Source organism: Variovorax sp. OK605, from assembly GCF_900115445.1.
Taxonomy (GTDB): domain Bacteria; phylum Pseudomonadota; class Gammaproteobacteria; order Burkholderiales; family Burkholderiaceae_C; genus Variovorax.
The window spans coordinates 223151-277780 of the sequence record NZ_FOWL01000011.1 but is presented as its reverse complement, the minus strand read 5'-3'; the positions used below and the strand labels follow the sequence as shown (position 1 = coordinate 277780).

The following is a 54630-nucleotide window of genomic DNA, read 5'->3' as shown; positions in this document are numbered from 1 at the left end:
CGCAATCGTGGCGATGCGCGAATACGGCTTTCTCTCGCATGTCGAGGATGCGCGGAAAGTCCTGACCTTCAACAGAACAACCGAGATTGACCATAAATCAACATGAGCACATTTCAAGATCATTTTGCGGACCACGCGGCTTCCTCGTTCGCCAGACAAATAGCATTGGGCGATGTAATCGGTGAAAGGCCCTGGGGCATCGACATGCAGAAAGGCCTGTTGCGCTTCGGCGATGACCTGGAATACCCCGTGCAACTGCTCGGCACGCATGCCTTCGAACCCCGCACATGGCTGTGGGTCTGGGCCAACACGCAGAGCAATCTTCCGCCGCAACTCACTGAGGCCGCCTTGCGCATCCGGCAGCTCGGTGAGGCGCAGGCCGTAGAGGCGCTCACCCAACCTTCGCTGCAACTGGACGACATCACTGATCACATGATCGCCATGACCTGCAGCGGCCTAGAGGGAGGCCGCTGCTATTACCGCGCGCCTTACGACGGCGGCGCACTGTTCGTGCTGCTCGACGATGTGCCGGCCGAGGTGCTGGCGCCGGTGTCGCTGCCCCGCGTGAACACAGTGCTGATGGAAGTGATCTCGCAGTTCGACGTGGACCATCGCCGAATGGTGGCAAGTTTTCTGCGGCAGCAAGGGTTGCATGCGGCATCCAACGGGGTGGGGGGCATCCGCGCCGAGAGAGCGGGCGAAGGACACATCGAGATCAGCTTCGACGAACTCGGCCGCATCTCGAATGTCGCTGCAACGCTGGGACCGGCCGCGTCGGCACCGAGCACGCAGGCTGCACCGAAGAAGTCGCGGTGGCAGGTCTGGAAATAACTGCTCGCGTCGCGCGACAACCATTGGAAGCATTCCGGAGGTATCCGTCCGCTGTGGTTCGCAGGCAGCGGTCCTTCGAGACTTAGGCAGACTTCTTCGTGTGACAGATTCCGTTTTGCGCCCATTGAAGTTTCCATAGAAGTGACGTTCGATGATGCCTGTGCACGATGACCAGCTTGGCACCGGAAGCGCACACTCGTGAACTACTCCGCGCCGAGCGGCCGCTTTGGAGAACTCCCGATGACCGCTCAGGGGCCGGCGCCGCTGGCAATGCTTCGGCTACAGTCGGCCAGTAGCAGTCGGTCGGCCGCGCCTCAGAATTCGTGGGATAGCGGACGTTCGCGGCGCGCGCGCAACGCGCAACGACTTCTTGTAGATTGTGTTGAAGCGCGTGCACACCCACCGCGGCGCGACAAGAATTGGCGCCAGCATCGACTTGAACCTGAACTGATTGAGGAAGCATTGCTTGAGCTACGTTCTGGAACCCGAAGTTGCAGGTGGGTGGGGACCTGGTACAGACGCCGACACCTCCGTTCACCCTCCGCTGGTGCGACGGCTTGTTTACCATTTCGAGGATTGGTTAGGGGATGACCTGCTCGAAACCTTTCCTTGCTTCGTTGTGACCACCAGGCTCGCTGAGGCAATCCGGAAATCACAGCTGACTGGCTACTCGCTGGAGCCAATCGCCATCACGACGTCAGAACACTTCGTGGAGCGAAACCCGCGATGCACTCTGCCAGATTTCCATATCCTTCGGGCCCATGGCGAAGGGGGCGATTTTTGGGTAGGCGAAGACTACCGGCTTATCGTCTCCGACGCGGCGTTCGACCTCCTAAGCAACTTCTCGCTCAAGCACTGCATGATTGACAAGCTACCTCCCGACGTCAAAGACGGCCACAACCAGTCAGTCGCACCGTAACGCAAAATTCGGCCAGCAGCAGCCCTTGGCGTTGCACTGGACCGGCTTGGCCGGCCAATGAACTTTTTTGTTTAGCGTGCGATGTTGTCAATAACCTATGAAGCAGTCTCAGAAAACATTTCAAGCGCTTCTGTCTTTTCTCCTGATAGCCGGGTGCACCGACAACATTGAGAAATTGAAGCTAAGTAAAGAAGATAGGGCGCGAATTCTCCTCTTGCAAAATCCCTTTGGAGGCAATCTCGTCCGACTAAATACAGCCGGGAAAGGCGAGTCTATTTTGATAGGTCTGAAAGACTGCAAGGTCTACCGTGCCGAGACTGAGCAAGGCGTAGTTACCGAGTGGGTTTATGTACCGGAAGTCGCTGAGTTTTACCCTCTTCCGTCGGCATGCAGCCGCGAGAATGTGGAATATGACGGCGAATACGTAAAAATAGAGTTCTGCAAAACGCCAATTGCAGCAGGTGGAGGGTGCGCGGGTGGAATTAGTCCTCACCGAAGTAGAAACGGCAAAGATTGGGAGGTCCGCATCGAAAAAGGCAAATGGAAACCGATAGACAAGCTGCCTTAGGGAGGTCTCATATGGGCGCCTCCAGGATCGCAAGAACTCGCGCGTGCGAAAATTCAGGAGACAGGACTGCAGTCGCCCAAGCGTGATAGCAAGTGGTTCGATGAACGTCCGTTTTCGTGAGACAGCAATTTCGGCCTAGGGCCCTTAGCAACGAGCCGAATGTTTCCCCGCCACCGGGAATAATCTTCTTGAATCCGCTTCCGCCAGACACGAAAATCCTGGTTTCGACTGAAATCGGCATTTGTTTCTGTGAGCATCCTCGGGTTTTCGAAAAAGACTTTCCGTCGGCAACAAGTTAAGATTAGAACACTATCAACATTGGATTCAAGCATGGCAAATGAGATGGACATTACCAAACTTAGTTACGCCGAGCTGCAAAAGCTGATTCAAGAAGCTGAAGCGGCACGCGACGCCAAGCGCGGTGAAGAACTAAAGGTGATTGTTGATGCGTGTGCGAAGAAGCTTCAGGCCGCGGGCTTCAGCATCAAAGAAGGTCTAGCTGAGCTAGCGAACTACGACACGTCCACGCGAAAGCGGGCCTTGCGCGGCAGCGTTGTAAAGGTTGAGAAGGCTTATCAGGACGGCGTTGTCTACCGCGGGCCCAATGGCGAAGAGTGGACCGGAGGAACCAAAGGCCGGCAGCCAGCGTGGCTGCGCGAACTGACGGCAGGCTTCGAGGGAGATGCCCTGGCCAACAAGTTTGCCGGACTGGCGGTCAGGTAGCCCATCGGAAAAGGAATCGGTCGAGATCGTGGGTTATCGCTAGCGCTGACCACTGACCTGCGCGCAACGAGCTCACTAAGCGCTCGACTCGCCGACCTCTCGAACTCCTTGCTGGCGTTCGGCCGTACCCGGCCACAACCAGTCGTCCGCCATGCCGGCACATTGCGACGAAATCCGGCCGTACTGCGGCCCAGCGACGTTATGACCGACCCGGTTCGCATCAAACAGCTTTCAGTGACTCACGCGCATCTTCGTTCTGCGAAGCGGTACGTTTCCCTGCGCCTGCCACCCGGCATACCGGATAGCCATGTCGCGCTGGCGGAGGTGGAGAAGAACATTCCCGAGGAAGCACTGCTCACCTGCATGGACCTCCTGGCGACGCGCGGTGTTCAGGAACGCCCTCGAAGCGGCTTCTGGCGAGATATGGAACGAGCGGCTGAGACGCTTGGCCAGATGGAGCGAGCCACGACGTACCGTGCCCAATTCCTATTCACCCTCGGTAGTCCGCCCGACGAAATGAGCGAGGTACCTGGTGGCTAAGATTGCCGTCGTGGTGGACGAAGCTCAGAAACGACGACCGGCTACATTCGGCGCCAAGACCAGTCGTTCGCCGCAGTTCTCAACCTGAACCACTCGCGGTGAGCACGCTTGACAGCCTACAGTTCCATCTGGAATTACTTTTAAACAGAGACAGAAGATGCTGAGTCTTGACTCCCCCGCATGGGACGCCATTCCCGCAAGCCCTGGTGGCACTGGAACTCTGACGGCAAGGCTTCTTCGCAATATTCGCGACGGTGACGAGTCAGCTTACGATGAGCTTCATCATCAAGTTTGTCATCAGTTTTCAGCAGGAGCCGTGGCCTATGTCGCAGTCCCGCATCTGGTAGAAATCGCACGGTCTGCCGGCCGCCGACAACAGATACGACCGCTCAGCATTATTGGCACGGTGGCAGCAGCACTTCTCGCCTATCCTGAAAGCGCAGCACCGATTCGAGACGAATGGCGATTCGAATTCGTAGCGGCCAATCAAGCTGCATTACGCATTACGCATTGCGGCTGAAGCGCTCCAATCCGCCGACGGATTGGACCCAGCCGATTCACAGCAGTTGCTTGCAACGGTAGCAGCCTTCCAAGGATTAAAAGACTTGGCGGTGTACTTATTTATACAGGCTGATGACATGGAAATGTCGTGTCCGGCTTGTGGCGAGGCGATTCAGTATTGAAATGCGCCTGGGGCCGTTCCATGCGCTCTCGCCGAGCGTTGACAGACAGCAGTATTGGAGCTTTTCGAACAGATTTGCGCGGGAAATCATCGTAGTTTGGCCAACGCTTGGGATGGGCTACAGTCGGCCGAGGCTGTGTGAAAACGCTAGCGCTGTACCCATTGCATGAAAGCCGACCTCTCAGATCGCGCCAGGATCGACGATCAAGGGTTCGGGAATGGTTTGGCTACCCCCAAAAACACGACCTTCGAACGTTTTCACACAGCCTCGGCCAGAAGCGGTCGTTCGCGATGCCGCCACAATGAGTTCGCTTTCGCTGCTCAGTACAGGAGAATCATGGACGGGGTCGTCATCTATTTCACTGAAGCTAAGTTACTTGACGTGCTGAATGAATTCGACGAAGTTCGGCGCCGCGACGTTGGCTCTCACGAATATTCAGTCTTTCCCTATGAAGCCGACACTTGGAAAGACGAACTCGAAGGAGACGAGCTTGACGAGCTTGACGAGCTTGTAAAAGCATTGGGGCAGGTTCCGTCGTGCGCCGTACACATTAGCTGCAGACATGGCAACGCGGCACGTGATGCCCTAGCCGCTGTGTCGAGTGTCATGGCCAGATTCCCCAAGTCGGTTCTCGACGACGACTTCAAAAGCTGGTGGACAAGTGACCAAGTGCAGACATGCAATGCATCCGCGCCCTCAGACGGCGTCTACGCCCTTAGGAGGCATCGCTAGTACGTGATTGAGGCCGTCTTTCCGGTCGTGACCGACAGTGATCGGCCAGAACCGGTCGCGTGCTAGCGGCGCAGAATTTGCGCAAAAGCTGACCTTCGCGGTTGCGCCAACAAGGACCAAACTTGAGCATTAGCCTATTCGTCGAGCGCCCCACCGGGGCTGAGCGGTCAATCTCCCTCGAAGATTGGAGGCGAGTCGTTTCGCAGGAGCCAGAACTTCGTTTTCGCACTGACGCGCACGTTGCGGTCGACCCCACGGCGGGCGAGCAGATTCGCCTGCAAGCAGGGGAGGCCGCTTGGAGTTCTTTAGTGGCGGTGATTGGCAACCGTTTCTGCGCCTCGTTCGCGGCAAGCTGGTCACCAAGTACAGGCCCGAGTTCGAGGAGCCAGGAAACGAAGTTCGCAGCAAGCTGGCGGCGGTCGCACGCGCACTGAAAGCATCTTTGATGACCGACGTTGATGACGACCCATTGAACTGGTAACGACTAACGAAGATCGGTGCGCGGCCAGGCGCAGCCATTCCAGTGCACGATGTAGTTGCTCAACTGCTCGAACCAAAATGAATGAATCTGACCAACTCCGCAACGAGATCAGGAAAATCGACGGACAAATTGAAGCCTGGAGTCCTGAAAAACGGAAACAAGGGGTCTCCGCGATCCGCATTGGGCTGATTCAGCAAGGTGTGACGATCTCGGCAGATGACGACAGGGTTCTGGAGGAATTTGCAGCAGGAAAGCTGCAACTCGACGACTTGGTTCTCCAGTTCTATGGGCGAGCTTTTTCGACTTGAGAAGCAGCCAAACTCAGCGCCTTTCGGCCAGAACCAGACTTTCAAATGGCCACTTCCAAGCGGGTACTTTCAAGTTCATGCACGTTGCTAGTCATGGGTTGGGACGAATCCATTGCATGGTTTCCCGGCATGGGAGGCTACGTGGAAGGACTGTTCATGCGGTCACTACAGCTGAGCACTCCCATGTCCCGCACTGAAGCGAAGAACGTGGTGAAGAAGATCGCCGGCCGGGAAATCTTTGAGGTGTTTCTTGCTGATGACTGCCATGCGAGTGGGATGTGCCATTCCCTTGAGAGCATCGGCGCCCAAGTGTCGCTCCGCCGGGGCGCTGAATGACCAGCCCAACGTCTTTTGGGGCCCCTTCGCGACGCCAGCGCGACCGGCTACAGTCGGCCGAGGCTGTGTGAAAACTCAATTCCATCGCCATCAATCCGAAAGTCGACCTCTCAGATGGGCCCAGGCTGCATTTTTTTGGATGTGCCGAGGGGTCAAGGACCCCTGAAAAGATGACTCCGGGGAGTTTTCACACAGCCTCGGCCAGAAGCGGACCTTCGTCGGCGGACGGCTTCGCTGCACGCTGAGCTTGCACAATAGACGTCAGCCAGAAAACAAGAGCAGCCGTGACGCTAACTCCACCCATCGATTACAGACTTCGGCTCTTTCTTAGTTCGCCTCTTTCAGAGGGGGAGCTCCTCGGTCAATTTTGCGAGCAGCTAGTGGGCGCTAGGCTGGTACGAGGGTTCATCGAGTACAGCGGAAACATCTTCGACTTCGAACGAAATTGGATGTTTGACGACCCCCCTGAGTCCATTTTGAAATCTACCGACCTACGAAAATACGAGTATGACGTGAGCGTCTTTCCTATCATTGAAGTCGATCTGAAGCATCAGCGGCAGCTTTCCCGAGATATCCGGTCTGCGCTGGCTGCACTTCATCTTGAGCACAGGTTATTGCATCTTTGGGACGAACGCGAAGACATCTAACCAGTCGTTTGAACCGACTCGCGTCGTCAGGTCGCCGCGCACGACTCAATTTAAACATTGAGCGTCTGCTATCGATAGATGGGAACTTCCGCTTCGGGCCCACTGCGGTCTTCCGACATTGTCCAAAGCCGCAGGTCGTCGCGCCAGAGCCAAGAGACATCCCCTTCCACGCATTGTCTGGCCAGGCACGCTGAATAAAATCCAGCCATGTCCGCCGCTTTAGTCCCACGCCCCCAGTGCACCGCTTGCCTGCGCCCGCTCAGCGCCTGCATTTGCCGCTGGGTCGCGCCCACCGCCCACGCGGTGGAGGTACTGGTGCTGCAGCACCCGCTGGAGGTACACCAGGCCAAAGGCAGTGCCCGCCTGCTGCACCTCAGCTTGGCGCACTGCCGCTTGGTGGTGGGTGAGGCATTTGCCGCGCCGGTCTGGCCGGCGGACGGCAAGCACACGCTGCTGCTGTACCCGGACAGTCTGCAAGATACCGCCCCGGACCTGCGGGTCCCACCCCTGTTACCGCCCGAGTGGCCGCAAGCCCCGTCGTGCCTGCGCCTGGTCGTGCTGGACGGCACCTGGCGCAAAAGCCGAAAGATGCTCTACCAAAGCCCGCCACTGCAACAGTTGCCGCGCTTGGCCCTGCGCAACCTCCCGCCTTCGCACTACCGTATCCGCAAAGCCCATGGGCCCGACCAACTGTCCACACTGGAGGCGACCTGCTACGCCTTGTGCCAACTGGAAGGCGGTGCGGCGCGGTTCCAGCCCTTGTTGGATGGCTTCGACGGATTTGTAGAGTACTTGGAGCAGGCTGGCGGGCAGCGAAACGCGCAAACTGAAAAGTCCTGCCCTCGACCAGGGGTTGCGGGGTTCATTTAAGGGACCAGCTAAATGGCTGGTTCTTGACGCTAGTCGACGGTGGAGATCGATTCTGCTGAATACAGGTCGTTCGTTTGAATTCGCACCCGTGTTTCGGCGCTCCAGTCTCGAAGCGTGAGATCTCGCGTGACACGATTGCAAGTGGAACTGACTGCCCCTGTGTACTGATAACCCATGGCTACGATTGAACCAACAACCGGCTCGGTTCCTGACGAACGAATCACGCGAAATCTGAGCGCAGCGATCATCTTTTTGCCCGGACTCCGTGGGTCATCAACCACTTCCTCATCAACTACAGCGGCTACGAAGTCATAACGAAACGATTCTGAGTCTTTCGAGGTGCTGGAATCGTTTTGGACGTGCGAGCATGCCAAGGTGCTGCCACAGAAAAGCACGCTGGTCAGGGTTGTCGTCGCCGCCGTTTTCCATCTCCTGAGCATCGAAATTTCCTTGCGATGAATGACCGGTCGTGACCGGATTCTGCCGTACGCCAGTGCGCGACATCAGCTACCCGCGCTTGGCCGAAGCTTCGACCAAGCGGAAAGTCAGTCCGCCAGTGGCGCGCCGGGAAAGCACGACTTCATCGGCCTCATCCTCGTCCAGGAGGTCGTGCCTGGCGAGGAAACGTCGCGCATCGGCGAGGTCATGCACCGCGAATGTCAGCGACTGAATGAGGTCTTGCGTGCCGGCCGACAGCCGTAGCTCCACATCGTCCGCAATAGCGACAGGGTCCGCGCTTGACTCAGCAAGCCGCTGCCATCTGTCGAGTGCCCCTGCAAGGTCGGTGCTCGATATCGCCAACTCCTTCAACCCGACCAAGCCTAGGTGGCCGCCGCCGCAGGCATCTAGGTTGTCTCGTTCGAGGTCTCTACGCTCTGGCGTGCTCAACCCCTTCCTCCAAGGCACGATGGGCGCATGGGTGCCCCAGTCGCACAGGAACACGCAACACGAGTCGGTTGAGAGGTCCAGGACGGTTGAATTCGTGAAGTTCGTCCGTACCTCGCCGCGCTCGTCCTTCGAGGCATGGGCCCGGGGAGTTTTGCAGCTGAGCCCCAGGACCTTGAGCCGAGCCAGAGTTTGCGAGAGTCCCGCAGGTTCGAGGGCAATCTGGTGGAAAAGCGGGAGAGGGCAATCCGAGGGCAGATCAGAGTTGTCTGTGGCAGCCCAGATTTCGAGGTTCGTGTTTCCAAGCCCTATCCAGCCAAAGGTCGCGAACGAGGCGACCTCAAGCGGCCAGGTCACGGGGAGGCCAAGATGCTCGCTGAACAGCTCATAGAGCTGCGCCGCGTCCCCTGTGCGAATCACAACATGGTCAATTCCTCGGTATGCGCGCTTCGTCACTTGTGGAACGGATTTGGAGTTGATGTTGGCCAGCAGCGCTGGACGTCGGTTTGCGGCTTCGGGTTCAAGCGGTCAGTGCAACAGTTTGGCGGAACATCTCAGCGGGTGTGCGGAATCTGAGCGTCTTGCTCGGGCGCTCGTCGAACTGGCACGCAACTGCGGTTCCCATCGATCCTGCGCCATCGGAGCTTGCCGATTGCATAGATATGCAACCCGCTCAATTCATTGTCTGATACGCTCCGGCCACGGGAAAACAGCCTCCCGTTCTGACAAGTCCGACGGCATGCCGTCCAAGCGCTGGTGACTCACAACGGAGCTCTCCGTGGACACCGCCTTGCCCGACACCTCACTCGCGCGTTCCGCGCCCATCCAGCCCATTTCATTCGCAGAAGCTTTCCGCTTCTGGCTCAAGCTCGGCTTCATCAGCTTCGGTGGCCCCGCGGGGCAGATCGCCATCATGCACACCGAGCTGGTTGAGCGTCGACGCTGGATCTCGGAGAAGCGCTTCCTGCACGCGCTCAACTACTGCATGCTGCTTCCCGGCCCGGAGGCGCAGCAGCTCGCTACCTACATCGGCTGGCTCATGCACCGCACCTTGGGCGGCATCGTGGCTGGCGCACTGTTCGTGCTTCCGTCGCTGTTCATCCTGGTCGCGCTGTCCTGGGTCTACATGGCCTACGGCAACGTGCCTGCGGTGGCTGGCGTTTTCCACGGCATCAAGCCGGCGGTGACCGCGCTGGTGCTGCATGCGGCGCACCGCATCGGCACGCGGGCGCTGAGGAACCCGTGGATGTGGGGCATCGCGGCTGCGGCCTTCCTGGCGATCTTCGCCTTCGATACGCCGTTCCCAGCCATCGTGATCGGTGCCGGGCTGACCGGACATTTCGGCGCGCGATGGGCGCCCGGCGTGTTCGCCCCGGGCGGCGGCCATGGCAGCGCGCAGGCGGGCTACGGGCCGGCACTCATCGACGACGACACGCCCGCGCCGCCACATGCCCGCTTCACCCGGAGCCGGTTCGCGAAGGTACTCGCCGCAGGGTTGGTGCTGTGGGCGCTTGCCATCGGCAGCCTTGCCGCCACGCAGGGCTGGCACGGCACGCTCGCGCAGATGGGCACGTTCTTCACCAAGGCTGCGCTGCTGACCTTCGGGGGTGCCTATGCCGTGCTGCCCTACGTGTACCAAGGTGCGGTGGAACAACACCATTGGCTCAACGGCACGCAAATGATCGATGGCCTCGCGCTCGGCGAGACCACACCGGGCCCGCTCATCATGGTGGTGGCCTTTGTCGGCTTCGTCGGAGGCTGGCTGCAACAGGTGGCGGGTGCCGGCGCGCCGTTCCTCGGTGGCGCGCTGGCAGCCACGGTGGTGACGTTCTTCACTTTTCTTCCCTCGTTCGTCTTCATCCTCGCGGGCGGTCCGCTGATCGAGGCGACCCACGGCAGGCTCGGCTTCACCGCGCCGCTGTCGGCCATCACCGCGGCGGTGGTCGGCGTGATCCTGAACCTGGCGCTCTTCTTCGCGTACCACGTGCTGTGGCCGAAGGGTTTTGGGGGGCACTTCGACGCTGTCTCGGCCGTCATTGCATCAGCTGCGGCAGTGGCGTTGTTCCGCTTCAAGGTTGGCGTGCTGCCGCTGCTCGGCGGCTGCGCCGTCGTCGGGCTGCTGGTGACGTTGGCGCCCGGGCTGCGCTGAGCGCATCACAAAACAATCAAGCAGCCCGCAGAGCAGGCCCGACAGAAGCGGCAGAGCTGCCTTACCGGTTGCGAGTCAAGAATGAACCCGTTGCCATCGCCTCGGCCACGTGCCGGCCTCGCATGCCTGCTGCCCGCCGGCGTCGATTCCAGCGCCATGCCCTTGCTCGCTGCACGAGGGCTGCGCGCCTTCGGTGACGGATACATGGCCGTGCTACTGCCGGCCTATTTGCTATCGATCGGGGTGGGCACGTTGGAGGTCGGCATCCTGAGTACAGCGACGATGCTGGGGTCGGCGTTGAGCACATTGGCGGTCGGTGCATGGGGACATCGTTTTGCCGAAGGACGATTGCTGCGCGTTGCCGCCTTGCTGATGGCGGCAACCGGACTCGGCTTTGCGGGCTTGTCGGCGTTCTGGCCCCTGTTGGTTGTCGTGCTGGTGGGAACCCTCAATCCCAGTTCGGGCGACGTGAGCATTTTTCTTCCTCTCGAGCATGTTCGGCTCGCCGCGGCGGCGCGTGGTCACGCGCGCACCGCGCTGTTTGCCCGCTACAGCCTCGTGGGAGCGCTGTGCGCTGCATTCGGCGCACTGGCAGCTGCCGTGCCGGATTGGCTGGTCCAGCACAGCCGACTGGTACGTCCTGAGGCACTGCGCGGAATGTTTCTGGTGTATGCGGCTATCGGCCTGGCCGTCTTCTGGCTCTATCGGCGGCTGCCGGAGGCCCACGAAGACGCTGGCAAAGACGCTGGCAGAGGAGCCGGCTCGGATGGCACTCCGGCCGCTCCTGCCCCCTTGGGGCCTTCGCGCGGCGTGGTGGTTCGACTGGCAGCTCTCTTCAGCGTCGATGCCTTCGCCGGCGGGCTCACGGTCAACGCCTTGATGTCGCTGTGGCTGCTGGAGCGATTCGGCTTCTCGCTGACCCAAGCCGGCGTGTTCTTCTTCTGGACTGGCCTGCTGAGCGCCGCGTCCCAACTTGCGGCTCCCGTGGTTGCGCAACGAATCGGGCTGCTCAACACCATGGTCTTCACGCACCTGCCGGCCAACGTTTGCCTGGTGCTGGCTGCGCTGGCGCCCAGCTTGCCGATGGCGCTGGGGCTGCTGATGGTTCGCAGTGCGCTGTCTTCGATGGACGTTCCCACCCGGACCGCTTATGTGATGGCCGTGGTGACGCCCGCAGAGCGCAGCGCTGCCGCGAGCTTCACCGCCGTTCCACGGAGCCTGGCAGCGGCCATCAGCCCGACGCTCAGCGGTGCGCTGTTCGCGGCCGGATGGATCTCTTTGCCGCTTGTCGCATGCGGGCTGCTCAAGATTTCCTACGACCTTGCGCTGTGGCGCGCGATGCGGCGGGATCGGTTCGACGCCGAGTAGCGGGCCACCCGCTTGGGTGACCGATGTCGAAAACGGCTGGAGCGGAGCGCAGCCCCGGTGATGTCGGTTGCCTGTGCTGTGGCGTCGTCAAGAGGGGCCGGCCTTCCATTGCCGCAGGACCATGGCGGCACGGACATCGCCAGCCTCGCGCCTTATTGCTCTATTCGGGGCCGAGCGCAAGCAGGCAATCCCTGCTCGCGCCCGCACATCCAGGTGAGCTTGCTGCGCGTACTCAGACAGCGCCGGCCATCGCGCCGTGTGAGTCGCTCGTGCCCATTTCAACATTTCCATTTCGAGGTGACGCCGATGAGATTGCTCCAAACGCCTGTCCAGGCCTGTGTTCTCGCCCTGTGCGCGGTCGCCGCAACAGGGGCCTTCGCCTCGAGCCACCGCGAGGCGCCCTCGATCGCGGGAATGCCCAAACTGGACGCCACCGACTTCTACATGTTCCGCAGCTACGAGACCAACCGCCAGGACTTCGTGACGCTGATCGCCAACTACCAGCCCGACCAGGGGCCCTACGGCGGCCCCAACTACTACACGATGGACCCGAACGGGCTGTACGAGATTCACATCGACAACACCGGCGGCGCCACCGAAAACCTGACCTTCCAGTTTCGCTTCACCAACACGCTGCGCGACATCCAGCTGCCGATCGCGGGCAAGCAGGTCTCCATTCCGCTCGTGCAGGCCGGCGCCATCACCGCGCCCAACCAGGCCACAAGCAACCTGCGCGAAACCTTCACGCTGACCGTGGTGCGCGGTGACCGGCGCAAGGGGCAGGCCGCCCCTGTCACCAACGCCGCAGGCGGCGGCGCGGTATTCGACCGGCCGACCGACAACATCGGCGAGAAGACCTTCGGCGGGCCCAACGGTTATGCCGCTTATGCGGCGCAGCAGGTCTACAACGTCAACATTCCGGGCTGCGCCACGGCGGGCCGCGTGTTCGCGGGCCAGCGCCAGGACCCGTTTGCCGTGGCGCTCGGCCAGGTGTTCGACCTGATCAACCTCAACCCGCTCGGCTCGACCAGCGCCTACGGTACCGGCACGCTCGCCACGCGCAACGTCAGCACGCTGGCGCTCGAGGTGCCCATTGCCTGCCTGACCGCGGGCGGCACCGGCCCGATCATCGGCGGCTGGACCACGGCCAGCGCACGCCAGGGCCGCCTGATCGCCAGCCCGCCGAAGAGCGGCCACGGCACCACGACGATCAACGGCGGCGCCTGGGCACAGGTCTCGCGCCTGGGCATGCCGCTGGTCAACGAAGTGGTCATCGGCTTGAAGGACAAGGACAAGTTCAACAGCTCCAAGCCGATGGACGACGGCCAGTTCGCCACCTACGTGACCAATCCGACGCTGCCAGCGCTGATCGCAACGCTGTACCCCAGCGCCCCCGCGCCCACCAATTTCCCGCGTACCGACCTGGTCGCAGCCTTCCTGACGGGCATCGACGGCGTGAACAAGCCCACCAACGTCAAGGCCTCTGAAATGCTGCGCCTGAACACCAGCATCGCGCCGACGCCCTTGGCGATGCAGAGCAACCTTGGCGTGGCCGGCAGCGACAACGCGGGCTTCCCGAACGGCCGCCGTCCGGGCGACGACGTGGTGGACATCGAGTTGCGCGTGGCCATGGGCGCGCTGTGCGTGCTGACGGGCGCCAACGACACGCTGAAGGTCGGCTGCAAGCCCAGCGACGCACCGGCGGGCGGCGCGGCCATCACCGACGGCGCGTTGCAGAGCCCGTCGGAGTTTCCGGCCGCCTTCCCGTACCTGAACACGCCGCTGCCGGGCGCCGTCAACGCCGCTGCGGCACCGTGAGCAAGGAGTACCGCATGAAGCGCAACATTCAACGCATCGGCGGCGCGCTCCTGTTGGCAGCGGCCCTCACGGGCTGCGGCGGCGGAGGGGGTGGCGGGGGCGGGTTCTACCCGTTCCCCGTTGGCGGCAACAACCCGCCGCCCGACCAGCTCGACGCGTACGACCAGTTCGTGGCCTATGTGCAGGCCCTGGTTGCGAGCGTGCTCGACACGGAAGAGCCGGCCAACGTGGCGGCCTTCGACCCGCCGCCGACGTCGGAAACCAAAGACCCGGTCGCTACGCAGTAACCCCATGCGCCGGACCGCATTCGCAACCCTCTGGGTGGCCGGCGCGGCGCTCGCGCTGGCCGCCGTTGCGGCGCATGCGGTGCCGCGCGTGCCCACCAGCGATGACGAGGTGGTGGAGGCACTGCCCGTCGTCTCCGGCTGGTCCGGCGAGCAGCGCAAGCTGCGCCGCGAACTCGCGCGGCGGCCGAACGACGAGGCCACGGCCATCGCAGCGGCCACCGCCTACCTCGAACTGGCGCGCGAGCAAGGCGACGCGCGCTATGCCGGCTATGCCATGGGCGCGCTGCAGGCCTGGGAGGCCACGCCCCTGGTGCAGACGCCGCCGGGCGTGCTGGTCATGCGCGCCACGGTTGCGCAGTTTCTCCACGACTTCGACGGCGCGGAGGCCACGCTGAAAGCAGCACTGGCCCGGCGCCCCAGCGACGCGCAGGCGTGGATCACGCTGGCCACCATTCTTCGCGTGCGCGGGCGCTACAACGAGTCCGACGCCGCCTGCCGCTCGCTCGGTCGCGTGGGCCCCACCTTCTACGGCGTGGCCTGCCTGGCGGAAAACGCCGGCTTGCGCGGCCACCATGCCGAAGCCAGGGACGCGCTGCGGGCGCTTCTGTCCGACCCGGCCTTGCGCGACACCCATCAGGCCGCGACGCGCCAGTGGCTGCTGACCAGCGTGGCTGAGGTCGAAGAATTGGCGGGGCGCCCCGCCGAAGCCGATGCGGCGTACCGGCAAGCGATGGCCGCGCAGCCCTCGGGCTATCTGCTGCTGGCTTACAGCGACTACCTGCAGCGCGCCGGCCGGCACGCCGAGATCGCAAGGCTGCTGGCCAACGAAGCCAGAAGCGACGCGGTGCTGCTGAGGCTGGCCATCGCTGGTGCTGCGAGCAGTGCCGCCCGCAGCAAAGGCGCCCAGGCAGAGGCCGACGAGTTGCGCCAGCGCTTCGAAGCCGCCGCGCTGCGCCCCGGCACCACCGCACTGCATGCGCGCGAAGAGGCCATGTTCGCGCTCGACGTGCAGAACGACCCGAAGCGCGCGCTCGAACTCGCGCGCATGAACGTGCAGCTGCAGCGCGAGCCTATCGACCTGCTGGTGTTCGCGCGCGCCGCCACGGCTGCCAACGACACCGCCGCACGCGGCGAGGTGAAGGCGCTGATGCAACAGATCGGACTGAAGGATGCGCGTGTCGACGCAACGCCTTGAGCGCATGGTGCTGGCCATGCTGGTGCTGGCAGCGCTGCTCCTCGGCGCGGCTCCGGCGCAGGCCCACAAGGCCAGCGACGCCTACCTGCAGCTGCATCGCAGCGGCGACACCCTGGACCTGCGATGGGACATCGCGCTGCGCGACCTCGACGCCGTGCTCGACCTCGACAGCAACGCCGACCGCAAGCTCAGCTGGGGCGAGGTGCGCACGCGCCTGACCGACATTCGCGCCTATGCGCTGGCGAGCCTGCGGCTGCAGCAGGGCCAATGCACGCTGGCCGAGGCCGAGCCACCCGCCATCGAGGACCGCATCGACGGCGCTTACCTCGTGCTGCGGCTGCAGGGGCAATGCGGCGCGGGTGCCGCGCTGGACATCGACTACCGGCTGTTCCGCGAGGTCGACCCTACGCACCGCGGCCTGCTGCGCATGGAGGTGGACGGCGGCGCGCAGCCCACGGTGCGCTCGCTGGATCCTTCGGGCGGCCCGGTCGCCTTGGCGTGGCCCGGGGTCACCGGCGCCACGGACCCGGCCGCTGCGTCGGATGCCAGCTTCTTTCGCGACGGCATTCACCACATCCTGATCGGCTACGACCACATCCTGTTCCTGGTCTGCCTGCTGCTGCCCGCCGTGCTGCGCCGCAGGCCCGAAGGCTGGGAGCCCGTCATCACCTGGCGCGAGGCCGTGTGGCCGATGCTGGGCATCGTCACCATGTTCACCATTGCGCACTCGATCACCCTGGCGCTGGCCGGCCTGAAGGTGGTGAGCATTTCACCGCGCATCATCGAGCCGGGCATCGCCATCACCATCATGCTGGCGGCCATCGACAACATCTACCCGGTGCTGCGCGGGCGGCGCAAGCTCTTCAGTTTCCTGTTCGGACTGATCCACGGCTTCGGCTTCGCGGGCGCGCTGGCCGAGCTGGACCTGCCGCTGCGCGACTTCGTCGTGGCGCTGCTGCAGTTCAACCTGGGCGTGGAGGCTGGCCAGCTCATGGTGGTGGCCGTGGTGCTGATCGCGCTGCTGGCCCTGCGCCACTGGCGGCGCTATCCGCGGCTGGTGCTGCGCGGTGGCTCGGCGCTGGCAGTGCTGGTGGCGGCCATCTGGCTCGGCGAGCGGGTCTTCGATGTGAAGGTGCTCCCGTTCTCCTGAGGCTTGCTTCTTGGCCCTCTTGGCCCTCTTGGCCCTTCGATCCTTGACTGACTTACGGTGCCCTCGAGCTGGTGCAACCGCCGCTCGCGCCCCAGCCTGCATGGCAGGCGCGACTCAGTTGATGATCTCTCCCATGCCAACGCGTACGCGCTCCCTGAGCTGCCGGATGTAATCCGGATCGAAGGGTTCCCAGGTGTCCAGCTCACCGACGATTCGCAGCGGCTGCCGGCTACGGTACGAGCGCGTAGGGTTGCCCGGAAACTTCTTGTCGGTGACGTTGGGATCGTCCTCACAGGCGCCCGTGGGTTCGACGATGTAGACGCGGCCACGGCCGTCGCCCCTCGCCATTTCCGCAGCCAGCCCGGCGCCCTTGGGCAAGGCGGTGAAGTAGACGTGGTTCATGACGACGCAGCCGTCGTAGTTCGACCGGAAGCCGGCCGTGAGCAGATCACCCACCTGAAGGTCTGCCCGCGTGCCGTGGAAGTAGGGGCCGTCGTCCGGGATAGCCATCGCGGGTCGCTCCTGTGCGGAAAGGAAAAGCCGCGGAGTCTACGCGTGTCGATTTTCACGCCAGCCGTCTCGCGTGAGGTCCGATGCCGGTCGGGGTCTGCCGCACCGGCGACAGGCCGCTGTTGGCCGCGTCGGCCTGCCGCAACCCTGATGGCGGCAGCGGACGGTCGCTTGCAGATCGGCGCCTATTCGCAATCTCGCGCAGGCACGTCCTGCAAGGCCTCGACCAGAAAGTCGACCATCACTCGCACCTTGGCGCTGAGGTGGCGGCGGCTGGCGTAGATCGCCAGGATGTCGATGGGCGGCATGCAATAGCCCGGCATGACCTCGACCAATCGACCGGCGCGCACATCCTCGCCGATCACGAAACTCGGCTGCCAGATCACGCCGGCGCCGGCGATTGCCGCCGCGCGAGCGGTGTTGCCGTTGTTGGCCCGTATCGCCCAGCGAACGCGTACGGATTCGAGCGTCCCGCCAGGGCCGGCGAACTGCCACTCGTCGGATGTCGCACCGTAGGTGTAGCCCAGGCACAGGTGCCGCGAAAGGTCCGCCGGAACCTCGGGCATGCCATGGGTCGCGAGGTATCCGGGCGAGGCGCAGACCAGGTTGTCCGAGGAGCCCAGGCGGCGCGCAATGTGGTTGCCCGATGTGGTCCGCGAGATGCGGATGGCCAGGTCGTAGCCCTCCTCGACGATGTCGACCACGCGGTCGATGAGCGCGATGTCGAGCTCGACATCGGGGTACTTCGCCATGAACCTCGGCCACAGGGGCGCCAGCACGAGGCTGCCGAAACTCAGCGGCGCGTTGATGCGCAGGCGCCCCCGCGGCTGCAGTGACGCGGTGGTCGCCAGCGCTTCTGTCTCCGCCACCTCTTCAAGAATCGACTTCGCCCGGTCGAACAATGCTTCGCCGCCCTCGGTGAGCGACAAGCGGCGCGACGTGCGGTTGATCAGCCGCGTGCGCAAGTGCGCCTCCAGCTCGTTGACGTAGCGCGTCACGTTGGCCGGGGAGGTGTCCAGCGCGTCGGCGGCCTTGGTGAAACTGCCACGCGCGACCACGGTGACAAACACCTCGTAAGCACGCAATCGGTCCATGGGGTCGGCTCCAATCATTCAGGAAAGCTGAATGAGTAAACCACTTTTGGGGCCTTTCTGGAAGTGAAGCTGAATCATAAATTCACGTCACCCCAGCAACCGACACCAAGGACCTCGACATGACCGACACCCATCCCGCCCCCACCCGCCGTGCACTGATTGCCGGCGCAGCCGCCTTTGGCGCCGCTCTGACCCTGGCCCCGACGGCGAACGCGGCACCCCTCGTCGACGCGGTGCCCGGCTTCCGCGCCGGCAGCGCGGAGGTGAACGGCACCCGCATCAACTACCGCATCGGCGGCACCGGACCGGTCGTCGTGCTGCTGCACGGCTACGCCGAGACCGGGCACATGTGGAACCCGCTGATGCCGCTGCTGGCGAAAACGCACACCGTGGTCGTGCCCGATCTTCGCGGCGCCGGCAATTCGTCGAAGCCCGAGACGGGCTACGGCAAGAAGAACATGGCCGTCGACATCCACGAACTGGTCCGCTCGCTCGGCTTTCGCAGCGTGAGCATCGTGGGACATGACATCGGCCTGATGGTGGCCTACGCGTATGCCGCCCAGTTTCCTTCGGAGACCGACAAGGTGGTGCTCATGGACGCGTTCCTGCCCGGCATCGGCGAATGGCAGAACGTGTGGCTTCTGCGCGACCTCTGGCATTTCCATTTCCACGGCGCAACGCCGCTGGCGCTGGTGAGCGGGCGCGAGCGCATCTATTTCGAGCATTTCTGGAATGACTTTGCGGCCGACCCCAAGCATTCGGTGCCCGAAGCCGATCGCCGCTTCTACGCCAAGGCCTACGCACAGCCCGGCGGCATGCGTGCCGGGTTCGAATACTTCAAGGCCTTCGAGAAGGACGCGGCCGAGTTCGCCGAACTGGGCAAGACGCCGCTGCCCATGCCGATGCTGGTCCTCTCCGGCGAAAAGGCCGGCGGGACATTCCTGATCGAGCAGGGCAGGATGGTTGCGACCAACGTGCAGGGCGTGATCGTCAAGGGTTCCGGGCACTGGCTGATGGAAGAGGCGCCAGACCAGGTCATCCCGGCGCTGATCAACTTCCTGGGCTGAGCGGGAACAGCATCGGCATCGAACGACGGGCGCCCGCCGCGCGCCGGTCACCCCGGCTTCACGAACAGCAGACATCAACGGACACCAACGTCCAACCCTCCAAGGAGATTCAACATGGACCTTCAACTCAACGGCAAGCTCGCACTGGTGAGCGGCAGCACGGCCGGCATCGGCTACGCCATCGCGCACACACTGGCACAAGAGGGCGCAAGCGTCATCGTCAACGGCAGGTCGCAGACTGCGGTCGACGAGGCGGTGGACCGCATCCGATCGGAGACGCATGGCACGGTGGTCGGTTATGCGGGCGACCTGAGCCGGGCCGACGCCGCCGAGGAGGCCGTGCGTCGTCACGCCGGCATCGGCATCCTCGTCAACAGCCTGGGCATCTTCGAGGCCAAGGCTTTCGAGGACATTCCCGATGAAGACTGGCAGCGCTTCTTCGACGTGAACGTGCTGAGCGGCGTGCGCCTTGCACGGCTCGTACTGCCTGAAATGAGGCGAGCGAACTGGGGACGGATCATCTTCATTTCGAGCGAGAGCGCGGTTCAGATACCGACCGAGATGATCCACTACGGTGTGACGAAGACCGCGCAGCTCGCGGTTTCGCGCGGGCTTGCGGAATCGGTCGCCGGCACGAACATCACCGTGAACAGCGTGCTTCCAGGGCCGACGAAATCGCGTGGGGTAGGCGACTTCGTCGAAGGCCTCGCCCGTTCGAGCGACAAGAGCTTCGAGCAGGTCGAGGCAGAGTTCTTCGAACACATCCGCCCGACATCGCTCATCAAGCGCTTCGCTTCGCCGCAGGAGGTGGCGTCTCTCGTGGCCTACGTGGCAAGTCCGCTCGCGTCGGCGACCACGGGCGCAGCCCTTCGCGTCGACGGCGGCGTCGTCAAGAGCGCCTTCTGACGCAGGCACGATGAGTGGTCACGGCCGATCGGCATGTAGGCCAGCGCCGCTGCAGCGGCATGCTGTCCTTGCACAAGTCGAGGGCTGTTGCCCCCGCCAGCGGCGGGGCCGGGATCCGGAACCTATTCTGAAGTTTAGGCCCGTGCTTTCACGGGCTCGGCAACCGGCTTCGAATCGTCGATGGCGTTGCCGGGCTCCGACGTTGGCGGCGGCGTCAGTTGTTCGATGATTCGAATGCGGCGAACAACCAGCTCGTCGATCTCCAGCCGGCGGATGCGAGCCCGGCCCACGAAGAGCCGGCCGACAGACAAGGCACCGATGGCCAGCGCTCCGAGTGCCGCAGCGCCAATCACGATGGAGCCCAACGCAGCCGTACCGACGGCATGCGCGCCCGTGGCACTCGCAGGCAAGGCACGCGCAGACTTTGATCGCATCAAGTTCATCGAAACACCTCCTGTTGGCACGACACAAGTCGATCGTGCGTCACCGGTACCGCGAACGGCCGCTGCGCCGGTGCGGGGAGTCTGCGGCGGCAGCAGGCGCAGTGGCAAAGCCATGCGCTGCCGGGGCGATTTTCGGCTGCCAGGCCGCAGGTGTGCAATGGCCCGCGCAGGGATTGCAGGGCCTTGCCCTTGCAGACACCCTCAGGCCAACACGACCCGCTCGCACGCCTTGCGCAGCGCGGGCAGTCCCGGCAGGTCGCGCGCCTTCACGTCGGTCACCACCACGTGGATGTCGGCGGTGCGCGCATAAGTCACTCGGCTGGCCTGGCCGATCTTGGCGTGGTCGGCCAGCAGGAACAGCTGCTGCGCCTGCTCGGCCATGGCGCGCGCCACGGCGGCCTCGTGGTGCTCGAAGCTCATGGCGCCGTGCTTGGCGTGCAGGCCCACGGGCGACAGCAGCGCCACGTCGGCGCGGTAGCGGCGAATGGCCTCCACCGTGGTGTCGCCGCAGGTGGCCTGCGCCTTCACGTCGATCTCGCCGCCCAGCAGGATGGTGCGGTTGCCCGTGAGCCGGCCTTCGCCCGCGCCCGCGAGCTTGAGCGCGATGTTCAGCGAGTTGGTGATGACGGTCATGCCGCTCAGCGTGGCCAGCTCTTCGGCGCAGATCGACATGGTGCTGCCGGCGTCCATGAAGATGGTCTGGCCGGGCTGCAGCAGCGAAATGGCGGCCTTGGCAATGGTGCGCTTCTCGCGCTGGCGCGCCACCAGCCGCACGGCCAGCGGCGGCTCGGGCTCGGCGCTGGTGGCAATGGCGCCGCCGTGCACGCGCCGCAGCTCGCCCAGGCCTTCGAGCTCGAGCAGGTCGCGGCGCACGGTCTCGCGGGACACCGCAAGGTCCTGCACGATGCGCTCGACGCTGAGGCGCGAGAAGGTGGCGAGCAGGCTGCGGATGCGCAGGAATCGTTCTTCTTGGAGCATGAAGGATGCTGGCTATGAGAAAGAAAAAGGGCGGCGTCGATGTGACGGCCGCCCCGGTCTGCAGGTGAAAAGGCCGGGTCGACACGGGTGGCGCGGATTGCGCGCCATTGTGCCGGTCAACGCACCGTTGTGGCGCGTTGACCCGTGCCGACGCGTCAGAGGTCGCCGAGGCCCATGGCCGGGTCGCTCACCGAATGCTTGCCGGTTTCCACGCGGCCGGCAAAGCGGCGGTAGTAGGCGGCGTCGGTGTCGCAGGTGACCTCGAAGTCGTACCACTGGCCGCTGGCGGCCAGCTCCCAGTGCTGCTCCGCGGCGGCGCCGCCGGCCACGGTGGCGGTCCACGGACCGTCGGTGCGGTAGGCCTTGGCGCGAATGCTGAACTTGCTTGCGTTCGTGCCGCCGTTGAGCATCTTCAGGTACACGTTGCCGTTGGCAATGTCGTAGCACACGCGCACTTCGGGGCTGGCCGCGCCGCCTGCACGCAGCGTGTTGATGTTGCCCTTGAAGTGACGGTGGAAGCCGCTGGGGCCGAGCACCCACAGGTCGTAGAAGCCGCTGTTGTCGATCGCCGGGCTCCATGCGTCGTCCAGGCCCTTGCCTGGCTCCACCATGTAGCGGCGCGGCAGGCGGTCGAGGTTGAGCTTGTCGTACACGTGGAACACGGCGGCGGCCTTGCCGGTGTTGTCGAACAGCAGCTGCACCTTGCCGCTGATGGCATCGGCGCGCGCGCTCACGTGCAGTTCATAGGGCAGGGCGCGCGACGGGCGCGTGCCGGTGGTCTGGCGCGGCAATTGCGGATCGAGCGGCAAGGCCACTTGCGCCAGTGCTTCCTGGTCGGTGCGCACCTTGGTGGCCGCGGTCTTGGTGGTGCGGCCGGCGAGCGCGGGCAGTGCCTCGGTGTTGGGCGTTGCGAAGTTGAAGGCGCTCGTGAGGTCGCCGCACACCGCGCGCCGGAACGGCGAGATGTTGGTTTCCCTCACGCCGAAACGCGCTTCGATGAAACGCAGCACCGAGGTGTGGTCGAAGGCCTGCGAGTTCACCCAGCCGCCGCGGCTCCAGGGCGACACGATGTACATCGGCACGCGCACACCGGGGCCGTACACGCGGCCGTCGGGCGCGGGCTGGCTGGTGGTGCCGGGCGGGGCGGGGTGCGTGAAGCGCTCCACGGCAAGGTCGGCGTCGGCCAGCGTGGTCTTGCCGGCCATGGTGCCGTCGGGGTTCAGCGAGGGAGCTGCGGGCGACGGGTAGTGGTCGAAGTAGCCGTCGTTCTCGTCGAAGTTGATGAGCAGCACGGTCTTGCTCCACACCTCGGGCACGGCGGTGAGGGCGTCGAGCGTTTCCTGGATGTACCAGCCGCCTTCCACGGGGCTCGAGGGGCCGGGGTGCTCGGAGAAATTGGAAGGCGCGACGATCCACGACACCTGCGGCAGCTTGCCGTTCTTGATGTCTTGGCGGAACTGCTCCAGGAAACCGCCGTCGGGCATGGTGTTGGCGATGCCCTTGTACAGCGGGTTGCCTGCGTCGTCGCTGGCCGGGTCGTAGGCCGGCGATGCCGTGTCGTTGCTCACGGGCTTGCCCGAATCCTCGTTGGCCTTGCGGTATTTCTTGAACCCGGCGAGCGGGTTGTCGGTGAAGTTGTCCGGCATGCTCTGGTAGACGATCCAGCTGACATTGGCTTCCTGCAGGCGCTCGGGGTAGGTCTTCCACTCGTAGCCCTTGGTGGAGGCGTCGATGCCGTCCCACTCGTTGACCACGGTGGCCACGCCGGCGCCCGTGGGGCCGTTGGTGCCGGTCCAGTGGAACAGGCGGTTCGAGTTGGTGCCGGTGTGCATCGCGCAGTGGTAGTCGTCGCACAGCGTGAAGGCGTTGGCCAGCGCGTACTGGAAGGTGACTTCGGCTTCCTTGAAGTAGCCCATCGACGCGTTGGTCTTGTAGCGCGGCCACTGGTAGGTGCGCCCGCCGTCCCAGGCGTTCTGGCCGTCGCTCCACGAGTGCGGGGTACCGCTCACGCGCTGCGCGTTGCCCTTGCGGCTGTCCAGGTGGTAGGGCAGCACGGGGTTGCCCGTGGCATCGCCTTGCTGCCACACGCTGCGGCCCTTGGGCAGCGGAATGGTGAAGCGGTCACCGAAGCCGCGCACGCCCATCAGCATGCCGAAGTAGTGGTCGAACGAGCGGTTTTCCTGCATCAGGATGACGATGTGCTCGACGTCCTTGATGGTGCCCGTGGTGTTGTTGGCCGGAATGGCGAGCGCGCGGCGAATGCTTGGCGGAAAGGCCGTGAGCGCGAGGGCAGCGGCGCCGGTGGTGGCGGCGCCCGAGAGGAAATTGCGGCGTGAAGTCATGGTCTTGTTCTGGCGTGTTCGTGAGGTCAGCGGGCGCAGCGCATGTCGGGCTGCGTGCCTGCTTCGGGCGTCGGGGTCGTCGGTGTGGTGGGGGTGACCGGGATCACCGGTGTGCCGCCGCCGCTACCGCCGCCGCAGGCGGAGAGCGCGCAGGCCGCGACCAGCGTGGAAAGCAACGCGGGAAGGAACGTGGGTCGGAACGCGGGCAGGGTCCGCGCGCGCAGGGTCGGAAATCTCATAGGGGTCCTTTGGGGGCTGTACTTGTGTACGGGGCGTTTGTGGAAGGGGTCAGGGAATGAGCGTCGACAACGGTCGCGCCGCCTTGTAGAGGCTGGTGACTTCGTCCGCGGTGAGTGCGCGGTTCCAGATCGCGAAGTCGTTGAAGTCCATGGCGCCGCGCGGCGAGGCCGACTGGCGCTTGTAGTAAAGGCCGGAGCCGTCTTCGTTCAGGCCGATGCCGTTCTTCAGGCCGCCGAGCTTGGCCACCAGTGCCGGCGACAGCGCCACGTGGCCGGTCTGGATGCCGCGCACCGGGTCGACGGCGTAGGCATCCATGGCCAGGCCGGCCTTGTCGATGACCATGGCCACGTAGGCCCACTGGCCGGCGCTCAGGTAGTGCGCGCCCTTGATCTCGCCGCGGGCGCTGCCGGTGCCGGTGTTGAAGCGCAGCTCGCAGCTGCTGAACAGGCCGATGGCAATGCCTTCGTTGTTGCCGGTGTCGTAGTTCTTGTTGGCGATGACGGTGCCGCCGTTGCCCACGCCCTGGCTGCAGGTGGCGTCGGTGCGCACCCAGAAGCCGATGGTGAAGGCGGTGGTGGCTGCGTCCGTCGTCACGTCGGTCATCTGCTTCACGCGGTAGCCGGCCATGCCGCTGGCGTTGGCCGTGCGGCTGTCCACGCGCAGGGCCTTGGCGCGGTCGCGGGTGCGCATGCCGTCGTCGGTCACCAGCGAGCCGCCGTCGGCGTCGACAGCCCACGGGCCGAAGGTCGAGGCACCGGTTTTCACGTCGACACCCGGCAGTGCGTCGAGCGGGTAGTAGCTGACCAGCCCGTTGGTCAGCGTGGGTGCCAGCGGCACCGGCTTCAGGTACGCGATCTGCGCGGTCAGCGAAACCACGGTGTCGCCGGCCACCAGCGTGTACACGTAGCTGTAGGTGCCGTCACTCACCGCGTCGACGTAGTCGGCATACGAGGTGCTGCCGGCCGCCAGCGTGGCCACCAGCTTGCCGTTGCGCAGCACCTGCACCGGCAGGTTGGCGTTGCCGGCGAGCTTCCAAGACAGCTCGATGTTGTCCTTGTCGGCACCGGTCCTGGCGGCGAACTCGCGCAGGCTGGTGGTGCCTTGCAGCGCGATGCCGTTCAGGCCGTAGCTTGCGGCGGCGGGCGTGGAGCCCAGGTGGCGCAGCACCGTCGGTGCGATGTCGGTGGCCGCGGCGAGCTGCAGCAGCGTGTTGTCCGCCGGTGCCGCCGTGCCCGTGCCGGGCAGGCCCGCGAGCTCCTTGTTGCTCGCAATGAAGATGGTCTTGTTCTCGAGCGTCTGCAGCCCCGTGGCGCCGCCGAAGGCGTCCAGCCCGTGGCCCGTGGTGAGGATCACCAGCCAGTCTTCCCTGGCGTCGTTGGCCGTGCGGCGGGCAATGCGCTCCAGCAGCTGGCCGACGCCGGCGGCGGTGTCGGTCACGGCGCGACGGTAGGTGTCGCTGCCCAGGCCGCTGCCCGCCGCGGCGCTGGCCGGGGCACCGTATTGCGCCACGACCAGGTCGTGGCCCGAATCGATGAGCTGCGCGGTGTGCTCGGTCACGCAGGCGTCGGAGCCGGCGCAGTCGAACGCGGTGTCGATGGCGCCGGTGTCGTTGCGCACGAGGGCGGGGTACAGCGGGTTGGCCGTGATGGCGCCGGTCTTGTAGCCAGCGGCCGTGTTCTGCTTGGCCATGGCGAAGATCGACGGTGCGAGCTTGGCGTCGATGCTCTGGTCGCTGGTGTCCCAGCGCACGCCGTGGCGCTGCACCCAGGTGCCTGTGAGCAGCGTGGCCCATGAAGGGCCGTCGGTGAGGCGCTGCTGCGTGAGCGAGCCGTTCGCTCCGCCCGTCCATGCGGGGGCGACGCGCAACGACTGCAGTGCCGGCGCGCGCTTCTGCGCGATGGCGTCGGCAAGCGCGGCGTGCGTGAGGCCGTCGATCTCGACCACCAGCGCCTTGGGGCCGCTCTTGCCTTGGTTGACGGTCGGTGCCGCGTTACCGCCACCACCCGCGGCCGGTGTGTTGCCAACCAGCGAGAAGCCGGAGCCCCCGCCACCTCCGCCGCCGCAGGCTGCCAGCAGCAAAGCGACGCACAGGCTTCCTCCCGCCGACGCGCGGCGCGCATTCGTTCCTCTGATCATTCTGGTTTCCGGTGAATTGACATGTACGCCCCGCAGCCACGCCACGGGACTGTGGTATTTCCTGTGCTTTGGCAATGAAATGGAATTGCAACAAAACACACAAACACTCTTAATGCCTCAGATGTTGCGTGCCGAAGGTGACAACGGTTTGACACCGTGCGCGATCGTCCGAACATGAAAAACGGGGCCCGAAGGCCCCGTGAGAGAAACGAGAGGAAAGGGTGCGCGGTCTCAGGTGAGCTGCGCCTCGTACCCTTTCTCCACCTCCGCAAGGTTCGTCCAGAACCCTTGCGGCTCGCGCCCCGCCAGCACGTCGATGAGCACATCAACATGCGCGTGCCAGCCGCCCGCCACGCTGAGCATGTCCTTGCGGCTGGCCAGGCGCCGGTGCGTCAGCACGAGCTGCGTGGCGTCGCCCTGCGGCGTGAACTCGAAGGTGACTTCGGATGGCGCCGGGCCTTCGTCCCAGCTGATGGTCAGCAGCGTGGGTGCTTCCATGCGCAGCAGCTTCGACTTCTGCACGATGGGCTTGCGGCATTCGGCGAAGCGCTCGGGTGCCACCTCGCCGGTGAGCTGGGTGTGGTCGAAGCGCAGGTCGAACAGCTCGCCCGGCTGTTGCGCCATGGTGCCGCCGGCGAGCCATGCGGCGCGTTTGTCGGGGTCAGTGAGGTAGGCCCATATGCGCTCGATGGGGGCGGGCAGCGTGCGTTCCATGCGCAGGGTGGCGGCGTCGACCTGGGTGCCCAGGCTGTGCTTGATCGTCATTTGCGGGTGCTCCTTGTGAAAGGGGAAGGGGTAAAGCGAAAGGCAAAGATCACTTGCCAGAATCGGCGTCGCGCCGCAGGGCCTGCTCCAGTGCATCGAGGCGGTTGTTCCAGAAGCCTTCGTAGTAGCGCAGCCACGCGTCGGCCGTGGCCAGCGCGGCGGGCTCCAGGCGGCAGATGTGCGCGCGGCCCTGCACGGTGCGCGACACCAGCCCCGCGCGCTCCAGCGTCTTCACGTGCTTGGAGGCGCCCGCAAAAGACATGCGGAACGGCGCGCCGAGTTCGCCCACGCTGCATTCGCCGTGCGACAGCAGTTGCAGCATGGTGCGGCGCGTGCTGTCGGCCAGCGCGTGGAAAACGGCGTCGAGCCGGGCGTCCTGGAGTTCTAGTTCAACCATGAGGTTGAATATAGACCTGTTGGAGCAAACGTTCAACTCATCGGTTGAATTAAGGTTCGGCGTTACAGCGGATACACCCGGGACGCAAAACACGCGCGGGCCGCTGGCCCGCCCGGACCGGCGCTCCTACGATCGCGTTCATCCCATCCATTCACCGAGAGAAAGAAGAAAAGACATGAAGTCATCCGTCCAGCGCCGCAGCTTGTTGCTTGCCGCCACCGTGCTGCCGCTTGCCAGTGCCTGCACCGCCTGGTCCGAGAAAGGAGCGTCATCGTCGTTGTCGGCCGAAGCGCAGCTGGCCGAGCTCGAGCGCGCCTCGGGCGGGCGAATCGGCGTGGCGGGGCTGCACACCGGCAGCGGTGCGCGCTTCCAGCACCGCGCGCACGAGCGCTTTCCGATGTGCAGCACCTTCAAGCTGATGCTGGCCGCCGCCGTGCTGGAGCGCAGCGCCAAGGACGCCAGCCTGCTGTCGCGCCAGCTGAGCTACGGCAAGAGCGACCTGATCGCCAACTCGCCCGTCACCGAGAAGCACGTGGCCACCGGCATGAACGTGGCCGACCTGTGCGCGGCCACCATCCAGTACAGCGACAACGCCGCCGCCAACGTGCTGCTGAAGCTGCTGGGCGGCCCGCCCGAGGTGACGGCCTTCTCGCGCCGCATCGGTGACCAGACCTTCCGCCTCGACCGCACCGAGCCCGAGCTGAACACCAGCATTCCCGGCGACCTGCGCGACACCACCACGCCCGCGGCCATGTCCGACAGCGTGCAGCGGCTGGTGCTGGGCGACGCACTGGGTGCGCCGCAGCGCGACCAGCTCAAGACCTGGCTGCTTGGCAACACCACCAACAAGGAGCGCTTCCTGGCGGGCGTGCCGGCCGGCTGGAAGGTGGGCGACAAGACGGGCGGCGGCTCGTACGGCAGCAACAACGACGTCGGCGTGCTGTGGCCGCCGGCGGGCGCGCCGCTGGTACTGTCGGTCTACCTGACGTTTCCCGAGAAGGACGCGAAGACGCGCAACGACGTGGTCGCTTCGGCTACGCGCATTGCGGTGACAGCGCTGGCGGGGTAGGCGGTGCAGCTGGCGCTGCAGGCGCCTGCCCTGAGAGGCTTGAGCGGCTTGAGCGGTCTGAGGTCCCGGCGAGCTGCAGCGCCCGGCGGTAGGCCGTGGGCGAGCTGCCCGTGACGCGCTTGAATGCGTTGCTGAATGCACTCTCGGACGCGTAGCCCAGCGTCTGGGCCACCACCGCCACCGGCGTGGCGTGCTCACCCAGCGCACGTTCCGCCAGGCGCATGCGCCACTCGGTCAGGTACGTCAGCGGGGCAACGCCGGCCACCGTCTTGAAGTGAAAGGCGAAGGTGGTTCGCGACATCGCGCATGCCTTGGCCAGGTCTTCGAGGTGCCAGGTGCGCGCGGGATCGTCGTGCATCAACCGGAGGGCTGGTGCAATGCGCGGGTCGCTCAACGCCTGCAACCATCCCGCGGCAAGAGGCCCGGCTTTTTTCAGGTGCGCGCGCAGGATCTGCACGAACAGCAATTGGCCGAGCTGCGCCGACGCCACCTGCGCGCCGGGCTCTCCCGCGGCCCGCTCCTGCACCAGCTGGTCGAGCAACCAGCGAAAGACCGAGGCTTGCGGTGCGGCGGCCTGGATGTGGATCCACGGCGGAAGCGCGTTCAGCAGCAGCGGCCCGCTCACGGGGTCGAGCAGCACATGGCCACCGATGTGCGCGAACTCGCTGCCGTCGCCCAACTGCGCCGAGGCGCGGCCGGCGCCCGAGAAGAGCGCCATGGCGTCGACGGGCTCGACGTCGGGCGCGCTCGACAGCACGGACCACAGGGGCGCCGACAGCAGGCCCACATCTCCGGTCTCGAAGCGCACCGGCTCGGGCTGACCTTCCAGCCGGACTGAGCAATGGCCGCGCACGACCGCGAAGAACTTGATCTTGTCGGGCGCCGGAAAGCGGATCGCCCATGCGCCGCCGGCGGTGAAGCCGCCTGTAAGCAGGCTCTGCGCCTGCGTGAGCCTGAGGATGTCGGAGAAAGGGTCGGCACTCATTCGCGGACTATCGCGCAGGCAAAGCGGACTTTCAAGCATTCACAGTACGGCGTTTCGAAAATATCGTTCTCCCTGTGCTGCCGGACCTTGCTGCGACAAGGTCGCCATGGCCGCTGCGTCACACAAAACCGAGGAACATCCATGAGTCAAGAGTTGGTGCTTGTCACCGGGGGCACCGGGTTCATTGCACAGCATTGCATCCTGGCGTTGCTGCGCCGGGGCTTTCGAGTCCGCACGACGGTGCGATCGCTTTCAAGGCAAGCGGAGGTTCGCGAGAACCTCAGGACAGGAGGCGCGCAGCCGGGCGACCTGCTGTCGTTCGTGGTCGCCGACCTGGCCGCGGACAGCGGATGGGCCGAGGCCGCCAGCGGGTGCGGCTATGTGCTGCACGGCGCTTCGCCGACGCCTTCCGGCGCGCACGCGACGCTGGACGACTGGATCAGGCCCGCGGTCGACGGCAACCTGCGCGTGCTGCGAGCGTCGCGTGACGCGGGGGTGAAGCGGGTGGTGCTCACGTCGGCGTTCGGCGCCGTCGGCGTCGGCCACAAGCCGATGAGCCGGCCCTTCGATGAAGCCGATTGGAGCGACCTCGCAGGCAACGTGGCCCCGTACCAGAAGTCGAAGACGCTGGCCGAACGGGCCGCGTGGGACTTCATCGAAAAGGAGGGCGGGGGGCTCGAGCTGGCTGCGGTGAACCCGACGGCGGTTCTGGGCCCGGCGCTGGGCGCCGACTACTCCCACTCGATCCGGCTCATCAAGAACATGATGGACGGCCAGCCGGGAATGCCCAAGATCAACTCGGGCTTTGTCGACGTGCGCGACGTGGCGGACCTGCACCTGCGCGCCATGGCCGACCCGGCCGGAAGTGGCCAGCGCTTCCTCGCGATTTCGGGCGAGAGCATGTGGCTCGCCGAGGTGGCGAGGGTGCTCCGCGCGCGCATGGGCGCGTCGGCAAGCAGGGTGTCGGCGCGAACCTTGCCGAACTGGCTGGTTCGACTGGGCGCGAAGAAGGACCCGAGGATGAAGGACATCGTGCCCATGCTCGGCGTGAACATGAACGCCACGAGCGCGAAGGCAAGGCGCCTGCTCGGCTGGAACCCGCGCCCGGCCGAGGAAGCGATCGTTGCAACGGCCGAGAGCCTGGTCAGGCTGAAGCTGCTGAAGGCCTAGGCTTGCGCCCGGGCCTTAGCCCTGCTTGCGCATCGCGAAGCACGCCCCCGCCACCAGGATGAACGCGCCGATGATCACCTTCTGCCAGGTGCTCGGCACGCCCGCCAGGATCAGCACGTTGTTGATCAGCGTGACCAGCACCACGCCCAGCAGCGTGCCGCCCACGGTGCCGCTGCCGCCGGTGATGCGCGCGCCGCCGAGGATCACGGCTGCAATCACGTCCAGCTCGTTGCCCACCAGGTCGAAGGGGTTCGCCAGCCGCGTGCTCGACACGTGCACGATGCCCGCCAGCCCCGACAGGAAACCGGCGTACGCGAACACGAAGATGTGCACGGTGCGCAGGTTGTAGCCCAGCCGCTCGGCAATGGCCAGGCTGCCGCCGATGGCGTACACCGCGCGGCCGATGAGCGTGCGGTTCAGCAGCCACCACGTGAGCACCGCCGCGGCGGCCAGCACCAGTACCGTGGCGGGCAGCACCACGTGCAGGCCCTGCGGCGTGTCGAAGCGCCACAGCGCGAGCTTGCCGAAGGCGTCCATGGGCGCGGGAACGTTCATGAAGAACACTGTGCCCACGAAGGTCAGGAGAATGCCGCGGTACAGGTACTGCGTGCCGATGGTCACGATGAGCGACGGCGCCTTGAGCCAGTGCACCAGCAGGCCGTTGAGCACGCCCAGCACCGCACCGCTGGCCGCGCCCGCCACCAGCAGCACGGCAATGTGCGTGTCCGGAAAGTAGTTCAACACCAGCTTGGTGATGCTGTACATGGTGAGCGCGGCAATGGCCGCGAACGACACGTCGATGCCGCCCGCCGCCAGCACGATGAGCACGCCCAGCGCGAACAGGCCCAGCACGGTGCAGGCACGCACGATGTCGAACAGCACGGGCAGCTGGAAGAAGCTCGGGTTGATGGCGCCGACCACCAGGCACACCAGCACGATCAGCGCCAGCGTGAAGACCGAGGGCCGCTGCGCGAGCCAGCCGCGCCAGGAGGCGGGCGCCTTGGGGGCCGCGGGTGCCACGGAAGAAGGCGCCGTCGTGGAGTGCGCTTGCATGGTGGAAGCCGTCATGAGAATGCGGGGGAGGGTGTGTCGGAAACCAGCGCGTGGTAGAGCTCGCTCTCGGCCAGGCCCTGCGCGTCGAAGTCGGTGGCAATGCGGCCCTTGCGCATCAGCAGGATGCGGTCGCAGTTCTGCAGCAGTTCCTGCAGGTCGTCGCTCACCAGGATCACGCCCAGGCCTTGCTCGGCCAGCCGCTGCACGATGCGGTAGATGGTGTCCTTGGAGCCTACGTCCACGCCCACGGTGGGGCCGTGCAGTATCAGCACGCGCGGGCCGATGGCGAGCCACCGGCCGATGAGCACGCGCTGCTGGTTGCCGCCCGAGAGCGACTGCACCGGGCGGTCGACGTCGGGCGTGGCAATCTGCAGGTCGCGCACGGTGCGCTCGGCCAGTTCCTGGCATTGCTTCGCGTCGAGCGCGCCGAAGCGCCCGCGCAGGCGGTTGAGCACGGCCGTGACGATGTTGTCGCGAATCGGCTTGTCGAGAAACAGGCCTTCGCTCAGCCGGTCTTCGGGCACGTAGCCGATGCCCTGGCGAATGCCGTCGCTCGGCGTCTTCAGCGTGACTTGCCGGCCGTCGAGCGCAAGGCGCCCGCGGTCGGCCGCCTGCACGCCGGCCAGTGCCAGCGCCAGTTCGTTGCGGCCCGAGTCGAGCAGGCCGGTGATGCCCAGAATCTCGCCCTTGTGCAGCGTGAAGCTCACGTCGCTGAACTGCGCGCCGCGGCCCAGCGCCTCGACCTTCAGCAGCGTGTCGCCGCCGTGGGTCTGGTGGCGGTAGCGTGCGCCGTCGAGCTGCTTGCCGGTCATCCAGTGCGCGAGCTCGGCCTTGGTGAAGTCGCGGATCGGCCCTTGGGCCACCTTGGTGCCGTCGCGGAACACGATGGCCTGGCCGCCCATGGCAATGCACTCGTCGAGCTTGTGGCTCACGAAAAGCACCGCCACGCCCTGCGCGCGCAGTGCCTCCACCACGTGCACGAGGTTGTCGACCTCTTTCTGCGTGAGCGAGGTGGTGGGCTCGTCCATGATGACCATGCGTGCCCGCGTGGCGACGGCGCGCGCAATGGCCACCAGCTGCCGCGTGGCGATGGGCAGCTCGTCGACGCGCCGCGCGAGAAACGCGGCATCGGTCGGCAGCTTCACTGTTTCGAGTGCGCGCACGGCGGTGGCGGCCACCGCCTTGCGGTCGAAACGTCGCGCCAGCTTTCCGCCGGTTTCGACCAGCTGTTCGCTGAGCGCGACGTTCTCGGCCACGCTCATGTTCGGCAGCAGCGAGAGGTCCTGGTAGACCGTCTCGATGCCGAGCGTGAGCGCCTGCAGCGGTGACAGCGATTCGTGGGGGCGCCCGTCGATCACGATGCGCCCCTGGCTCGGGGGCTGCGCGCCCGAGATGATCTTGATGAGCGTGCTCTTGCCGCAGCCGTTCTCGCCGAGCAGGTGGTAGATCTCGCCGGCTTCGATCGTCAGGTCGATGCCGCGCAGCGCGTGCACGCCCGCGAAGCGCTTGTGCACGTCCTGCACTTCGAGGAAGACACGGCGCACGGCCTGGTTCGAAGTGCCGGGCGGGGCTTGCGTGGAAGGCGCGAGAGGTGCGAGAGGTGCGAGAGGCGCGGTCAGAGTCATACGCTCAAGGATTCCGGAAGATCAGAAGGCGTACTTCTTGTAGTTCTGCTTGTCGACCTCGACCCAGGCCTGGCCCGTGACGATGATGCCGACGCCGGGGCCCTTCTTGACCGAGACCTTGTTGTAGCCCTGCACGCCCATGTCGGTGCCGTCGGTGATGGTCTTGCCGTCGAGCAGCATCTTGGCGGCCTTGTTCATGACGATGCCGGCGTCCTTCGGGTCCCAGAAGGCGATGCCGCCGACCGCGCCCGACTCGAGGAACTTGGCCGCCTCGCTCGGCAGGCCGGTGCCGTACACGCAGATCTTGCCCTGCAGGCCGGCTTCTTCCACCGCGCGGCCGATGCCCAGCACGTCGAGCGACGACGAGCCCTGGAAGCCCTTCAGGTCGGGGTGCTTGCGCAGCATTTCCTTGGCCTTGCCGTAGGCCTTCTCGGCGTCGTTGAGCGACTCGTTCTTGGCGTCGACCAGCTGCATCTTGGGGTACTTCTTGGCGTTGGTCGCGCCGCCGTCGGCCCACTGCACCTGCGACTGGCTGCCCAGCGAGCCCACCAGCGAGGTCCACTTGCCTTGCTGGCCCATGCAGGCGGCCAGGCGCTCGTTGATGCGCGCACCGTAGGCCGTGTTGTCGAAGGCCTCGATGTCGACCATGGTGTTCTTCTGGTTGTCGGCCTCGTGCGTCACGACCTTGATGCCGCGCTCCATGGCGCGCTTGAGCACGGGCTCCAGCGTGGGCGGGTCCATCGAGACCACGGCGATGGCGTCGACCTTCTTGGCCACCAGGTCTTCGACCAGGCGCTGCTGCTGCGCGGCGTCCGACTGGGCCGGGCCGATCTGGCGCGTGGCCACGCCCGGCGTGGTGCTGCCGAACTCCTTCACGCCCACTTCCATGCGGTTGAACCAGCTGATGCCCGTGATCTTCACCACGGTGACGATGTCTTGCGGCTTGCCTTGCGCATGCAGCGCCGAGGCGAAGGCCACGGTGCCCAGTGCGAGTACGGTGCAGGCGATCTTTGTTTTCTTCAGCATGTCTTGTCTCCTAGCCCTCGGTGGTTCTTTGCGTCGCGCCAGGAGGGGGCTGGTGCGGCGGTGCGCTGGAGCGCGAAACGGAAATGAAGCTGCGCAGGTCGCTCAGGCTGAACCGCGCCGATGCCAGGAAGAACAGCAGCAGCAGGCCCCAGGCGCAGTCGCGGAAGAAGTTGGAAATGCCCAGCAGGTTGAAGGTGCTCGACAGCAGCTGCAGCGCCACGGCCGAGAAGAACAGGCACACCATGCGCCCGTAGCCGCCCTGCGGCCGCACGCCGGCCATCACGGTGATGAGGATGGCAATCAGCAGGTAGGAGTTGCCGTAGTCCGACTTCACGCTGGCCGTGCGGCCCGCGATGATCACGCCCGCCACCGCGGCCAGCACGCCGCACAGCGCATAGGTGGCCACCAGCATGCGGTGCTGCGAAATGCCCGCGTAGCGCGCCGCCTTGGCGTTGGTGCCCAGCAGGAACAGGCGGATGCCGAAGGGGCTCTGCTTGAGCAGCCAGCCCACGCCCAGCAGCATCGCCACGAAGATGACGAACGGAATCGGCACGCCCAGCACCATCTCGTTGCCGATGGCCGAGAGCGCCTCGGCGTCGCCCACGCGCAGGCTCGAGCCGCCCGTGAGCACCACCGCAAAGCCCGTGTACAGCAGCTGCGTGCCCAGCGTGCAGAGAATGGGCGTGAGGCCGGCGCGCGCAATCAGCACGCCGTTGAGCAGCCCGCCCACCAGGCCCACGGCCAGCGCGATGACGGCGAACCACGCCGTGTAGAGCCAGGGCGAGGCATCGGGTGCCGCGAGCATCGGCGCCACGGTGGCGGCCACCACGCCCGCGAGGTTGGCCAGCGCCACGCCCGACAGGTCGATGCCGCCGTTGCCCGAGATCATCGACAGCGCCACGCCCATGGCCAGCAGGCCGAGCTCGGGCAGCTGGCCGCCCATCGACTGGAAGTTGTAGACGTCGAGGAAATCGCCCTTGGACAGCACCGTCGCAACCACGAGGATCACGACGTTGATGGCAACCAGGAAGTTGAGTTCGCGGTCTGAAAACCTGGAGGTCATGGCAAGGTCCTTCAGTGGTCGCGGCGCATCAGCGCCTCGACCTCGGCGCGCGTGGGCATCGAGGGCGCGGTGCCGGCGCGCGTGACCGAGATGGCCGCCACCGCCGAGCCGAAGCGCGCGGCGTCCAGCGGCGAGGCGCCTTCGGCGAGCGCGGCCGCAAAGCCGCCGTTGAAGGCGTCGCCCGCGCCGGCCGTTTCCTTCACGGCACCGGCGTTGAACACGGGGATGTGCACCGAGCCGCTGGCGCTGTGCAGCAGCGCACCCTTGTCGCCGAGCGTGATGAGCGCGCAGCCCACGCCCTTGGCCAGGAAGAAGTCGCCCGCGCGGCGCGCGTCGTCGAGGGTGTCCACGGCAATGCCGCTGAGCGCGGCGGCTTCATGCTCGTTGGGCGTGATGTAGTCGCACAGCGGGTACAGCGCGTCGTCGAAGGGCAGGGCGGGCGCCGGGTTGAACACCGTCACGGTACCGGCGGCGCGCGCCAGTTCGAGCCCGCGCTGCGCGGCGCCGGCCGGTTGCTCCAGCTGCGTGACGAACACGCGCGCACCGCGAATGGCATCGGCCGCCGCGTCCACGTCGGCCGCGTCGATGAGCGCCGCCGCGCCGGGCACCACGATGATCGCGTTGGCGCCGGTGACCTCGTGCACGTAGATGAAGGCCGCGCCCGTGGGCTGGTTCGCCACCTGCGGTGCGCGCGGCGTGATGCCTTCCTGCGCCCACAGCGCGAGCGCGTTGGCGCCGAAGGCGTCCTGCCCGAGCTTGGAGATGAAGGTGACGCCCGCGCCGGCACGCGCCGCCGCCACGGCCTGGTTCGAGCCCTTGCCGCCGGGGCCCATGGCAAAGCCCGAGCCCGCGATGGTCTGGCCCACGCCGGGGAGGTTGGCCGCGCGGAACGCGAGGTCGGCCACGAAGATGCCGAGCACGGCCACGCCGTGCTGCCCTTGCTGCTGTGAAGAGACGACGGTCATGGGGTCAGGCCTCGGGCGCGAGCACGCCTTTTTTGAACACGAAGCAGCCGTAGAAGCGGCGCTCGCCCGTGGCGATCACGCAGTAGGCGCGGCGCGCGGCTTCGTAGAAGGCGAAGCGTTCGATGGAGCCCAGCGGGCGCGAACGGCCCTCGGCCGCATCGATCTCGCGTTGCATCTCCTGCTGCACCGGCGGAATCGTGTCGGGCTCGCCCATGATCTCCATGCGCCGTGCCGGATCGTCGACCGCGGTGTCCAGCGGCAGCACCGAAAGAATGGCGCGCGCCGCTTCGGTGGTGCCTACGCCGTCGATGCGCAGCAGCCGGCCCAGCGTGGTCTGGCGTGCGACCGAGTCGGCCGGGAAGTTGGCGTCGCACAGCACGAGCTCGTCGCCATGGCCCATGGCGCGCAGGGCGTACAGCACGTCTGCGTTGAGCAGCGGATGGATGGACTTCAGCATGTTTGTCTCCACGAATGGATATGTTCTTGTGGCCGCGATCTTAGAGAAAGAAAACGTTTGCGCAAACGTTTGCCGCTCGAAGATTCATGGGGGTTTCCCTTGGTTTCCAGATGCGCGCGTTGCGCGCACGGCGCTCATTCGCCATACGGGATCCAGATGTTCTTGACCTGCGTGGCGTGCCGCAGGAACAGCGCGCCTTCAGCGCAAGCCGCGTCGTGCCAGTCGGTGGCCAGGCCGTGGTCGACCAGCGTGCGCTTCAGGTTGCCGGCCGACAGGCGCTCGGCGTTGCGCGACAGCTCCTTCGCACCGAAAGCCCACAGTGCATCGACGTCGTCGTGCTCGGCCAGCGTTTGCGCCAAGCTGGCGGCGGGGCCGGTCACGAGGTTGATCACGCCCGCGGGCAGGTCGGAGGTTTCCAGCACCTGGTAGAAGTCGGTGGCGATCAGCGGGTGCTTCTCGCTCGGCACGATCACCGTGCGGTTGCCCATGGCCATCAGCGGTGCGAACAGGCTCACGAAGGACAGCAGCGGCGCCTCGTCGGGGCACACCACGCCGACCACGCCCATGGCCTCGACCGTGGCCAGCGCCACGCCGCGCAGCGGCGGCACATGCACCGTGCCTTCGTACTTGTCGGCCCAGGCGCCGTAGGCGAACAGGCGGCCCACCGACGCATCGACTTCCGCCTGCGCGGCGCGCGCGGCCAAGCCGGTGAGGCTGGCGATGCGCGCGGCGAACTCGTCGGCGCGGGCCGAGAGGTTTTCCGCGAGGTAGTACAGCGCCTGCGCGCGGCGGTGCGGCGTGGCGCTCGACCAGCCGGCGGCCGAGCGTGCTGCGGCCACGGCGTTGCGGATGTCCTTGCGGTTGCCGGTGCCGACCTCGCCGATGCGCTGGCCGTTGGCGGCGAACACCGGGTGCGAGAGTTCGCCGTCGGGCCGCACCTGCTTGCCGCCGACGAACAGCTTGGCCGTGCGGTCGATGGCCGGGAGCCTGGCTTGCGCCTTCGGGGCCTCGCCCGGTGCCTCGTTCGCGGCTTGCGTGGCCGCTGCAGCCACCGCAGTCATTGCCGCAGTGCGCGGCTTGCGCTCTGCCCAGGCGCGCGGCTTCATGTACTCGTAGCAGCCCTCGCGCCCGCCTTCGCGGCCGTAGCCCGATTCGCGGTAGCCGCCGAAGCCCACGCCCGCGTCGAACAGGTTGGTCGCATTGACCCACACCACGCCGGCCTGCAGTTGCGGCGCAATGCCCAGCGCCAGGCCGATGGTTTCGCTCCACACGCTCGCGGCCAGGCCGTAGCGCGTGTTGTTGGCCAGCGCAACGGCTTCGTCGGGCGTGCGGAAGGTCATCGTCACCAGCACCGGGCCGAAGATTTCCTCGGTGGCCACGGTGGAGGCCGGGTGCACGTTGGTCAGCAGCGTCGGCGCAAAGAAGCTGCCGCCGGGCGGCAGCGCGCCCGGCGCCTGGAAGCAGCTCGCGCCTTCGCGCACGCCGGTCGCCACCAGCGCGCGCACGCGCTCCAGTTGCGTGGGGTCGATCAGGCTGCCCATGTCGATCGCCTTGTCCATCGGCGAGCCCACGCGCAGGCTCTGCATGCGGCGCTTGAGGCGCTCGATGAAGTCGGCCGCAATGCCTTCCTGCAACAACAGCCGCGAGCCGGCGCAGCACACCTGGCCCTGGTTGAACCAGATGGCGTCGACCACGCCTTCGACCGCGGCGTCGATGTCCGCGTCGTCGAACACGATGAAGGGCGACTTGCCGCCGAGTTCGAGCGTGAGCGACTTGCCCGAGCCGGCGGTGGCTTCGCGAATGAGGCGGCCCACGTCGGTCGAGCCGGTGAACGCGATCTTGTCGACGCCTTCGTGCGCGACCAGTGCCGCGCCCGTGGCGCCGTCACCCGTCACCACGTTCAGCACGCCCGCGGGCAGGCCGGCCTGCGCGGCCAGCTCGGCGAAGAGCAGGGCGCTGAGCGGCGTGAACTCGGCGGGCTTCAGCACCACCGTGTTGCCCAGCGCGAGCGCGGGCGCGATCTTCCACGCGAGCATCAGCAGCGGAAAGTTCCACGGAATGATCTGGCCGACGACGCCCAGCGGCACCTGGTCGGCGAACTCGCGTTCCTGCAGTTGCGCCCAGCCGGCGTGGTGATAGAAGTGGCGCGCCACCAGCGGCACGTCGAGGTCGCGCGTCTCGCGGATCGGCTTGCCGTTGTCCAGCGCCTCGACCACCGCGAGCAGGCGCGCATGGCGCTGCACCATGCGGGCCAGCGCGTACAGATGGCGTGCGCGGCCATGGCCGCCGAGTGCCAGCCAGCCGGGCTTCGCGGCGCGTGCCGCAGCCACAGCCGCATCCACGTCCTGCGCGCTGCCTTGCGCGATGCGGGCCAGGCGCTGGCCGGTGGCCGGCTCGGCCGTCTCGAAATGTGCGCCGGCCGACGTGGCGGTGAAGCGCCCGTCGATGAAGTGGCCGAAGCCCTCGGCATGGCGCGCGAGCCATTGGCGCGCGTCGGTGTCGCTCTCCGGTGCGGGGCCGTAGTCCATGGTGTCGAAATAGCGTGCGACGTTGCTGTTGTTCTGGCTGCTGCTCATCGGGTCATCCGATCGGGTGGCGGTTGAAGGCCGAATAGCGGCCGGTGACGTGGTGTTCCAGCTGGCGCTCGATGTCGGCCAGCAGCGTGGAGGCGCCGATGCGGAACAGGTCGGGCTCGAGCCACGGGCGGCCCAGCTCTTCCTTCATGAGCACCTGGTAGTCGAGCGCGGTCTTGGCGGTGGACACACCGCCGGCGGGCTTGTAGCCCACGCGCAGGCCCGTGCGGGCTTCGTACTGGCGGATCATGCGCAGCATGACGAGCGTGACCAGCGGCGTGGCGTTCACGCCTTCCTTGCCGGTGGAGGTCTTGATGAAGTCGGCGCCGGCCATCATGCAGACCATCGAGGCCTTGGCCACGTTGCGCAGCGTCTTCAGTTCGCCGGTTGCAAGAATGGCCTTCACGTGCGCGTCGCCCGCCACGCGGCGGAAGTCGCGCATCTCGTCGTAGAGCTTCTGCCACTGCCCGGTGAGCACGTGCTCGCGCGTGATGACGATGTCGATCTCGGACGCGCCGTCGCGCACCGAGGCTTCGATTTCCTTGAGCTTGAGTTCGTGCGGAATCAGCCCCGCCGGAAAGCCCGTGGACACCGCCGCCACCGGAATGCCGGTGCCCGCCAGCGCCTCGACCGCGGTCGACACGAAGCGGTGGTACACGCACACCGCGCCCGTGTGCAGCGTGCGGTCGGCAAAGCCCAGCGCGGCCAACAGGTCGGGGCGCACGGGCGTCACCGCCTTGGCGCAGAGCCGGCGCACCCGCTCGGCCGTGTCGTCGCCATTGAGTGTGGTCAGGTCGATGCAGGTGATGGCCTTCAGCAGCCAGCCGGCCTGCGCGTCCTTCTTGACGGAGCGGCGCCCCGGCAGCGTGGCCACGCGGCGCTCCGCGGCGGAGAGGTTGATGCGGATGCTGTCGAACCAGCCGCTGTCGAAGGGTTGCGCGGTGTTGCGCGCGGCGGCGTGGGACTGTGCCGGTGCGGCGGCGACCGCGGCCGCGGGTGCTTCGGATGCCAGCGCGGCAACCGCCGTGGCCGACGGCGCCGGACGCGAGCGCACCGCGCCGCTGGCGCGAACGAGGGAAGTGGATGTCATGGAGTGGGGAGCGCCGTGGCGCACAGGGGCCGCGGGTGCGGCAGGCAGGCAAAGGGCATGTCTCTTGTCTCCGTGGCGGCATCGCCGTGCGATGCCGCGGTGGTGTCTGGCTTGTCTTGCGTGCCGTCGTGCAGGGCCGGCGGCGCGTAGGTGTGAATGTTATGGCAACAACATTTAATTAGGCAAGATGTTTTTGAAATAACATTTTCGAACCAGCGATGACCGATACTCCGGGGCTTGGACCAGAGGAACCCGAACATGCGAAAAACCGCCGGAGCCGAGGCCCGGGCCGTGCGCCTGGCCCGGATGCAGGAACTCGTCGAAGCGGGCGGGCCGTTGCCGATCAAGCAGGCCGCCCAGCGGCTCGACGTGACCGAGATGACCATCCGCCGCGACCTGTCGTCGGCCGATTCGCCGTTGTCCGCATTGGGGGGCTATGTGCTGGCGACCACGCTGCCGGGGGCCGAGCGCTACTCGCTCGACGAGGCCAGCGACCAGCACGCGGCCAACAAGCGCCTGGCCTGCGAGCGCGCGGCCGAATGGGTGCAGCCGCACGACAGCCTGTTCATCGACTGCGGCACCACCATGGTCCACTTCGCGGAAGCGCTGCCGCCGGACATGCCGCTGAGCGTGGTGTGTTACTCCACGAACATTGCGGCGGTGCTGAGCCGCAGGCCGAATACGCAGCTCATGTTGCTGGGCGGCCTGTACCACCCGTCGTCGGCCACGTTCTTCTCCGACGAAGGCCTGCAGTACCTCAACAAGCTGGGCGTGAACAAGGCGTTCATCTCGGCCGGCGGGCTGGACCCGGAGCGCGGCGCGAGCTGCTCCAACTTCCATGAAGTGCCGGTGAAGCAGGCGGCGATACGCAGCGCGTCGGAGAGCTTTCTGATCGTCGACGAAAGCAAGCTCGGCAAGCTGAGGCCCGCGTTCTTCAGCCCGCTCGATGCGTTCGCGCGCATCGTGGTGGGCGGCGCGCCGGCCGCGGCGGTGAAGAAGCAGTTCAAGGAACTGCCGGTGGAGTTCGCGCGGGCCGGGGGCGGCTGAGGACGACGGCTCACCTGTTTGTGGGATGCGCGGCTCAGGCTTGCCGCCTAGCCTCGCGGCCCGACTTCACCATTCGCCGACGGAGGCCCATGGCAGCACTTGTTTGCAGGCTCCTGCTCGCGTTCGCGCTTCTGTCGCTCGCAGGATGCGTGTCCGTGACGCACCCGAATCTCGGCCCGGCGTCCGACAAACTGGCCGCGTACGACAGCGCGCCGAGCCTGTCCAATGCGATCGCGGTTGGTGCATCGATGCGCGATCGCTATGCCGAGAAGATCGAGAGCCAGATCGCCTGGGAGCGCGGCATCGGAGTCGGACTGATCGGGGTTACCGGGGTCGCGGCGGACCTCGCGATGCGAGGCGTAGCCAAGTCCGAGATTCTCGGACTCGGACTTGCAGGCGCGGCGCTCTACACGGGGGGGAACTGGCTGTTCAGCAAGCCGCAACAGATGATCTATGCGGCGGGTGCGAGCGCTGTGCAGTGCGCACTCGATGTGACTCAGCCTTTCCAGCTGGCGGAGGGGCTTCGGCCGTCACTGCGCGCGGATATCGCGAAGATCAGGCTTGACTCCGACGAACTCCAACGCCTGCTGGGGGCACGCTCACCCACGACGCCGGGCGAGAAAAGCGCGCGCGGGGCGATCGATCGCGCGAAGGCGGTGTTGCCTGCCGCGCAAGAGATGCTCGCCGCGCTGGACGGCGCGGGTGTCGCATTGCGCTCTTCCTTGAGCGCGATCCAGTTGCAGGTGACGAATGCGTATCTTGCGAACTCGCCGAACCTGCAGGGTTTGGTGGAGGCGCTCGGAAAATCGTTGCCGGCAACAGGCTCGAAGATCATCGGCGTGTCTTTGCCACCGATGCCGCAAGTGGCCTTCACTGCCGGTTCGGCCGCGGAAAACGAGCTTGCGAACAAGGCCAAAGCTCTCGATGCGCTTGTCAGCGATGTGGCAAAGACGGTTGCCTCGCTCAACCTGAAGCCTGGCGACGACAAGCTCAGGTTGTGCAGCGTGGATCTCAAGCAGGCGGGACTGGCCATGAAGCTGGCACCTGCTGGCGCGCTGACGGTCAGGCCCGGCGGGGCCGCGACGGTCGTGGTCTCCGGCGGGGTGCTTCCCTATCGCGCCGAGTGGATCGGTCAGCGTCCGCCCGATGGCGTCAGCCTGAAAGTCGAATCGGGGCAAGGCTTCATCACCGTCGAAGCGAAGGGCGGCGTCACGGTGGGCAGTTACCAGTTGCTTGTCCTGGACGCGGGGCAGGGCCGCGAGTCCGTCGATGTGGCGATCGGTGGTTCCGGCGGGGCCCAGCCGCCGGCATCCCCCAACACCAGAGCGGCTGCTGCTACGCCGGACCCGAAGTTGCGCAAGGTCCAGCAAGTTTTGATCGACAAGGGAATCACGACGGTCAAAGTCGATGGCAAGGATGAAAAGGTGCTGGCCGACGGCCAGATGGGAAAGATCTCGATCGAAGCCATGCGGCAGTTCATGAGAGACCAGGGCGCGCACGACGATCAGATACCCAAACGCGCCGATCAACTGCTGGCCGAAGTGGCGTCGATGCTGGTGTTCAGGTAACACGCAAGGAGATGCGCCATGAAGATGCCCCAGTACCTGTTACGAGCGATCTTCGTGCTGCTGGCTGCCGCCGCGCCGCTCGCAATTCCACTGCTGTCGGGAAGCGTGCCCGCTGCCGGAGCGTTTGACTGGCCGCGCTTCGGCGCGTGGCTCTGCTGTCTTGTCGGCATGCTGGGACTGTTCGTGCTTGCGGGGCTGAAGATCCGACGGCGCGTGCTCGGCGTGTTGGTCGACGAACGCAACCGCTATTCACTGTCTCGGCTGCAGATTTCGTTGTGGACGGTGCTGGTGCTCGCCTCGGTGTATGTGGTGTTTGTCGTCAACGTCGTGCGCGGCGATGCACGGTTGGCCCTGGTGGTGGATCTCGACCCCAACCTGATCATGCTGATGGGCCTGAGTGTCGCGAGCTTTGTCACGGCGCCGATGGTGCTGAGCCTCAAGACGATGCAACCGGCCGACGCGAGCGAGCTTGCACGTACCGGCCGGCAATTGCGCGACGCGCAAGACCTCGATGCGATGCCTTCGGCCACCGGCCGCGTACTCGTCAAGAACAATCCGGGCGATGCACGCCTTGCGGATTTCATTCGCGGCGAGGACATCGGAAATGCCAATGTGGTCGATCTGCCGCGCCTGCAGATGCTCCTCATCACCGCAGTCGTCGTGCTCGCCTATGGCGGTGCGATCGGGCACATTCTTGGCACCGGTGCGTCGTTCCTGGTCGAACTTCCCAAGCTGAGCTCGACCGTGTTGCTGCTGGTGCTCGTGAGCCATGGCGGCTACATCGCCGGCAAGCTGATCCCCACCAGCCCGGCTGTGCCGGCCGCCGCGCCGCAATATGGAGCAAGAGCACTGCAGGCCAGCCAGCGCGCGGCGTCGCTCGCGGCCGACCTGCAAGTGCGGCTCGACGCGGGTGTGGCGGGCGATTCACGCCTCGACTGGCTGCGCAGCGGCCTGGCGCTGTCGCAAGGCCTGGCTGCCGAGGCCGCGGCGTTGCCAGGGCGTTTCGCCGGCGTCGAGTTCAAGCCTGAGGAACTGGCGAACCTCGAAGGCCGCATCGACGCGCTGCGCGCCAGTCTGGGCGCGCAGCCTGGCGCGCCCTCGGGGCGTGAGATCTACGACGCGCCGTCGCCTGCAACGGTCAGCAAGGTACAGCAACGGCTTTGCGATCTCGGATATGCCGGTGTCCGAGTCAGCGGCATTGCCGACGCGGCGACGGAACGGGCCATCGGCGTCGAGTTCGCGAAGCTGGGCATCGACCGCGCCGACCTTCATCCGCGGCCCTTCCGCTATTTCGAAGAGACGGCGCAGCTGATCGGCTGACGCAGGGAGGCTGCTATGACCCAGATGCTGAAGATCCACCAGACACGCTACAGCGCGGCGTTCGAGTTCCTGTCGCAGGACCTGCCGGCGCTGAAAACATCTGACCCGTCGATTTGGGACGCATTGCTGAAGAACGCGCATCTGGCGGATGCAGAGGCGGTTCAGGTCCTCACGATGGACGGCGGTGCGCCGCTCATCTTCGCCTCCGATCTTGGCGCCTCCGTCTATGGCCAGTTCGACCCGCAGATCCCCGGGCGCGTCGAGATCGCCATCGAAGTCTTGAGTCGCTTCACATCGGATGCGAGCGATACCGTGGCTCGGCGGTTCCTTCGTGCAAAAGTGCTGCACGAGATATGTCACTGGGCTTGTTTCCGACGACAGGTTCCTGACAACGACACGGCCGGTGAAGCGTTCGAGATGGCGGCGTTCGCGGGAGAGTTGATGCCGTGGTGGACGGAGGCTGTCGCGAGGGCCGGCGATGTGTTCAGTGATCCCGTGGCGCGTGCCGATGCGCTCATTTCGCTGCTCGGCAAGCGAGGTTTCGCGCAGGGACGCGGCGAAGATCCGGCTCGTGCGGTCTTCGGCGGCGCCGATGTGGGCGAGGCCATGCCGCGAGGATTTCGCAACAACAATCCAGGCAACATCCGCGTCAGTTCGTCGATGTGGCGGGGTCTTGCCGATCCGATCGACAAAACCGAATTTCAACAGCGTGAGTCAAGCTTTTGCGTTTTTCGGGAGCCCGAATGGGGCTTGCGCGCACTTGCCATGCTGCTGCGCCGCTACAAGACCGAGCACGGCCTCGACACGCCGCGCAAGATCATCGCCCGCTGGGCTCCGGCCGGCGACAACAACGACGTCACGAGCTACGCCACGCAGCTCGCCCTGGCGCTGGGCATGGGTCCGGACGACTTCGTGGATGCGACCGTCGACGAAAGTCTGGTTGTCATGATGCGTGCCATCGCGCGACACGAGAATGGCGCTCGCCCACCGTATGCCGGCATGCAGTACCTGACGGCTCTGGATCTCTTGCGTCGTTGACGGCCGTTAATTTCACCTGGATCTTCAACCTCCGGAATCGTCGCTGATGGACGGGTGCTGCCAGCTCTTGTAGACGAACTCCAGGCTGTAGCCGTCCGGGTCTCGCACGTTGGCGGCGTAGTAGCGCGGGTCGTAGTGCAGCCGCGCGCCGGGTGCGCCGTTGTCGGTGGCGCCGGCGGCCATGGCTGCCGCATAGGCCGCGTCGACCTCCGCGTTGCTCGACGCCACGAAGCCGATGTGCGCGGCGCGGCCTTCCACCGTGCCTTCGCGCAGCCAGAAGAACACGCGGCCATTGGCACCGAAGCCCTTGAGGTCCGGGTGGCCCGGCGGGCCGTTCCTGCCGTCGTAGTCGAGCCGGTTCGTGATGCCCAGCGGTGTCAGCGCGGCGGTGTAGAAGGCGATCGACCGGTCGAGATCGCTCACTGAAATGAAGACGTGATCGAGCATGCGCGGATTCTCCCCGCTCAGATGAAGTAGCCGCCGGCAACCTCGACGGTCTGCGCGTTGATCCAGCCGCTGTCGGCGGACAGCAGGGTGGCGATGACGCGGCCCACGTCGTCCGGCTCGCCGACGCGGCCGAGCGCGGTCTGGGATGCGAGCAGTGCCTCGAACGCGTCGGTAAGGCCGCCGCCGAGTTCGGTGCGAATCGCGCCGGGCGACACGGCATTCGCGCGGATGCGCCGCTCGCCGAACTCCTTGGCCATGTAGCGCGTCAGCACTTCGAGCCCGCCCTTGAAGGCCGCGTACGGCGCCACGCCCGCGGTGGCCACGCGCGTCGTCGCGCTGGTGAGGTTCACGATGCTCGCGCCTTCCTCGAGCAGCGGCAGCAGCGCCTGCGTGAGAAAGAACGGGCCCTTGAGGTGAACGTTCATCAGGCCGTCGAACTGCGCGGGCGTCACGCTGTCGATCGGGTTGAAGAGCCCGTACCCGGCGTTGTTGACGAGCCCGGCCAGCGTCTGGCGGCCCCAGGTCGATTGCAGCGAGCGCTGCACGGTGTCGCGGAAGCCGCCGAAGCTCTCGGTCGCGCCCACGTCCAGCTGCAGCGCCACGGCCTTGCCGCCTTCGGCTTCGATGCGCCGCACCACGGTACCGGCCGCGTCCGGTTGGCTGTTCCACGTCAGGATGACGCCCATGCCGCGCCGGGCGCATTGAATGGCGGCGCTGGCCCCGATGCCTCGGCTGCCGCCGGTGATGACGATGACGCTCATGTGTGTGTTTTCCAGGTTGGTGAGGGATGCGTCGACGATAGCCAGCGCGCCTGCCGCAGCCGTGCCCGTTCCTGCCTCGGGCCTGCCTGTTCCTGCTTTTTGCTTGCGCTTCGCGCCGTGCTGCGGTCAGATGCGTGCCCATGCAAGACCAGTTGAAAGAACTCAGGAGGCTCGCCGCGCGCGCCGAGAACCGCCGCACCGAAACCGGCATTCCGCGCGTGGCGATGGTGCAGGGCGCGATCCCCGAGCACCAGCTGGCGGCCGTGTACGACCCGATGGTCAATCTCATCCTGCAGGGCAGCAAGTCGATGACGGTCGGCAACCGCACGCTGCACTACGACCCGGCCACGTATTTCGTGATGTCCGTCGACCTGCCGGCGGTGGGCGTCGTGCGGCCGGCCGCAACCGGCGAGCCCTACCTGGCCGTGAGCCTCACGCTCGACCCGGCGCTGCTCGCCACGCTGCTGGCCGACCTGCCCAAACCTGCCGGCGCCGTCGCGCAGGAGGCGGGCTTCTCCGTCGCAGCCGTCACGCCGGAGCTGATGGACGCCTGGGTGCGCATGCTGCGGCTGATGGAGCGGCCGGACGACATCGCCGCGCTGGCGCCGGCCTACGAAAGGGAGATCCTGTACCGGGTGCTGCAAGGCGCGAACGGCTGGATGCTGCGCGACATTGCCACGCCCGACAGTGCGCTGTCGCGCGTGAACCTGGCCATTCAATGGATCCGGCGCGACTTCGACAAGCCGCTGCGCGTCGAGGCGCTGGCCGACCGGGCGGCCATGAGCGCGTCGGCGTTTCATCGCCACTTCAAGGCGGTGACGGCGCTCAGCCCGCTGCAGTACCAGAAGCGCATTCGCCTGCTGCAGGCGCGCATGCTGCTTGTGTCGGGTGGCAGGAGCGTGACCTCGGCCGCGTTCGATGTCGGCTACGAAAGCGCGACCCAGTTCAGCCGCGAGTACGCACGCGCGTTCGGCCTGCCGCCCGCGCAGGATGCGGCGCGGGTTCTCGCTTCGATTCGCCTCGCGTGAAGCGAGGGCGCGGTGGCTGTGTGAACTTTGGTGGCAGCGATATTCACTTGGGAAAACAGCGCGGCTGTGTAGAAAATGAACGCGCGGGCCAGTCCCGGATGGCGCGGCCAACAAGCGCACAACGCATTCGAACTTTGGGAGGATATTCAATGGGGATCATGGACATCGTCGGCCATTCGCTGCTCGACAACGACAAGCTTCACTTCAGCACCACGCCGGACGCCACGCCGCAGGAGGCGTGGCTGGTCACCCTGGGTGCGCCGCTTTCCGCTTTCAACGGCGACCACGTGAACACGGTGGCCACGGGCAAGGAGGCCGGCGACCTGCGCGATGGCATTGCGCAGGTGTGGGGCGTGAACGACCGCGCGAGCTTCGAGGACAAGGCCGAATGGCTCGTGCAGGAAGGCCAGCGCGCGAAGTACGCGTCGCTGTGGCAATCGATCGCGGCCGTCGACGACGCCGTGCAAACGACGCATCCGGTGATGCGCGCCTTGGCCGACGGCATGTTCCCCGCGTTCTTCCAGATCAAGGCCCGCAAGAGCCTCGACTACAAGGCGCTGGGCGCGCAGAGCGGGCACTCGGTCCCCGAGCTTGCGCAGCTGGTAACCAGCAGCCGCTCATGGGTCGATGAATTGCGCAAGCACTTCAAGGCGCAGCCCGCGCAGATCGCCAACCTCGTCGCATGGGACGCGGTGCGGCTGGTGAGTCTGTCGCGCTGGGCGGTGCAACTGGGCTTCATCGAGCGCGCGGAGTTCGCCGGCTTTGCAGGCGGGCTGAAGCGGCAGGTGCAACAGGCCTACGCCGACTGGTCGCAGGTGAGCGCGGCCTACATCGCGGGCGGGCTCATCTGGCGCTATTCGAGCGAGCGCGAAGAGCACCTGCTGCGCACGAACCGGCTGCTGTTGAGCGACGCGCGCAGCCCGTACCGCAGCACGGCGTTTCGCTGAAGCGCCACGCCGTCGCGCGGGCGACCGGCCGACGTCGGCAACCTACGAGCCCTTCACCGCCATCGTTGCGATGACACCGGCCAGCGCCCGCATGCCCCGGTCGATCTGCTCGGGTGTCAGGCTCGCATAGCCGAGGATCAACCCCGCGGCCTTGTGCTGCGCGCGGTGTGCCGACGTGGCGAAGAGGGGCGACACCGGGTAGACCCCCACGCCCTTGCCGAGGGCCGCGGCCACGAGGGCCGGCTCGCTGCGCGCCCGCAGAAATGGCAGCCACAACACCACGTGCAGCCCGGCCGCCGTGCCCGCGACGTGGGCCTTGTCCGGCAGGTGGCGCACGACGGCATCGAGCAGCGCGGCGCGCCGGCGTTCGTTCTCGCGGCGCACGCGCCGGACATGGCGCTCGTAGGCCCCGCTGTCGATCAACGACGCAAGCACCCTTTGCTCCAGCAACGGCGCGTGCCGGTCCGCCAGGCGCTTGGCCTGCCGAAAGACCGCGACGAGCGCGGTGGGCAGCACCAGGTAGCCGATGCGAAGCTGCGGCGACAGCGCCTTCGAAAAGGTGCCGGCGTAGATCACGCGGCCGTCGCTGTCCATCGACTGCAGCGCGTCGATGGGGCGCTGGCCGTAGCGGAACTCACCGTCGTAGTCGTCCTCGACGATCCAGGCCCGGTGCCGCTGCGCCCACTGCAGCAGTGCGAGGCGCCGGCCCACCGGCAGCACGCCGCCCAGCGGGAACTGGTGCGACGGCGTCACGTAGGCCAGGCGCGCACGGTCGTCTGGCGGCAGGCGCGCGGTGTCCAGGCCCTGGGCATCGACGGGAACCGCCAGCAGGTCGGCGCCGGTGGCTTCGAAGCAGCGGCGCGCCATCAGGTAGCCGGGGTCTTCGAAGACGAAGGCATCGCCCGGGTCCAGCAGCAGCCGCGCGCAGAGGTCGATGCCTTGCTGCGAACCGTGGACCACCACGATCTGCCCGGCGTCGCACGCCAGCCCGCGCGCACGCCGCAGATAGCCCTGCAGCGCGCGGCGCAGCGACGCGTCGCCCTCGGGCGCGGCGTAGTACAGGCTGTGCTGACGGCGCAGAAGCTCCGCCTGGTAGGCGCGCCGCCAGGCCTGCGCCGGAAAGTCGTGCGAGGCCACCGCTCCGTAGGCGAAGTCGATGGCCGCGGGCTCCGCGCGTGAGAGCGCAGGCATTGCGATGCCGCTCACGCGGTGGCCGAAGCCCGACAGCGCGAGCGGCGGCTTGCCGCGGCGGGCCGAAGCCTGTCGAACGGCCGGCACCGCCGGGGGCGCGCTGGCGATGCGGGCGGCCCGGCCCACGGAGGTGGCGATGAAACCCTCGGCCGCCAACTGCTCGTAGACGGCCGTCACGGTGGTGCGCGACACGCCGAGGTCCGCGGCCAATGCGCGTGTCGACGGCGCCTTGGCGCCCGCGGCGAGCGTGCCGTCGGCAATCTGGGCCCGCAGCAGGTCGTAGATGCGCCGGCCTGCGCCCGGGGCGGTGAGGGCCGGGATCGGCGGATGCAGAGGACGCACGGGACGACGAAACTGGTCCATCGAAAATGCCTGAAACTGGATCTTCGCATTGTGCCGGTTGCGAGCGAAAGTCGGTGCCTCATTCCCTCGTCCACGACCGCTCCCGATGTACATCCCCCCACACTTCGCCGAAACCGACCCCGCTCAATTGCACCGCGTCATCCGCGAGCACCCCTTGGGCGCGCTGGTCACCCAGGGGGCCGACGGCTTCGACGCGGACCACCTGCCTTTCGAGTTCGATCCCGACGAGGGCGCGCATGGCCTGCTGCTGGCCCACGTCGCGCGCTCCAACACGCTGTGGCAGCGCTGCGCCTCGGGGAGCCCGGCGATGGTGATCTTTCGCGGTGCGCAGGCCTACATCTCTCCCAGCTGGTACCCCACCAAGCACGAGGCGCACCGCCAGGTGCCCACCTGGAACTACGAGGTGGTGCATGCGCACGGCGTGCTGAGCGTGCATGACGACGAGCGCTTCGTGCGCCGCATCGTCGCGCGCCTGACGCGGCGCCACGAAGCCGGCGAGCCCATGCCATGGAAGATGGGCGATTCGGCGCCCGAGTACATCGACAGCCTGCTGCGCAACATCGTGGGCATCGAGGTGGCGCTCACGTCGCTGGTGGGCAAGTTCAAGCTCAGCCAGAACAAGGAGCTGCGCGACCGCGCCGGCGCGGCCGATGCGCTGCAGGCGCGCGGCAGCACCGCGTTGGCCGAGCGGATGCGCCCGGCCGATTGACGCCTGGCACCTGGTGTCTGGCGCCTGGCATCTGCGCCGCCGCCGCTGCTCCTTTTTTTGAAGGCGCGGCGGCCGGGGGCGTAACCTTCTGCGCGAAGCGCCCGAACTACGTTGCATGAGACGCAGCGTTGAACCCGGCGGATGGCACGTCCTTCGCTATGCACATCCGTATACACCGATGCTGCGTACTCAGGTCATCACCTCAAGGAGCCACTCGCCATGAACCACCATCCCGCACGCCGCTTCGTTCTCAAGGCCGGCACCTCGGCATTCGGCCTGGCCGTCGTCAACGCCTTCGGCTGGAGCGCCAGCCTGGCGCACGCGGCCGAGAACGGCAAGTTCGAAGTCAGCCGCAGCGACGCCGAGTGGCGCAAGCTGCTCACGCCCAACCAGTACGCGGTGCTGCGCCAGGAGGGCACCGAGCGGCCCTACACCAGCCCGCTGAACGACGAGCACCGCGAAGGCAGGTTCGCGTGCGCGGGCTGCGCGCTCGACCTGTTCTCCTCGAAGACCAAGTTCGACAGCAAGACCGGCTGGCCCAGCTTCTGGCAGCCGCTGCCGAACGCGGTGGGCCAGAAGGTCGACAGCTCGGTCGGCATGACGCGCACGGAGGTGCACTGCCGCCGCTGCGGCGGCCACCTGGGCCATGTGTTCGACGACGGTCCGAAGCCCACCGGCCTGCGCTACTGCATGAACGGGATGGCCATGAAGTTCAACGCGGGCGCTGCCTGACCCCTCGGCCCCCGGGACCACCCCGGACCTTTCACTGAACTGCCTGCCCTTTCGCCATGCTCCTTTTCCTCGTCGCCTACCTGGGCGGGGTGCTGACCATCCTCAGCCCCTGCATTCTTCCGGTGCTGCCCTTCGTGTTCGCGCGCGGCGACCAGCCGTTCCTGAAGAACGGCCTGCCGCTGCTGCTCGGCATGGCGCTCACCTTCGCGGGCGTGGCTTCGCTGGCCGCGGTGGGCGGCGGCTGGGCGGTGCAGGCCAACCAGTACGGCCGCATGGCAGCCATCGTGCTGATGGCGCTGTTCGGCGTCACGCTGCTGTTTCCGCAGCTGGCGCAGCGGCTCATGCGGCCGCTGGTGAGCTGGGGTGAGCGGCTGTCGGCTTCGGCCGGCGGCGATGCGGCGGGTGGGCAGCGTTCGTCCTTCGTCACGTCGGTGCTGCTCGGCGTGGCCACGGGCCTGCTGTGGGCGCCGTGCGCGGGGCCGATCCTGGGCCTGGTGCTGACCGGCGCGGCGCTGGGCGGCGCGAGCGCGCAGACCTCGCTGCTGCTGCTGGCCTATGCGGCGGGTGCGGCCAGTTCGCTGGCGGCCGCGCTGCTGGTGGGCGGGCGCCTGTTCAAGGCAATGAAGAAGTCGCTGGGCGCCGGCGAGTGGATCCGCCGCGGCATCGGCGCGGCGCTGTTGTGCGGCGTGGCCGCCATCGCGCTGGGGCTGGACACCGGCGTGCTGGCGCAGCTGTCGGTGGCGGGCACGTCGTCGGTGGAGCAGGCGCTGATCGACAAGGTGCGGCCGAAGAAGGCGGCCGAAAATTCCGCCGAGGCGCCCGCGGTGGTTGCCACGAGCCCCGATTCGGCGGTGATGATGGCCGGCGCCGACGCCATGATGGCCCCGGGCAACGCCATGATGGCCGCCAACAACGCGATGATGTCCGCGGACAAGGCCGCCGAGGCATTGCCCGTCGAAGGCCAGGGCCCTTCGCTGGACGGTGCCGTGCAGTGGCTCAACTCGCCGCCGCTGACCATGGAGGCGCTGCGCGGCAAGGTCGTGCTGATCGACTTCTGGACCTATTCCTGCATCAACTGCCTGCGCGCATTGCCGTATGTGCAGGCCTGGGCCGAGAAGTACCGGGACAAGGGGCTGGTGGTGATCGGCGTGCATGCGCCGGAGTTCGCCTTCGAGAAGGACATCGGCAATGTGCGCAAGGCCGTGAAAGACCTGAAGGTCGGCTACCCGGTCGCCGTCGACAACAACTACGCGATCTGGCGCGCGTTCAAGAACGAGTACTGGCCGGCGCACTATTTCATCGATGCGCAGGGCCGCATCCGGCACCACCATTTCGGCGAGGGCGCTTACGACCAGTCGGAGCAGGTCATCCGGCAACTGCTGGCCGAGGCGGGCCAGGCGCCGGCGGCGGGCGACCTGGTGAAGGTCGAGGCGCAGGGCGCGCAGGCCGCCGCCGACAGCGCGAACGTGAAGTCGCCCGAGACCTACATCGGCTACGGCCGCGCCGAGAACTTCGCGTCGGCCGGCGGCCTGGTGCAGCGCAAGCCGCACGCGTATGCCGTGCCCGGGCAACTGCAGGCCAACCAGTGGGCGCTGGGCGGCGACTGGACCGTGGGCGAGCAGAGCGCCGTGCTCGGCAAGGCGCAGGGCCGCATCGCCTACCGCTTTCACGCACGCGACCTGCACCTGGTGCTCGGCTCGGCATACGACGGGCGCCCGGTTCGCATCAAGGTGACCATCGACGGCAAGCCGCCCGGCGAGGACCACGGCATGGACGTGGACGCGCAGGGCCTGGGCACCATCGACGGCCAGCGGCTCTACCAGCTGGTGCGCCAGCGCGGCGAGGTGGCCGACCGGCGCTTCGAGATCGAGTTTCTCGACCCGGGCGCGGAGGCGTTCGCGTTCACCTTCGGTTGAGCGTCGTGGCGCCCGGCGGACAGGAACCGGCCGGCGTCATGCATGTCCGGATACAACCCATACGCTTTGGCGGATCGCGCCGGCCGGCCCGCTGCCGCACAATGCGCAGCTTCTCCACCCCGGAGCGACGATGAATCCCGACACCATCGCGAACGCCGAACTGCTGCAGGTCGCGGGCCTGCCCAAGCCCGGCTTCCTGACGCTGGAGGCGCTGCAGGGCCTGCCCCGGCACGACCTCGGCCCCACCCAGGTCCTTTGCTATTCCGGCCGCCCCGTGGCGCAGGTCGACAGCTACGCGGGCGCGCGGCTGGTCGACGTGCTCGACGCGCACGGGCTGTCGCAGCGGCCGCGCTCCGAACTCAAGCGCTGCGTGGTGGTGGCGCAGGGCGGCGACGGCTACCAGGCCGTGTTCAGCTGGAACGAGCTCTACAACAGCGCCATCGGCGAGAAGGCGCTGGTGCTGTACGAGAAGAACGCCGAGCCGCTGGACGCGCACCTCGGGCGCATCTGCCTGATTTCCGCCAACGACACGCGGCTGGGGCCGCGCCACCTGCGCGGACTGTCGCGGGTGGAACTGAAGATGCTCTGAACACGGCGCAACACGGCACGGTGCCGTGCGGTTCTCGCGCGCGGGACAGGGTCATTCATCGGGCGTAGCCTCTGCGCCCTTGTCGTCTTGTTTCCACCCTTGCATGGAGTCCTGCGCATGATGAATCGAACCGACCCCGTCTGGCTGATCACCGGATGTTCCACCGGCTTCGGCCGTGAACTCGCCAAGCTGGTGCTCGCGCGCGGATGGCGCGCCGTGGTGACGGCGCGCAACGCGGCGCAGGTGGCCGACATTGCCGAAGGCCACGGCGAGCGCGCGCTGGTGCTGCCGCTGGACGTCACGCGGCGCGAGCAGGTCGAGCACGTGGTGGCGCAGGCGCGCCAGCATTTCGGGCGCATCGATGCGCTGGTCAACAACGCGGGCTACGGCTACCTCGCCGCCATCGAGGAGGGCGAGGACAAGGAAGTGCGCGACATGTTCGAGACCAACGTCTTCGGGCTCATCGACATGACCAAGGCGGTGCTGCCCGTGATGCGGGCGCAGGGCAACGGGCTGGTGGTGAACGTGTC

55 protein-coding genes (1 of these 55 running past the window's edge) are annotated in these 54630 nt (G+C 66.4%); 32 read left to right on the top strand and 23 right to left on the bottom strand.

Features of this window, described 5'->3' with window-relative positions; genetic code table 11:
• Positions 1-102 precede the first annotated feature (102 nt).
• The 11 genes from BM013_RS27605 to BM013_RS27575 all read left to right on the top strand — a co-directional run bounded on the left by BM013_RS27605 (position 103) and on the right by BM013_RS27575 (position 7638).
• Positions 103-831, top strand: coding sequence for a DUF6882 domain-containing protein (locus BM013_RS27605; RefSeq protein WP_143098367.1), 729 nt, complete (start codon positions 103-105; stop codon positions 829-831).
• Positions 832-1297: 466 nt separating this feature from the next.
• The gene (locus BM013_RS27600; RefSeq protein WP_143098366.1) at positions 1298-1750 is read left to right on the top strand and encodes a hypothetical protein; all 453 of its coding nucleotides are present in this window, start codon (positions 1298-1300) and stop codon (positions 1748-1750) included.
• A 97-nt stretch (positions 1751-1847) separates the two neighbouring features.
• A complete protein-coding gene (locus BM013_RS40705; RefSeq protein WP_143098365.1) occupies positions 1848-2318 on the top strand; it encodes a hypothetical protein in 471 nt (156 codons plus the stop codon).
• Between the two features lie 342 nt (positions 2319-2660).
• Complete coding sequence (locus BM013_RS27595) at positions 2661-3041, top strand: H-NS family nucleoid-associated regulatory protein (protein WP_177225579.1); 381 nt, start codon at positions 2661-2663, stop codon at positions 3039-3041.
• Positions 3042-3242: 201 nt separating this feature from the next.
• A complete protein-coding gene (locus BM013_RS27590; RefSeq protein WP_093131002.1) occupies positions 3243-3581 on the top strand; it encodes a hypothetical protein in 339 nt (112 codons plus the stop codon).
• 157 nt (positions 3582-3738) lie between these two features.
• Positions 3739-4101, top strand: coding sequence for a hypothetical protein (locus BM013_RS40700; RefSeq protein ID WP_143098364.1), 363 nt, complete (start codon positions 3739-3741; stop codon positions 4099-4101).
• 328 nt (positions 4102-4429) lie between these two features.
• The gene (locus tag BM013_RS40695) at positions 4430-4996 is read left to right on the top strand and encodes a hypothetical protein (protein ID WP_143098363.1); all 567 of its coding nucleotides are present in this window, start codon (positions 4430-4432) and stop codon (positions 4994-4996) included.
• A gap of 295 nt (positions 4997-5291) precedes the next feature.
• Complete coding sequence (locus BM013_RS40690; protein WP_143098362.1) at positions 5292-5477, top strand: hypothetical protein; 186 nt, start codon at positions 5292-5294, stop codon at positions 5475-5477.
• Positions 5478-5554: 77 nt separating this feature from the next.
• The gene (locus tag BM013_RS40685; protein ID WP_143098361.1) at positions 5555-5785 is read left to right on the top strand and encodes a hypothetical protein; all 231 of its coding nucleotides are present in this window, start codon (positions 5555-5557) and stop codon (positions 5783-5785) included.
• Positions 5786-5968: 183 nt separating this feature from the next.
• Positions 5969-6121, top strand: a complete 153-nt coding sequence (locus BM013_RS41345; RefSeq protein ID WP_177225578.1) for a hypothetical protein — start codon at positions 5969-5971, stop codon at positions 6119-6121.
• Between the two features lie 854 nt (positions 6122-6975).
• Entirely contained in the window at positions 6976-7638 is a 663-nt protein-coding gene (locus tag BM013_RS27575) for a tRNA-uridine aminocarboxypropyltransferase (RefSeq protein ID WP_093130996.1), read from the top strand.
• Positions 7639-7667: 29 nt separating this feature from the next.
• Here the strand turns inward: BM013_RS27575 and BM013_RS40680 are convergent, their stop codons facing one another.
• Positions 7668-8078, bottom strand: a complete 411-nt coding sequence (locus tag BM013_RS40680) for a hypothetical protein (protein ID WP_143098360.1) — start codon at positions 8076-8078, stop codon at positions 7668-7670.
• A gap of 67 nt (positions 8079-8145) precedes the next feature.
• Entirely contained in the window at positions 8146-8979 is an 834-nt protein-coding gene (locus BM013_RS27570) for a VOC family protein (RefSeq protein WP_143098359.1), read from the bottom strand.
• A 322-nt stretch (positions 8980-9301) separates the two neighbouring features.
• Here BM013_RS27570 and chrA point away from each other — a divergent pair, with 322 nt between their 5' ends.
• The 6 genes from chrA (at position 9302) to BM013_RS27540 (ending at position 16490) form a co-directional block, all read left to right on the top strand.
• A complete protein-coding gene (gene chrA / locus BM013_RS27565; protein ID WP_093130992.1) occupies positions 9302-10672 on the top strand; it encodes a chromate efflux transporter in 1371 nt (456 codons plus the stop codon).
• 81 nt (positions 10673-10753) lie between these two features.
• On the top strand, positions 10754-12040 hold the full coding sequence (locus tag BM013_RS27560) for an MFS transporter (RefSeq protein ID WP_093130990.1): 1287 nt from the start codon (positions 10754-10756) through the stop codon (positions 12038-12040).
• Between the two features lie 306 nt (positions 12041-12346).
• The gene (locus tag BM013_RS27555) at positions 12347-13858 is read left to right on the top strand and encodes a DUF4331 domain-containing protein (protein ID WP_093130988.1); all 1512 of its coding nucleotides are present in this window, start codon (positions 12347-12349) and stop codon (positions 13856-13858) included.
• A 14-nt stretch (positions 13859-13872) separates the two neighbouring features.
• Positions 13873-14145 (top strand): hypothetical protein, encoded by a 273-nt coding sequence (locus tag BM013_RS27550; RefSeq protein ID WP_093130986.1) that lies wholly within the window; start codon positions 13873-13875, stop codon positions 14143-14145.
• Positions 14146-14149: 4 nt separating this feature from the next.
• Positions 14150-15340, top strand: a complete 1191-nt coding sequence (locus tag BM013_RS27545; protein WP_093130984.1) for a tetratricopeptide repeat protein — start codon at positions 14150-14152, stop codon at positions 15338-15340.
• Positions 15315-16490, top strand: coding sequence for a HupE/UreJ family protein (locus tag BM013_RS27540; protein ID WP_093130982.1), 1176 nt, complete (start codon positions 15315-15317; stop codon positions 16488-16490). The genes BM013_RS27545 and BM013_RS27540 overlap by 26 nt, the downstream gene beginning before the upstream one ends.
• 114 nt (positions 16491-16604) lie before the next feature.
• Here the strand turns inward: BM013_RS27540 and arr are convergent, their stop codons facing one another.
• On the bottom strand, positions 16605-17000 hold the full coding sequence (gene arr, locus BM013_RS27535; RefSeq protein ID WP_093130980.1) for an NAD(+)--rifampin ADP-ribosyltransferase: 396 nt from the start codon (positions 16998-17000) through the stop codon (positions 16605-16607).
• Between the two features lie 185 nt (positions 17001-17185).
• Positions 17186-18094 carry a LysR family transcriptional regulator gene (locus BM013_RS27530; protein WP_093130978.1) on the bottom strand — a complete coding sequence of 303 codons (909 nt, stop codon included), beginning with the start codon at positions 18092-18094 and terminating at the stop codon, positions 17186-17188.
• Between the two features lie 119 nt (positions 18095-18213).
• Between BM013_RS27530 and BM013_RS27525 the strand changes: the two genes are divergently transcribed.
• Together BM013_RS27525 and BM013_RS27520 are read left to right on the top strand one after the other, a co-directional pair.
• Positions 18214-19161 carry an alpha/beta fold hydrolase gene (locus BM013_RS27525; protein WP_093130977.1) on the top strand — a complete coding sequence of 316 codons (948 nt, stop codon included), beginning with the start codon at positions 18214-18216 and terminating at the stop codon, positions 19159-19161.
• A gap of 114 nt (positions 19162-19275) precedes the next feature.
• The gene (locus BM013_RS27520; RefSeq protein WP_093130975.1) at positions 19276-20067 is read left to right on the top strand and encodes an SDR family NAD(P)-dependent oxidoreductase; all 792 of its coding nucleotides are present in this window, start codon (positions 19276-19278) and stop codon (positions 20065-20067) included.
• 134 nt (positions 20068-20201) lie between these two features.
• Here BM013_RS27520 and BM013_RS27515 read toward each other — a convergent pair whose 3' ends face one another.
• From BM013_RS27515 to BM013_RS27485, 7 genes are all read right to left on the bottom strand, one after another.
• Positions 20202-20510: a hypothetical protein gene (locus BM013_RS27515; protein WP_218153690.1), complete on the bottom strand. Its 309-nt coding sequence runs from the start codon at positions 20508-20510 to the stop codon at positions 20202-20204.
• A gap of 201 nt (positions 20511-20711) precedes the next feature.
• Positions 20712-21488: a DeoR/GlpR family DNA-binding transcription regulator gene (locus BM013_RS27510; protein ID WP_093130974.1), complete on the bottom strand. Its 777-nt coding sequence runs from the start codon at positions 21486-21488 to the stop codon at positions 20712-20714.
• 155 nt (positions 21489-21643) lie between these two features.
• A complete protein-coding gene (locus BM013_RS27505; protein WP_093130972.1) occupies positions 21644-23830 on the bottom strand; it encodes a phosphocholine-specific phospholipase C in 2187 nt (728 codons plus the stop codon).
• A 26-nt stretch (positions 23831-23856) separates the two neighbouring features.
• Positions 23857-24069, bottom strand: a complete 213-nt coding sequence (locus BM013_RS27500; protein ID WP_093130970.1) for a hypothetical protein — start codon at positions 24067-24069, stop codon at positions 23857-23859.
• A gap of 49 nt (positions 24070-24118) precedes the next feature.
• Positions 24119-26206, bottom strand: a complete 2088-nt coding sequence (locus BM013_RS27495; protein ID WP_256221713.1) for a LamG-like jellyroll fold domain-containing protein — start codon at positions 26204-26206, stop codon at positions 24119-24121.
• Positions 26207-26437: 231 nt separating this feature from the next.
• Positions 26438-26971, bottom strand: a complete 534-nt coding sequence (locus tag BM013_RS27490) for an SRPBCC family protein (RefSeq protein ID WP_093130969.1) — start codon at positions 26969-26971, stop codon at positions 26438-26440.
• A 49-nt stretch (positions 26972-27020) separates the two neighbouring features.
• Complete coding sequence (locus BM013_RS27485) at positions 27021-27368, bottom strand: ArsR/SmtB family transcription factor (RefSeq protein WP_093130967.1); 348 nt, start codon at positions 27366-27368, stop codon at positions 27021-27023.
• Between the two features lie 175 nt (positions 27369-27543).
• Here BM013_RS27485 and bla point away from each other — a divergent pair, with 175 nt between their 5' ends.
• Entirely contained in the window at positions 27544-28437 is an 894-nt protein-coding gene (gene bla / locus BM013_RS27480) for a class A beta-lactamase (RefSeq protein WP_093130965.1), read from the top strand.
• On the opposite strand, the gene BM013_RS27475 is transcribed toward bla, so the two are convergent.
• Positions 28403-29461, bottom strand: a complete 1059-nt coding sequence (locus tag BM013_RS27475; protein WP_093130964.1) for an AraC family transcriptional regulator — start codon at positions 29459-29461, stop codon at positions 28403-28405. The two genes, bla and BM013_RS27475, sit on opposite strands and share 35 nt — an antisense overlap.
• 102 nt (positions 29462-29563) lie before the next feature.
• Here BM013_RS27475 and BM013_RS27470 point away from each other — a divergent pair, with 102 nt between their 5' ends.
• The gene (locus tag BM013_RS27470; RefSeq protein ID WP_093130962.1) at positions 29564-30592 is read left to right on the top strand and encodes an SDR family oxidoreductase; all 1029 of its coding nucleotides are present in this window, start codon (positions 29564-29566) and stop codon (positions 30590-30592) included.
• Positions 30593-30607: 15 nt separating this feature from the next.
• Here the strand turns inward: BM013_RS27470 and BM013_RS27465 are convergent, their stop codons facing one another.
• From BM013_RS27465 to deoC, 8 genes are all read right to left on the bottom strand, one after another.
• Complete coding sequence (locus BM013_RS27465) at positions 30608-31660, bottom strand: ABC transporter permease (RefSeq protein WP_093130960.1); 1053 nt, start codon at positions 31658-31660, stop codon at positions 30608-30610.
• On the bottom strand, positions 31657-33270 hold the full coding sequence (locus BM013_RS27460) for a sugar ABC transporter ATP-binding protein (protein WP_256221712.1): 1614 nt from the start codon (positions 33268-33270) through the stop codon (positions 31657-31659). Before BM013_RS27460 ends, BM013_RS27465 begins: the two co-directional genes overlap by 4 nt.
• A gap of 21 nt (positions 33271-33291) precedes the next feature.
• Positions 33292-34296, bottom strand: a complete 1005-nt coding sequence (locus tag BM013_RS27455) for a substrate-binding domain-containing protein (RefSeq protein WP_093130958.1) — start codon at positions 34294-34296, stop codon at positions 33292-33294.
• Between the two features lie 10 nt (positions 34297-34306).
• Positions 34307-35359, bottom strand: coding sequence for an ABC transporter permease (locus BM013_RS27450; RefSeq protein WP_093130956.1), 1053 nt, complete (start codon positions 35357-35359; stop codon positions 34307-34309).
• An 11-nt stretch (positions 35360-35370) separates the two neighbouring features.
• Entirely contained in the window at positions 35371-36324 is a 954-nt protein-coding gene (locus tag BM013_RS27445) for a ribokinase (protein WP_093130954.1), read from the bottom strand.
• A 4-nt stretch (positions 36325-36328) separates the two neighbouring features.
• Positions 36329-36781, bottom strand: a complete 453-nt coding sequence (locus tag BM013_RS27440) for an RbsD/FucU family protein (RefSeq protein WP_093130952.1) — start codon at positions 36779-36781, stop codon at positions 36329-36331.
• Positions 36782-36915: 134 nt separating this feature from the next.
• Positions 36916-39357: an aldehyde dehydrogenase family protein gene (locus tag BM013_RS27435; RefSeq protein ID WP_093130950.1), complete on the bottom strand. Its 2442-nt coding sequence runs from the start codon at positions 39355-39357 to the stop codon at positions 36916-36918.
• A gap of 4 nt (positions 39358-39361) precedes the next feature.
• Positions 39362-40444 carry a deoxyribose-phosphate aldolase gene (deoC, locus tag BM013_RS27430; RefSeq protein ID WP_093130948.1) on the bottom strand — a complete coding sequence of 361 codons (1083 nt, stop codon included), beginning with the start codon at positions 40442-40444 and terminating at the stop codon, positions 39362-39364.
• A 258-nt stretch (positions 40445-40702) separates the two neighbouring features.
• Between deoC and BM013_RS27425 the strand changes: the two genes are divergently transcribed.
• The 4 genes from BM013_RS27425 to BM013_RS40675 all read left to right on the top strand — a co-directional run bounded on the left by BM013_RS27425 (position 40703) and on the right by BM013_RS40675 (position 45417).
• Positions 40703-41491 carry a DeoR/GlpR family DNA-binding transcription regulator gene (locus tag BM013_RS27425; protein ID WP_093130946.1) on the top strand — a complete coding sequence of 263 codons (789 nt, stop codon included), beginning with the start codon at positions 40703-40705 and terminating at the stop codon, positions 41489-41491.
• Positions 41492-41580: 89 nt separating this feature from the next.
• Positions 41581-43059, top strand: a complete 1479-nt coding sequence (locus tag BM013_RS27420; protein WP_093130944.1) for a hypothetical protein — start codon at positions 41581-41583, stop codon at positions 43057-43059.
• A gap of 18 nt (positions 43060-43077) precedes the next feature.
• Positions 43078-44379 carry a hypothetical protein gene (locus tag BM013_RS27415; RefSeq protein ID WP_093130942.1) on the top strand — a complete coding sequence of 434 codons (1302 nt, stop codon included), beginning with the start codon at positions 43078-43080 and terminating at the stop codon, positions 44377-44379.
• Positions 44380-44394: 15 nt separating this feature from the next.
• On the top strand, positions 44395-45417 hold the full coding sequence (locus tag BM013_RS40675; RefSeq protein WP_143098358.1) for a hypothetical protein: 1023 nt from the start codon (positions 44395-44397) through the stop codon (positions 45415-45417).
• A gap of 24 nt (positions 45418-45441) precedes the next feature.
• Here the strand turns inward: BM013_RS40675 and BM013_RS27405 are convergent, their stop codons facing one another.
• On the bottom strand, positions 45442-45864 hold the full coding sequence (locus tag BM013_RS27405; protein WP_093130940.1) for a VOC family protein: 423 nt from the start codon (positions 45862-45864) through the stop codon (positions 45442-45444).
• A gap of 17 nt (positions 45865-45881) precedes the next feature.
• Positions 45882-46625: an SDR family NAD(P)-dependent oxidoreductase gene (locus tag BM013_RS27400; protein WP_093130938.1), complete on the bottom strand. Its 744-nt coding sequence runs from the start codon at positions 46623-46625 to the stop codon at positions 45882-45884.
• Between the two features lie 140 nt (positions 46626-46765).
• Between BM013_RS27400 and BM013_RS27395 the strand changes: the two genes are divergently transcribed.
• Both BM013_RS27395 and BM013_RS27390 read left to right on the top strand, forming a co-directional pair.
• Positions 46766-47653 (top strand): AraC family transcriptional regulator, encoded by an 888-nt coding sequence (locus BM013_RS27395; RefSeq protein ID WP_093130936.1) that lies wholly within the window; start codon positions 46766-46768, stop codon positions 47651-47653.
• 149 nt (positions 47654-47802) lie between these two features.
• Complete coding sequence (locus BM013_RS27390) at positions 47803-48600, top strand: DUF1266 domain-containing protein (protein ID WP_177225577.1); 798 nt, start codon at positions 47803-47805, stop codon at positions 48598-48600.
• 42 nt (positions 48601-48642) lie between these two features.
• On the opposite strand, the gene BM013_RS27385 is transcribed toward BM013_RS27390, so the two are convergent.
• A complete protein-coding gene (locus BM013_RS27385) occupies positions 48643-50154 on the bottom strand; it encodes a MocR-like pyridoxine biosynthesis transcription factor PdxR (RefSeq protein WP_093130932.1) in 1512 nt (503 codons plus the stop codon).
• A gap of 85 nt (positions 50155-50239) precedes the next feature.
• On the opposite strand from BM013_RS27385, the gene BM013_RS27380 reads away from it, so the two are divergent.
• The 5 genes from BM013_RS27380 to BM013_RS27360 form a co-directional block, all read left to right on the top strand.
• A complete protein-coding gene (locus BM013_RS27380) occupies positions 50240-50863 on the top strand; it encodes an FMN-binding negative transcriptional regulator (RefSeq protein ID WP_093130930.1) in 624 nt (207 codons plus the stop codon).
• A 219-nt stretch (positions 50864-51082) separates the two neighbouring features.
• The gene (msrB, locus tag BM013_RS27375; protein ID WP_093130928.1) at positions 51083-51595 is read left to right on the top strand and encodes a peptide-methionine (R)-S-oxide reductase MsrB; all 513 of its coding nucleotides are present in this window, start codon (positions 51083-51085) and stop codon (positions 51593-51595) included.
• A gap of 56 nt (positions 51596-51651) precedes the next feature.
• Entirely contained in the window at positions 51652-53511 is a 1860-nt protein-coding gene (locus BM013_RS27370) for a cytochrome c biogenesis protein DipZ (protein ID WP_093130926.1), read from the top strand.
• Positions 53512-53641: 130 nt separating this feature from the next.
• Positions 53642-54100, top strand: coding sequence for a hypothetical protein (locus BM013_RS27365; RefSeq protein WP_093130924.1), 459 nt, complete (start codon positions 53642-53644; stop codon positions 54098-54100).
• Positions 54101-54217: 117 nt separating this feature from the next.
• Positions 54218-54630: the beginning of an oxidoreductase gene (locus tag BM013_RS27360; protein ID WP_093130922.1), read on the top strand. The gene runs 442 nt beyond the window's last position; only the first 413 of its 855 coding nucleotides appear in the window; it begins with the start codon at positions 54218-54220; its stop codon lies beyond the right edge, outside the window.

What these genes read in the sequence shown, in the direction of transcription:
- BM013_RS27605 (WP_143098367.1), top strand. Translation starts at nt 103, where the DNA reads ATGAGCACATTTCAAGATCATTTTGCGGACCACGCGGCTTCCTCGTTC.
- BM013_RS40705 (WP_143098365.1), top strand. Translation starts at nt 1,848, where the DNA reads ATGAAGCAGTCTCAGAAAACATTTCAAGCGCTTCTGTCTTTTCTCCTG.
- BM013_RS27595 (WP_177225579.1), top strand. Translation starts at nt 2,661, where the DNA reads ATGGACATTACCAAACTTAGTTACGCCGAGCTGCAAAAGCTGATTCAA.
- BM013_RS27590 (WP_093131002.1), top strand. Translation starts at nt 3,243, where the DNA reads ATGACCGACCCGGTTCGCATCAAACAGCTTTCAGTGACTCACGCGCAT.
- BM013_RS40700 (WP_143098364.1), top strand. Translation starts at nt 3,739, where the DNA reads ATGCTGAGTCTTGACTCCCCCGCATGGGACGCCATTCCCGCAAGCCCT.
- BM013_RS40695 (WP_143098363.1), top strand. Translation starts at nt 4,430, where the DNA reads ATGAAAGCCGACCTCTCAGATCGCGCCAGGATCGACGATCAAGGGTTC.
- BM013_RS40685 (WP_143098361.1), top strand. Translation starts at nt 5,555, where the DNA reads ATGAATGAATCTGACCAACTCCGCAACGAGATCAGGAAAATCGACGGA.
- BM013_RS41345 (WP_177225578.1), top strand. Translation starts at nt 5,969, where the DNA reads ATGTCCCGCACTGAAGCGAAGAACGTGGTGAAGAAGATCGCCGGCCGG.
- BM013_RS27575 (WP_093130996.1), top strand. Translation starts at nt 6,976, where the DNA reads ATGTCCGCCGCTTTAGTCCCACGCCCCCAGTGCACCGCTTGCCTGCGC.
- BM013_RS40680 (WP_143098360.1), bottom strand. Translation starts at nt 8,078, where the DNA reads ATGCTCAGGAGATGGAAAACGGCGGCGACGACAACCCTGACCAGCGTG.
- BM013_RS27560 (WP_093130990.1), top strand. Translation starts at nt 10,754, where the DNA reads ATGAACCCGTTGCCATCGCCTCGGCCACGTGCCGGCCTCGCATGCCTG.
- BM013_RS27555 (WP_093130988.1), top strand. Translation starts at nt 12,347, where the DNA reads ATGAGATTGCTCCAAACGCCTGTCCAGGCCTGTGTTCTCGCCCTGTGC.
- BM013_RS27550 (WP_093130986.1), top strand. Translation starts at nt 13,873, where the DNA reads ATGAAGCGCAACATTCAACGCATCGGCGGCGCGCTCCTGTTGGCAGCG.
- BM013_RS27545 (WP_093130984.1), top strand. Translation starts at nt 14,150, where the DNA reads ATGCGCCGGACCGCATTCGCAACCCTCTGGGTGGCCGGCGCGGCGCTC.
- BM013_RS27540 (WP_093130982.1), top strand. Translation starts at nt 15,315, where the DNA reads ATGCGCGTGTCGACGCAACGCCTTGAGCGCATGGTGCTGGCCATGCTG.
- arr (WP_093130980.1), bottom strand. Translation starts at nt 17,000, where the DNA reads ATGGCTATCCCGGACGACGGCCCCTACTTCCACGGCACGCGGGCAGAC.
- BM013_RS27530 (WP_093130978.1), bottom strand. Translation starts at nt 18,094, where the DNA reads ATGGACCGATTGCGTGCTTACGAGGTGTTTGTCACCGTGGTCGCGCGT.
- BM013_RS27525 (WP_093130977.1), top strand. Translation starts at nt 18,214, where the DNA reads ATGACCGACACCCATCCCGCCCCCACCCGCCGTGCACTGATTGCCGGC.
- BM013_RS27520 (WP_093130975.1), top strand. Translation starts at nt 19,276, where the DNA reads ATGGACCTTCAACTCAACGGCAAGCTCGCACTGGTGAGCGGCAGCACG.
- BM013_RS27515 (WP_218153690.1), bottom strand. Translation starts at nt 20,510, where the DNA reads ATGAACTTGATGCGATCAAAGTCTGCGCGTGCCTTGCCTGCGAGTGCC.
- BM013_RS27510 (WP_093130974.1), bottom strand. Translation starts at nt 21,488, where the DNA reads ATGCTCCAAGAAGAACGATTCCTGCGCATCCGCAGCCTGCTCGCCACC.
- BM013_RS27505 (WP_093130972.1), bottom strand. Translation starts at nt 23,830, where the DNA reads ATGACTTCACGCCGCAATTTCCTCTCGGGCGCCGCCACCACCGGCGCC.
- BM013_RS27500 (WP_093130970.1), bottom strand. Translation starts at nt 24,069, where the DNA reads ATGAGATTTCCGACCCTGCGCGCGCGGACCCTGCCCGCGTTCCGACCC.
- BM013_RS27495 (WP_256221713.1), bottom strand. Translation starts at nt 26,206, where the DNA reads ATGATCAGAGGAACGAATGCGCGCCGCGCGTCGGCGGGAGGAAGCCTG.
- BM013_RS27490 (WP_093130969.1), bottom strand. Translation starts at nt 26,971, where the DNA reads ATGACGATCAAGCACAGCCTGGGCACCCAGGTCGACGCCGCCACCCTG.
- BM013_RS27485 (WP_093130967.1), bottom strand. Translation starts at nt 27,368, where the DNA reads ATGGTTGAACTAGAACTCCAGGACGCCCGGCTCGACGCCGTTTTCCAC.
- bla (WP_093130965.1), top strand. Translation starts at nt 27,544, where the DNA reads ATGAAGTCATCCGTCCAGCGCCGCAGCTTGTTGCTTGCCGCCACCGTG.
- BM013_RS27475 (WP_093130964.1), bottom strand. Translation starts at nt 29,461, where the DNA reads ATGCTTGAAAGTCCGCTTTGCCTGCGCGATAGTCCGCGAATGAGTGCC.
- BM013_RS27470 (WP_093130962.1), top strand. Translation starts at nt 29,564, where the DNA reads ATGAGTCAAGAGTTGGTGCTTGTCACCGGGGGCACCGGGTTCATTGCA.
- BM013_RS27465 (WP_093130960.1), bottom strand. Translation starts at nt 31,660, where the DNA reads ATGACGGCTTCCACCATGCAAGCGCACTCCACGACGGCGCCTTCTTCC.
- BM013_RS27460 (WP_256221712.1), bottom strand. Translation starts at nt 33,270, where the DNA reads ATGACTCTGACCGCGCCTCTCGCACCTCTCGCACCTCTCGCGCCTTCC.
- BM013_RS27455 (WP_093130958.1), bottom strand. Translation starts at nt 34,296, where the DNA reads ATGCTGAAGAAAACAAAGATCGCCTGCACCGTACTCGCACTGGGCACC.
- BM013_RS27450 (WP_093130956.1), bottom strand. Translation starts at nt 35,359, where the DNA reads ATGACCTCCAGGTTTTCAGACCGCGAACTCAACTTCCTGGTTGCCATC.
- BM013_RS27445 (WP_093130954.1), bottom strand. Translation starts at nt 36,324, where the DNA reads ATGACCGTCGTCTCTTCACAGCAGCAAGGGCAGCACGGCGTGGCCGTG.
- BM013_RS27440 (WP_093130952.1), bottom strand. Translation starts at nt 36,781, where the DNA reads ATGCTGAAGTCCATCCATCCGCTGCTCAACGCAGACGTGCTGTACGCC.
- BM013_RS27435 (WP_093130950.1), bottom strand. Translation starts at nt 39,357, where the DNA reads ATGAGCAGCAGCCAGAACAACAGCAACGTCGCACGCTATTTCGACACC.
- deoC (WP_093130948.1), bottom strand. Translation starts at nt 40,444, where the DNA reads ATGACATCCACTTCCCTCGTTCGCGCCAGCGGCGCGGTGCGCTCGCGT.
- BM013_RS27425 (WP_093130946.1), top strand. Translation starts at nt 40,703, where the DNA reads ATGCGAAAAACCGCCGGAGCCGAGGCCCGGGCCGTGCGCCTGGCCCGG.
- BM013_RS27420 (WP_093130944.1), top strand. Translation starts at nt 41,581, where the DNA reads ATGGCAGCACTTGTTTGCAGGCTCCTGCTCGCGTTCGCGCTTCTGTCG.
- BM013_RS27415 (WP_093130942.1), top strand. Translation starts at nt 43,078, where the DNA reads ATGAAGATGCCCCAGTACCTGTTACGAGCGATCTTCGTGCTGCTGGCT.
- BM013_RS40675 (WP_143098358.1), top strand. Translation starts at nt 44,395, where the DNA reads ATGACCCAGATGCTGAAGATCCACCAGACACGCTACAGCGCGGCGTTC.
- BM013_RS27405 (WP_093130940.1), bottom strand. Translation starts at nt 45,864, where the DNA reads ATGCTCGATCACGTCTTCATTTCAGTGAGCGATCTCGACCGGTCGATC.
- BM013_RS27400 (WP_093130938.1), bottom strand. Translation starts at nt 46,625, where the DNA reads ATGAGCGTCATCGTCATCACCGGCGGCAGCCGAGGCATCGGGGCCAGC.
- BM013_RS27395 (WP_093130936.1), top strand. Translation starts at nt 46,766, where the DNA reads ATGCAAGACCAGTTGAAAGAACTCAGGAGGCTCGCCGCGCGCGCCGAG.
- BM013_RS27390 (WP_177225577.1), top strand. Translation starts at nt 47,803, where the DNA reads ATGGGGATCATGGACATCGTCGGCCATTCGCTGCTCGACAACGACAAG.
- BM013_RS27385 (WP_093130932.1), bottom strand. Translation starts at nt 50,154, where the DNA reads ATGGACCAGTTTCGTCGTCCCGTGCGTCCTCTGCATCCGCCGATCCCG.
- BM013_RS27380 (WP_093130930.1), top strand. Translation starts at nt 50,240, where the DNA reads ATGTACATCCCCCCACACTTCGCCGAAACCGACCCCGCTCAATTGCAC.
- msrB (WP_093130928.1), top strand. Translation starts at nt 51,083, where the DNA reads ATGAACCACCATCCCGCACGCCGCTTCGTTCTCAAGGCCGGCACCTCG.
- BM013_RS27370 (WP_093130926.1), top strand. Translation starts at nt 51,652, where the DNA reads ATGCTCCTTTTCCTCGTCGCCTACCTGGGCGGGGTGCTGACCATCCTC.
- BM013_RS27365 (WP_093130924.1), top strand. Translation starts at nt 53,642, where the DNA reads ATGAATCCCGACACCATCGCGAACGCCGAACTGCTGCAGGTCGCGGGC.